At 73.3% G+C, this 55,404-nt stretch carries 56 protein-coding genes (2 of these 56 only partly in view); 36 read left to right on the top strand and 20 right to left on the bottom strand.

Annotated features, from left to right (window positions below):
• Both ACYVLJ_RS18925 and ACYVLJ_RS18920 read right to left on the bottom strand, forming a co-directional pair.
• Window positions 1–557, bottom strand: partial view of an SDR family oxidoreductase gene (locus tag ACYVLJ_RS18925; protein ID WP_460439582.1) — the 5' portion only. Its footprint begins 142 nt before the window's first position; 557 of the gene's 699 nt are visible here — the first part of the coding sequence; it begins with the start codon at window positions 555–557; its stop codon lies beyond the left edge, outside the window.
• A gap of 20 nt (window positions 558–577) precedes the next feature.
• A complete protein-coding gene (locus ACYVLJ_RS18920; RefSeq protein WP_460439581.1) occupies window positions 578–1,492 on the bottom strand; it encodes an NADP-dependent oxidoreductase in 915 nt (304 codons plus the stop codon).
• A 105-nt stretch (window positions 1,493–1,597) separates the two neighbouring features.
• Here ACYVLJ_RS18920 and ACYVLJ_RS18915 point away from each other — a divergent pair, with 105 nt between their 5' ends.
• The 7 genes from ACYVLJ_RS18915 (at window position 1,598) to ACYVLJ_RS18885 (ending at window position 6,507) form a co-directional block, all read left to right on the top strand.
• Window positions 1,598–2,029, top strand: coding sequence for a winged helix-turn-helix transcriptional regulator (locus ACYVLJ_RS18915; protein WP_451972611.1), 432 nt, complete (start codon window positions 1,598–1,600; stop codon window positions 2,027–2,029).
• A gap of 10 nt (window positions 2,030–2,039) precedes the next feature.
• Entirely contained in the window at window positions 2,040–3,023 is a 984-nt protein-coding gene (locus tag ACYVLJ_RS18910) for a helix-turn-helix transcriptional regulator (RefSeq protein WP_451972613.1), read from the top strand.
• A complete protein-coding gene (locus ACYVLJ_RS18905; RefSeq protein WP_451972615.1) occupies window positions 3,020–4,000 on the top strand; it encodes a helix-turn-helix transcriptional regulator in 981 nt (326 codons plus the stop codon). The genes ACYVLJ_RS18910 and ACYVLJ_RS18905 overlap by 4 nt, the downstream gene beginning before the upstream one ends.
• Before the next feature lie 9 nt (window positions 4,001–4,009).
• Window positions 4,010–4,222 (top strand): bacteriophage holin, encoded by a 213-nt coding sequence (locus ACYVLJ_RS18900; protein ID WP_451972617.1) that lies wholly within the window; start codon window positions 4,010–4,012, stop codon window positions 4,220–4,222.
• Window positions 4,223–4,253: 31 nt separating this feature from the next.
• On the top strand, window positions 4,254–4,568 hold the full coding sequence (gene tatA / locus ACYVLJ_RS18895) for a Sec-independent protein translocase subunit TatA (protein WP_451972619.1): 315 nt from the start codon (window positions 4,254–4,256) through the stop codon (window positions 4,566–4,568).
• Between the two features lie 86 nt (window positions 4,569–4,654).
• The gene (gene tatC / locus ACYVLJ_RS18890) at window positions 4,655–5,626 is read left to right on the top strand and encodes a twin-arginine translocase subunit TatC (RefSeq protein ID WP_451972621.1); all 972 of its coding nucleotides are present in this window, start codon (window positions 4,655–4,657) and stop codon (window positions 5,624–5,626) included.
• On the top strand, window positions 5,626–6,507 hold the full coding sequence (locus ACYVLJ_RS18885; RefSeq protein WP_451972623.1) for a diacylglycerol/lipid kinase family protein: 882 nt from the start codon (window positions 5,626–5,628) through the stop codon (window positions 6,505–6,507). The genes tatC and ACYVLJ_RS18885 overlap by 1 nt, the downstream gene beginning before the upstream one ends.
• Here ACYVLJ_RS18885 and ACYVLJ_RS18880 read toward each other — a convergent pair.
• Window positions 6,504–7,085 carry a hypothetical protein gene (locus tag ACYVLJ_RS18880; RefSeq protein WP_451972625.1) on the bottom strand — a complete coding sequence of 194 codons (582 nt, stop codon included), beginning with the start codon at window positions 7,083–7,085 and terminating at the stop codon, window positions 6,504–6,506. The two genes, ACYVLJ_RS18885 and ACYVLJ_RS18880, sit on opposite strands and share 4 nt — an antisense overlap.
• Window positions 7,086–7,286: 201 nt before the next feature.
• Here ACYVLJ_RS18880 and ACYVLJ_RS18875 point away from each other — a divergent pair, with 201 nt between their 5' ends.
• From ACYVLJ_RS18875 to ACYVLJ_RS18860, 4 genes are all read left to right on the top strand, one after another.
• Window positions 7,287–10,052 (top strand): DEAD/DEAH box helicase, encoded by a 2,766-nt coding sequence (locus ACYVLJ_RS18875; protein ID WP_451972627.1) that lies wholly within the window; start codon window positions 7,287–7,289, stop codon window positions 10,050–10,052.
• A gap of 221 nt (window positions 10,053–10,273) precedes the next feature.
• Entirely contained in the window at window positions 10,274–11,044 is a 771-nt protein-coding gene (locus tag ACYVLJ_RS18870) for a DUF4333 domain-containing protein (RefSeq protein WP_460439580.1), read from the top strand.
• A gap of 70 nt (window positions 11,045–11,114) precedes the next feature.
• Window positions 11,115–12,317 carry a putative GNAT family N-acetyltransferase gene (locus ACYVLJ_RS18865; protein WP_460439579.1) on the top strand — a complete coding sequence of 401 codons (1,203 nt, stop codon included), beginning with the start codon at window positions 11,115–11,117 and terminating at the stop codon, window positions 12,315–12,317.
• 52 nt (window positions 12,318–12,369) lie between these two features.
• Window positions 12,370–13,587 carry a putative GNAT family N-acetyltransferase gene (locus ACYVLJ_RS18860; RefSeq protein ID WP_460439578.1) on the top strand — a complete coding sequence of 406 codons (1,218 nt, stop codon included), beginning with the start codon at window positions 12,370–12,372 and terminating at the stop codon, window positions 13,585–13,587.
• Here ACYVLJ_RS18860 and ACYVLJ_RS18855 read toward each other — a convergent pair.
• Window positions 13,584–14,531, bottom strand: coding sequence for a 5'-3' exonuclease (locus tag ACYVLJ_RS18855; protein WP_460439577.1), 948 nt, complete (start codon window positions 14,529–14,531; stop codon window positions 13,584–13,586). The two genes, ACYVLJ_RS18860 and ACYVLJ_RS18855, sit on opposite strands and share 4 nt — an antisense overlap.
• Window positions 14,532–14,637: 106 nt before the next feature.
• On the opposite strand from ACYVLJ_RS18855, the gene ACYVLJ_RS18850 reads away from it, so the two are divergent.
• From ACYVLJ_RS18850 to ACYVLJ_RS18835, 4 genes are read left to right on the top strand one after another with little or no spacing between them, the layout of a single operon-like run.
• On the top strand, window positions 14,638–15,780 hold the full coding sequence (locus ACYVLJ_RS18850) for a M24 family metallopeptidase (protein ID WP_451972637.1): 1,143 nt from the start codon (window positions 14,638–14,640) through the stop codon (window positions 15,778–15,780).
• The gene (locus ACYVLJ_RS18845) at window positions 15,777–16,232 is read left to right on the top strand and encodes an Lrp/AsnC family transcriptional regulator (protein ID WP_003092399.1); all 456 of its coding nucleotides are present in this window, start codon (window positions 15,777–15,779) and stop codon (window positions 16,230–16,232) included. The genes ACYVLJ_RS18850 and ACYVLJ_RS18845 overlap by 4 nt, the downstream gene beginning before the upstream one ends.
• 45 nt (window positions 16,233–16,277) lie before the next feature.
• A complete protein-coding gene (locus ACYVLJ_RS18840) occupies window positions 16,278–16,502 on the top strand; it encodes a hypothetical protein (RefSeq protein ID WP_206788328.1) in 225 nt (74 codons plus the stop codon).
• Complete coding sequence (locus tag ACYVLJ_RS18835; protein WP_451972639.1) at window positions 16,489–16,788, top strand: hypothetical protein; 300 nt, start codon at window positions 16,489–16,491, stop codon at window positions 16,786–16,788. Before ACYVLJ_RS18840 ends, ACYVLJ_RS18835 begins: the two co-directional genes overlap by 14 nt.
• A gap of 13 nt (window positions 16,789–16,801) precedes the next feature.
• On the opposite strand, the gene ACYVLJ_RS18830 is transcribed toward ACYVLJ_RS18835, so the two are convergent.
• From ACYVLJ_RS18830 to ACYVLJ_RS18820, 3 genes are all read right to left on the bottom strand, one after another.
• Complete coding sequence (locus ACYVLJ_RS18830) at window positions 16,802–17,881, bottom strand: SGNH/GDSL hydrolase family protein (RefSeq protein ID WP_460439576.1); 1,080 nt, start codon at window positions 17,879–17,881, stop codon at window positions 16,802–16,804.
• Between the two features lie 18 nt (window positions 17,882–17,899).
• On the bottom strand, window positions 17,900–19,084 hold the full coding sequence (locus tag ACYVLJ_RS18825; RefSeq protein WP_460439575.1) for a cytochrome P450 family protein: 1,185 nt from the start codon (window positions 19,082–19,084) through the stop codon (window positions 17,900–17,902).
• Window positions 19,085–19,258: 174 nt separating this feature from the next.
• Window positions 19,259–20,161 (bottom strand): LysR family transcriptional regulator, encoded by a 903-nt coding sequence (locus ACYVLJ_RS18820; RefSeq protein WP_460439574.1) that lies wholly within the window; start codon window positions 20,159–20,161, stop codon window positions 19,259–19,261.
• A 99-nt stretch (window positions 20,162–20,260) separates the two neighbouring features.
• Here ACYVLJ_RS18820 and ACYVLJ_RS18815 point away from each other — a divergent pair, with 99 nt between their 5' ends.
• Window positions 20,261–21,100, top strand: coding sequence for an oxidoreductase (locus tag ACYVLJ_RS18815; RefSeq protein WP_451972646.1), 840 nt, complete (start codon window positions 20,261–20,263; stop codon window positions 21,098–21,100).
• On the opposite strand, the gene ACYVLJ_RS18810 is transcribed toward ACYVLJ_RS18815, so the two are convergent.
• From ACYVLJ_RS18810 to ACYVLJ_RS18795, 4 genes are all read right to left on the bottom strand, one after another.
• Window positions 21,097–21,438 carry a VOC family protein gene (locus tag ACYVLJ_RS18810; protein ID WP_460439573.1) on the bottom strand — a complete coding sequence of 114 codons (342 nt, stop codon included), beginning with the start codon at window positions 21,436–21,438 and terminating at the stop codon, window positions 21,097–21,099. The genes ACYVLJ_RS18815 and ACYVLJ_RS18810 overlap by 4 nt on opposite strands.
• Before the next feature lie 84 nt (window positions 21,439–21,522).
• The gene (locus ACYVLJ_RS18805) at window positions 21,523–22,191 is read right to left on the bottom strand and encodes an ABC transporter ATP-binding protein (protein WP_451972650.1); all 669 of its coding nucleotides are present in this window, start codon (window positions 22,189–22,191) and stop codon (window positions 21,523–21,525) included.
• Window positions 22,188–22,880 carry an ABC transporter ATP-binding protein gene (locus tag ACYVLJ_RS18800; protein WP_460439572.1) on the bottom strand — a complete coding sequence of 231 codons (693 nt, stop codon included), beginning with the start codon at window positions 22,878–22,880 and terminating at the stop codon, window positions 22,188–22,190. The genes ACYVLJ_RS18805 and ACYVLJ_RS18800 overlap by 4 nt, the downstream gene beginning before the upstream one ends.
• The gene (locus ACYVLJ_RS18795; RefSeq protein ID WP_460439571.1) at window positions 22,873–25,455 is read right to left on the bottom strand and encodes an FtsX-like permease family protein; all 2,583 of its coding nucleotides are present in this window, start codon (window positions 25,453–25,455) and stop codon (window positions 22,873–22,875) included. Before ACYVLJ_RS18795 ends, ACYVLJ_RS18800 begins: the two co-directional genes overlap by 8 nt.
• Window positions 25,456–25,781: 326 nt before the next feature.
• On the opposite strand from ACYVLJ_RS18795, the gene ACYVLJ_RS18790 reads away from it, so the two are divergent.
• Together ACYVLJ_RS18790 and ACYVLJ_RS18785 are read left to right on the top strand one after the other, a co-directional pair.
• Complete coding sequence (locus ACYVLJ_RS18790; RefSeq protein ID WP_460439570.1) at window positions 25,782–27,497, top strand: glycosyl hydrolase family 18 protein; 1,716 nt, start codon at window positions 25,782–25,784, stop codon at window positions 27,495–27,497.
• A gap of 102 nt (window positions 27,498–27,599) precedes the next feature.
• Complete coding sequence (locus tag ACYVLJ_RS18785; RefSeq protein ID WP_451972658.1) at window positions 27,600–28,133, top strand: carboxymuconolactone decarboxylase family protein; 534 nt, start codon at window positions 27,600–27,602, stop codon at window positions 28,131–28,133.
• On the opposite strand, the gene ACYVLJ_RS18780 is transcribed toward ACYVLJ_RS18785, so the two are convergent.
• The 5 genes from ACYVLJ_RS18780 to ACYVLJ_RS18760 form a co-directional block, all read right to left on the bottom strand.
• A complete protein-coding gene (locus tag ACYVLJ_RS18780) occupies window positions 28,130–29,044 on the bottom strand; it encodes a quinone oxidoreductase family protein (RefSeq protein WP_460439569.1) in 915 nt (304 codons plus the stop codon). The genes ACYVLJ_RS18785 and ACYVLJ_RS18780 overlap by 4 nt on opposite strands.
• Window positions 29,045–29,088: 44 nt before the next feature.
• Window positions 29,089–29,949 (bottom strand): peptidase associated/transthyretin-like domain-containing protein, encoded by an 861-nt coding sequence (locus ACYVLJ_RS18775; RefSeq protein ID WP_460439568.1) that lies wholly within the window; start codon window positions 29,947–29,949, stop codon window positions 29,089–29,091.
• Window positions 29,950–29,960: 11 nt separating this feature from the next.
• The gene (locus ACYVLJ_RS18770; RefSeq protein WP_460439567.1) at window positions 29,961–30,752 is read right to left on the bottom strand and encodes a citrate synthase family protein; all 792 of its coding nucleotides are present in this window, start codon (window positions 30,750–30,752) and stop codon (window positions 29,961–29,963) included.
• Entirely contained in the window at window positions 30,745–31,905 is a 1,161-nt protein-coding gene (locus ACYVLJ_RS18765; protein ID WP_451972666.1) for a CaiB/BaiF CoA transferase family protein, read from the bottom strand. The genes ACYVLJ_RS18770 and ACYVLJ_RS18765 overlap by 8 nt, the downstream gene beginning before the upstream one ends.
• Window positions 31,906–31,974: 69 nt before the next feature.
• A complete protein-coding gene (locus ACYVLJ_RS18760; RefSeq protein ID WP_460439566.1) occupies window positions 31,975–32,784 on the bottom strand; it encodes an IclR family transcriptional regulator domain-containing protein in 810 nt (269 codons plus the stop codon).
• Between the two features lie 133 nt (window positions 32,785–32,917).
• Here ACYVLJ_RS18760 and ACYVLJ_RS18755 point away from each other — a divergent pair, with 133 nt between their 5' ends.
• Window positions 32,918–34,333, top strand: coding sequence for an amidohydrolase family protein (locus ACYVLJ_RS18755; protein ID WP_460439565.1), 1,416 nt, complete (start codon window positions 32,918–32,920; stop codon window positions 34,331–34,333).
• A 6-nt stretch (window positions 34,334–34,339) separates the two neighbouring features.
• On the opposite strand, the gene ACYVLJ_RS18750 is transcribed toward ACYVLJ_RS18755, so the two are convergent.
• From ACYVLJ_RS18750 to ACYVLJ_RS18735, 4 genes are read right to left on the bottom strand one after another with little or no spacing between them, the layout of a single operon-like run.
• Window positions 34,340–38,308 carry a non-ribosomal peptide synthetase gene (locus ACYVLJ_RS18750; RefSeq protein WP_460439564.1) on the bottom strand — a complete coding sequence of 1,323 codons (3,969 nt, stop codon included), beginning with the start codon at window positions 38,306–38,308 and terminating at the stop codon, window positions 34,340–34,342.
• A 10-nt stretch (window positions 38,309–38,318) separates the two neighbouring features.
• Window positions 38,319–38,582, bottom strand: coding sequence for an acyl carrier protein (locus tag ACYVLJ_RS18745; RefSeq protein WP_451972674.1), 264 nt, complete (start codon window positions 38,580–38,582; stop codon window positions 38,319–38,321).
• A gap of 11 nt (window positions 38,583–38,593) precedes the next feature.
• Window positions 38,594–39,472: a ketopantoate reductase family protein gene (locus tag ACYVLJ_RS18740; protein ID WP_460439563.1), complete on the bottom strand. Its 879-nt coding sequence runs from the start codon at window positions 39,470–39,472 to the stop codon at window positions 38,594–38,596.
• Entirely contained in the window at window positions 39,469–39,663 is a 195-nt protein-coding gene (locus tag ACYVLJ_RS18735; RefSeq protein WP_451972678.1) for an MbtH family protein, read from the bottom strand. The genes ACYVLJ_RS18740 and ACYVLJ_RS18735 overlap by 4 nt, the downstream gene beginning before the upstream one ends.
• 270 nt (window positions 39,664–39,933) lie before the next feature.
• Here ACYVLJ_RS18735 and ACYVLJ_RS18730 point away from each other — a divergent pair, with 270 nt between their 5' ends.
• From ACYVLJ_RS18730 to ACYVLJ_RS18650, 17 genes are all read left to right on the top strand, one after another.
• Window positions 39,934–40,737: a hypothetical protein gene (locus ACYVLJ_RS18730; RefSeq protein WP_460439562.1), complete on the top strand. Its 804-nt coding sequence runs from the start codon at window positions 39,934–39,936 to the stop codon at window positions 40,735–40,737.
• Window positions 40,734–41,282, top strand: a complete 549-nt coding sequence (locus ACYVLJ_RS18725) for a GNAT family N-acetyltransferase (protein WP_460439561.1) — start codon at window positions 40,734–40,736, stop codon at window positions 41,280–41,282. Before ACYVLJ_RS18730 ends, ACYVLJ_RS18725 begins: the two co-directional genes overlap by 4 nt.
• Entirely contained in the window at window positions 41,279–42,526 is a 1,248-nt protein-coding gene (locus ACYVLJ_RS18720; protein WP_460439560.1) for an ATP-grasp domain-containing protein, read from the top strand. Before ACYVLJ_RS18725 ends, ACYVLJ_RS18720 begins: the two co-directional genes overlap by 4 nt.
• A gap of 10 nt (window positions 42,527–42,536) precedes the next feature.
• Window positions 42,537–43,253, top strand: a complete 717-nt coding sequence (locus ACYVLJ_RS18715; protein ID WP_460439559.1) for a thioesterase II family protein — start codon at window positions 42,537–42,539, stop codon at window positions 43,251–43,253.
• A complete protein-coding gene (locus ACYVLJ_RS18710) occupies window positions 43,250–45,481 on the top strand; it encodes a non-ribosomal peptide synthetase (protein WP_460439558.1) in 2,232 nt (743 codons plus the stop codon). The genes ACYVLJ_RS18715 and ACYVLJ_RS18710 overlap by 4 nt, the downstream gene beginning before the upstream one ends.
• A complete protein-coding gene (locus ACYVLJ_RS18705) occupies window positions 45,478–45,735 on the top strand; it encodes an acyl carrier protein (RefSeq protein ID WP_451972688.1) in 258 nt (85 codons plus the stop codon). The genes ACYVLJ_RS18710 and ACYVLJ_RS18705 overlap by 4 nt, the downstream gene beginning before the upstream one ends.
• The gene (locus ACYVLJ_RS18700) at window positions 45,732–47,000 is read left to right on the top strand and encodes an MFS transporter (protein ID WP_460439557.1); all 1,269 of its coding nucleotides are present in this window, start codon (window positions 45,732–45,734) and stop codon (window positions 46,998–47,000) included. Before ACYVLJ_RS18705 ends, ACYVLJ_RS18700 begins: the two co-directional genes overlap by 4 nt.
• Window positions 46,997–48,229, top strand: a complete 1,233-nt coding sequence (locus ACYVLJ_RS18695; RefSeq protein WP_460439556.1) for a beta-ketoacyl [acyl carrier protein] synthase domain-containing protein — start codon at window positions 46,997–46,999, stop codon at window positions 48,227–48,229. The genes ACYVLJ_RS18700 and ACYVLJ_RS18695 overlap by 4 nt, the downstream gene beginning before the upstream one ends.
• On the top strand, window positions 48,223–49,368 hold the full coding sequence (locus tag ACYVLJ_RS18690; protein WP_451972694.1) for a beta-ketoacyl-[acyl-carrier-protein] synthase family protein: 1,146 nt from the start codon (window positions 48,223–48,225) through the stop codon (window positions 49,366–49,368). Before ACYVLJ_RS18695 ends, ACYVLJ_RS18690 begins: the two co-directional genes overlap by 7 nt.
• Complete coding sequence (locus tag ACYVLJ_RS18685; RefSeq protein ID WP_460439555.1) at window positions 49,361–49,825, top strand: hypothetical protein; 465 nt, start codon at window positions 49,361–49,363, stop codon at window positions 49,823–49,825. Before ACYVLJ_RS18690 ends, ACYVLJ_RS18685 begins: the two co-directional genes overlap by 8 nt.
• Window positions 49,822–51,171: a class I adenylate-forming enzyme family protein gene (locus ACYVLJ_RS18680; RefSeq protein ID WP_460439554.1), complete on the top strand. Its 1,350-nt coding sequence runs from the start codon at window positions 49,822–49,824 to the stop codon at window positions 51,169–51,171. The genes ACYVLJ_RS18685 and ACYVLJ_RS18680 overlap by 4 nt, the downstream gene beginning before the upstream one ends.
• Window positions 51,172–51,182: 11 nt before the next feature.
• The gene (locus ACYVLJ_RS18675) at window positions 51,183–51,875 is read left to right on the top strand and encodes a thioesterase II family protein (protein WP_451972700.1); all 693 of its coding nucleotides are present in this window, start codon (window positions 51,183–51,185) and stop codon (window positions 51,873–51,875) included.
• A 27-nt stretch (window positions 51,876–51,902) separates the two neighbouring features.
• Window positions 51,903–52,607 carry a 2OG-Fe(II) oxygenase gene (locus ACYVLJ_RS18670; RefSeq protein ID WP_460439553.1) on the top strand — a complete coding sequence of 235 codons (705 nt, stop codon included), beginning with the start codon at window positions 51,903–51,905 and terminating at the stop codon, window positions 52,605–52,607.
• Entirely contained in the window at window positions 52,604–53,572 is a 969-nt protein-coding gene (locus tag ACYVLJ_RS18665; protein WP_460439552.1) for an ornithine cyclodeaminase family protein, read from the top strand. Before ACYVLJ_RS18670 ends, ACYVLJ_RS18665 begins: the two co-directional genes overlap by 4 nt.
• 77 nt (window positions 53,573–53,649) lie before the next feature.
• A complete protein-coding gene (locus ACYVLJ_RS18660) occupies window positions 53,650–54,357 on the top strand; it encodes a hypothetical protein (protein ID WP_460439551.1) in 708 nt (235 codons plus the stop codon).
• A gap of 162 nt (window positions 54,358–54,519) precedes the next feature.
• Window positions 54,520–54,714, top strand: coding sequence for a DUF6229 family protein (locus tag ACYVLJ_RS18655; RefSeq protein WP_460439550.1), 195 nt, complete (start codon window positions 54,520–54,522; stop codon window positions 54,712–54,714).
• Window positions 54,715–54,808: 94 nt separating this feature from the next.
• Window positions 54,809–55,404, top strand: the beginning of a protein-coding gene (locus ACYVLJ_RS18650) for a type 2 lanthipeptide synthetase LanM family protein (protein ID WP_460439549.1). The gene runs 2,200 nt beyond the window's last position; the window shows 596 of its 2,796 coding nt (coding positions 1–596); its start codon is at window positions 54,809–54,811; its stop codon lies off the right edge, out of view.

The following is a 55,404-nucleotide window of genomic DNA, read 5'->3' as shown; positions in this document are numbered from 1 at the left end:
GTGTCGGTGATGCCCGGGTTGATCAGCGTGACCCGCACGCCGGTGCCGACGGCCTCCTCGCGGATCGCGCCGGCCATCCCGGTTACGGCCCACTTCGTGACGGAGTAGAGGCTCGCGTTGCGGATGTAGCGCCCGGCGACCGAGCCGGTGAGGAGCAGGTGCCCGGACGACTCCTTCAGCGCGGGCAGGGCCGCGCGGGCCGTGTAGGCGGCGCCGAGGACGTTGGTGCGCACCATCGGCTCCCACGCCCGCGGATCGGGGTCGTCGTCGCCGAAGAACGACGTCCCGACGCCGATGCCGGCGTTGGCGAAGGCCGCGTCGAGCCGCCCGAAGCGCTTCACGGTCTCGTCGACGGCGCCGGAGATGCTCGGCCAGTCGCCGACGTCGGCGCCGAGCGCGACGGCGCGGTCCTCGCCCAGTTCGGCGGCCAGCGGTGCGACGGACTCGGACTTGCGGGCCACGAGCGCGACCCGGAACCCGGCGGCGGCGGCCAGCCGCGCGGTCGCGGCGCCGAGGCCGCGCGAGGCCCCGGTGATGAGAAGAACACGATCATCCATACCGCCAGGCTAGGCACGATTCACGGCGTCAGCACGAGCCGGCCGCGCAGTCCGCCCGCGGCCAGCCGTTCGTGCGCGGCCGCGGCGTCCGACAGCGGCAGCACCCCGGCCACGCGCACCGGCAACGTCCCCTGCTCGACGAGCCGGGACAGCTCGGCCAGCCGTTCACCGTCGGCGCGGATCCAGACAGTGCGCACCCGCACGCCGCGCAGTGGAATCGGCGCCGCCCCGGCGGCGAAGGCGACGAACTCACCTCCGCCGCGGACGGCGTCGAGGGCGTCCAGACCGAGCAAGGCCGGATCGAGGGCGGCGTCGGCCCCGCCCGGCACCACGGCCCGCACGCGGTCGCCCAGCGCCGGCCCGCGGGCGACGAACTCCGCCCCGAGCCCGCGGACCATCGCTTCGTCGGCCGGGCCGGCGACCGCGATCACCCGCAGCCCCCGGGCGTGCGCCAGTGCGACGGCGTACCCGCCGACCGCGCCCGCCGCGCCGGTGACCAGCACCGATCCGGTCGTTTCCACCAGGTCGAGGGCCTGTGCGGCGGTGAGCGCGTTGAGCGGGATCGTCGCCGCCGAAACGGGGGAGACGCCGACCGGGGCGGGTGCCACCGCCGAAGCGTCCAGCACGATTCGCTCGGCGTAGGCACCGAGGGGAGTCGCGATCCGGTCGCGCAGGCCGATCACCGCGTCGCCCGGGCGGAACCCGTCGCCGGCCTCGACCGTGCCGGCGACGTCCCAGCCGAGGCCGAGCACCTCCCGCGGCGGGATCACCCCGGCCGCGGTCAGCAGACCCGCCCGCGTCGCGACGTCGACCGGGTTGACCGCGGCCGCCGCCACCCGGATCCGCACCTGGCCCGGACCCGGCACGGGCACCGGCACCTCGACGGCCTCCAGGACCTCCGGGCCGCCGAACCGGCGGACCACCACCGCACGCATCTCGCTCTCCTTCGCGGAACGACACCTTCCCCGCGAACGTAAGGGGAGCTACTCTCCAACGGGAAGTACGCACCGGCAGGTGCCTACCGCACGAGGAGGTGGCCGGTGCCCACGCGCACGGCGGAACAGCGGCGGCAGGCCGAGAAGGCCGCCTACGACGCCTACCTGGCGGCGTGCCCGACCCGGAAGCTGCTCGACGAGATCGCCGGCAAGTGGGTCAGCCTGATCCTCGTCGCGCTCGGTGACGGCCCGCAGCGCTACAGCGACCTTTCGCGGCGCATCGCCGGCGTCAGCCAGAAGATGCTCACCCAGACCCTGCGGGTGCTCGAACGCGACGGCCTGGTGCGCCGCGAGGTGACCCCCGCGGTCCCCGTCCGCGTCGACTATTCCCTTACCCCGTTGGGAGAAAGCCTGCGTGCGCTGATGGCGGGCTTCAAGGACTGGGCCGAGGCGAACTTCGACGCCGTGAGCACCGCGCGGGCCGATTACGACGCGCGCACACCGGACCTCACGATCGGGCCGGGCGGCGCGAGCTAGGCTCTACCGGGTGTCCACCGCCCGCGCCGAACGGCTGGTCAATCTCGTGCTGGCCCTCCTGTCCACCCGGCAGTACCTCACTGCCGAGCGGATTCGCGGCATCGTGCCCGGATACGGCGACGCGGCCAGTGATGACGCCTACTTCCGGATGTTCGAGCGCGACAAGACCGAGCTGCGCGAGCTCGGCATCCCCCTCGAGACCGGCCGCAACTCCGCGTTCGACGCCATCGAGGGCTACCGGATCGCGCGCCGCGACTACGAGCTCGGCGAGATCGACCTCGCCCCCGACGAAGCCGCCGCGGTCGCGCTGGCGTCCCGGCTGTGGGACTCGCCGGAGCTGACCGGACAGGCCCAGGGCGCGCTCGTGAAGCTGCGCGCCGCCGGCCTGGAGGTCGACGACCAGGCACCCACCGTCGTCGAGCCGCGCGTGCGCGCCGAACCGGCGTTCGGGCCGCTGCTGGCCGCGGTGCAGAACGGCCAGGCCGTCCGCTTCGAGTACCGCCGCAGCGGCTCGCCCGAGCGGATCATGCGGACGCTGGAGCCGTGGGGCGTGGTGTCGTGGCGGGCCCGCTGGTACGTCGTCGGGCACGACCGCGACCGCGGCGCCACCCGCTGCTTCCGCCTCTCCCGCGTCACCGGCCAGGTCCGCCCGGTCGGCAAGCCCGGCGCGGTGCAGCGCCCCGAGGGCGTCAACCTGCTCAAGCTGGTGTCGGTGACGGGGGAGTCCGAACCGGCACCGGTGACGACGGCCCGGCTGTGGGTCGCCGACGGCCGCGCCGCCGGGGTCCGCCGCCGCGGCACCGTCATCGGCCGGACGGTGCTCGACGGCGAAGAGGGCGACCTGGTCGAGATCGGGCTCTACTTCCCGGAGTCGGCGGCCGACTGGATCACCGCGCAGGGCCCGGACGTCGTCGTGCTCGAACCCGACGTGCTGGCGAAGACCGTCCAGGACCGGCTCGAAGCCGTCGTGGCCCGGCAGGGGAGCGGCCGGTGAGCGGATCCACCGACCGGATGCCGAGACTGCTCGCGCTGGTGCCCTACCTGCTCGCGCGCCCGGGCGTCCGCGTGGACGACGCGGCGCAGGACTTCGACGTCACGCCCAAGCAGCTGCGCAAGGACCTCGAGCTGCTCTGGATGTGCGGGCTGCCCGGCTACGGGCCCGGCGACCTGATCGACCTGTCCTTCGAGGGTGACACGATCGTCGTCACGCACGACGCCGGGATGAACCGGCCGCTGCGGCTCACCGGCGGCGAGGCGACCGCGCTGCTGGTCGCGCTGCGGGCGCTCGCCGAGACGCCGGGCGTGCTCGACGGCGACGCCGTCCGCCGGTCGATCGCCAAGATCGAGTCGGCCGCCGGGCAGGCCCAGCCCGCCGGGGTGGTCGTCGGCGGCGGGGTGCGCGAGGGCAAGAAGACGGCCCGTACGCGCGCGGAGGTCGCCCAGGCCCTGCAGGACGGGCGCGCGCTGCGGATCCGCTACTACACGGCGTCGAAGGACGAGATCACCGAGCGCACGGTCGACCCGATGCGGCTGCTGATCGTCCAGGCCGTCGGCTACCTGGAGGCCTGGTGCCGCCGCGCCGAGGGCGTCCGGCTGTTCCGGCTCGACCGGATCGACGAGCTGACCGTCCTCGACGAGCCCTCCCGGCCACCCGCGCACGCCCACCCCACGGACATTTCCGAGGGCGTCTTCCGCGAACGTCCCGACCAACGGGAGGCCGTGCTCGTCCTCGACCCGGACGCACGCTGGGTAGCCGAGTACTACCCGTGCGAGGAGCTGGACGAGCTCGACGGCGGCCGGCTGCGCATCCGGATGCGCTACGCCGACCAGTCCTGGATGGTGCGGCTGGTGCTCGGGCTGGGCGGAGAAGCCCTGGTCGAGAGCCCGGCCGACCTCGCGTCCGACGTCGGACGCCGGGCCGCCGACGCGGTCGCCCGAGCCCGTCACCTTCCGTCAACCTGCGACCACTAGGCTGACCGCGTGCCGTACCTGCCCACCATCGTCCTCGCCGCGGCGGGACTCCTGCTGCTCGTCGTCGTGCTGGTGCGGACCGCCAAGGTCTTGCGTGCGTTCAAGCAGACCGCGAGCATGGTGGCTGCGAACACCCAGGACCGGGCGGGGTTGCTCCGCGCGCGGTCGGCCGCGCTGCGCGTCGCGTTCGCGGAGCGCCGCCGGAAGCCGGAAAACCAGTAACATCCCTACCAGACGCAGATAGGAGGCCATCTTGTTCGCCAACGGTTTGCAAGGATGGCATTTGATCATCCTGGTTCTTCTCGTCGTCCTGCTGTTCGGGGCCAAGCGGCTTCCCGACGCGGCCCGGTCGATCGGCAAGTCCATGAAGATCTTCAAGGCCGAGACCAAGGACCTCGCGGGCGACCACAAGCCCGCCGCGGACGACGCCGTGGAAGCCGACACCAAGCAGCTCCCGGCCAAGCCGGCGCCGGCGACCGACCAGCAGGTCGCCGACCTGCAGCGGCAGCTCGACGAGCTGAAGAAGCAGCAGCAGTCGGCCGACCAGCCGCAGAAGAACGCCAGCTGAGCGGCTGAGACCGCACCCGGTCCCTGGTCCACGGAGCGCGCCGAGCCGGCGCGCTCCGGCGGACACCGACGAGAACGGAACATCCCGTGGCGGAACCCGCCTCCGGTAACGGTGCCAGCCGCCGGTCGAAGCGGCGCAAGCGCAGCCGTCGCACGAACCCCGACGGCACGATGACGCTCATCGAGCACATCTACGAATTCCGCCGCCGGCTCGGTTACGCGCTGCTCGCCATCGTCATCGGCGGCATCTTCGGCTTCTTCTGGTTCGAGACGAAGCTCGGGCCGATCCCGTCGCTCGGTGACATCATGATCGGCCCGTACTGCGAGATCCCCTCGCAGCAGCGGCTCGCCGGGATCGACGGGTGCCGGTTGCTGCAGACGGTGCCGTTCGAGTCGTTCATGATCCGGTTGCAGGTCGGTGTGGCCGCGGGCGCGGTCCTGCTGTCCCCGGCCTGGCTGTACCAGATCTGGGCGTTCATCGCGCCGGGTCTGTATTCGAAGGAGCGCAAGTACGCGCTGACCTTCGTCAGCTTCGCGTCGGTGCTGTTCGCCGCCGGCGCGGTGCTCGCCTACCTGCTCGTCCCGCACGCCCTGGCGCTGCTGACCAGCTTCGGTCAGGACCAGTTCGTCACGGCGCTGACCGCGGACAAGTACATCTCGTTCATCATGTCGCTGCTGGTGATCTTCGGCGTCAGTTTCGAGCTCCCGCTGCTGGTGGTGATGCTCAACCGCGTCGGCGTGGTCAAGTACCGGCAGCTGAAGAAGTGGCGGCGCGGCATCGTGTTCGCGCTGTTCGTGTTCGCCGCGTTCGCGACGCCGGGTTCGGACCCGTTCTCGATGCTGGGGCTGGCCGGCGCCTTGACCGTGCTGTTCGAGATCGCCATCCAGCTCGCGCGCCTGCACGACCGCAAGAAGGACCGCCTGCGCGAGGACGAGGGCTGGGACCAGCTGGCCGACGACGAAGCGGCGCCGTTCAACTACACGCCGAGCACGATCGACGACGAACCGTCCACCCCGACCGCCTCCGGTGGCCGGACGAGCACCGACGACGTCACGTAGTGGGGATCCACGCCGCGCTCGCCGTGCACCCGGCTTCGGGGCACGGCGCCGCCGCCCGGATCGCCGACACCGTCGCCGAGCGCCTGCGCACCGCCGTCGACCGCCTCGACGTCCTGGTGGCCAACACGGTCGAGGAGTCCCGCGAGCTGATGCGGACCTCCCACGACGCCGGCCTCGACGTCCTGATCGTCCTCGGCGGCGACGGCGCCGCCCACCAGGGCGTCCAGTTCTGCGCGAACCACGACGTCGCCCTCGGGCTGGTCCCGGCCGGCACGGGCAACGACTTCGCCCGCGCCCTCGGCGTGCCGGGGGAGCCGCTGCCCGCGGTCGACGCGCTGGTGGCGGCCCTGCGTTCCGGGGCCCGGCGGCGCATCGACCTCGGCCGCATCGGCGAGACGTGGTTCGCGACCGTGCTGTGCGCGGGCTTCGACGCGAGCGTCAACGAGCGCGCGAACCGGCTGCGCTGGCCCTCCGGGCCGCGCCGCTACGACGTCGCGATCCTGGCGGAGCTGGCGGCGTTCCGCTCCCGCCCGGTGGTCGTCGACACCGGCACCGAACGCCTGGAGCTCGACGCGACCCTGGTGGCCGTCGGCAACACGCGGTTCTACGGCGGCGGCGTCCCGATCTGCCCGACCGCCGACCCCGAGGACGGCGTCTTCGACGTCACGGTCGTCGGCGACGTGACCCGCCGCGGCCTGATCCGGATGCTGCCGGGCCTGCGCACCGGCAAGCACCTCACCCACCCGGCGGTTCGCACCCTGCGTGCCCGCTCGGTGTCCCTGACCGGCAACAGCTGGCCCGCCTACGCCGACGGCGAGCCGCAGGGGAGCGTGCCGGTCACGGTCAGCTGCGTTTCGGGCGCCCTGACCGTGCTGGCCTAACGGTCGTAGCCACCCGCCCGCGCCACCAGCTGCCGGAAGTGCGAAGGCGTCAGCAGGCGCTCCGCACGCGCGTCCGCGAAGTACACGCCACCGCAGCGGTGGCAGAACCAGCCCTGCTCCCACAGCTGCGTCGCGGCCGGCACCCCGCGCTGCTGCCGCCGGTGCGCCCGCAACCGCCGCACGTAGAGCCACAGCAGCGTCCCGACCGCCACGAACACACACAGCGAAGGCAACGAGAACACCGCGACCCCGAGCAACTCCGACGCCGCCCCGCCCGGCGGGGGATCGCCGGCCACGGAGAACGGCAGCAGCAGAAGACAGCCCCCGGCCAACGCCAGCGCGATCGCCCCCGCGAGCATCCCGCCCCCGCGCCGCCGCGGCGGGAACGGGTCCAGCGACCGCGCCACCGCCGTCACCGAGATCCCGCTGACCTGGCTGCGGCCGTACACGACACCGTCCCCGGCCGGAACGGCCACCACGGGCCCCTGACCACGGTAGAAGGAATGCCCGCCGTGGTAGACCGCCGGCACGTGCTGCACCTGGTCCAACCGGCCGCAGCCCGGGCACACCTCGGTCATCGGGCCTCCTTTCGCCGCTCCGACGCCGAGATCCACCACCCGGTTCCCTCTCCTTCTTGTGTATAACGACCTATACATCAGGCGCAGGTGCGGGCTTCCAGCCGTCGCCCGGCTGGAAGCCCGCACAAAACGCACGGACGAGGGGACCCTCGACGGTCACGCCGCGTGCGGACTGTCGGGGGGATGTGAAACCCTGACGAGGTGGCCAGTAGCCCTTCTCCCTCCCCGGCCGAGGCCTATGCGGCCTCCGCGCGCCGGGGGCAGTACCCCCAGCTGACCCGCTTCGCCGCGGAAGCGTCCTTCGAGTTCGACGAGTTCCAGATCCGCGGGTGCGAGGCGCTCGAGGGCGGGCACGGCGTGCTGGTCTGCGCGCCGACCGGGGCGGGCAAGACCGTCGTGGGCGAGTTCGCCGTGCACCTGGCGCTGGCTGAGGGGCGCAAGTGCTTCTACACGACGCCGATCAAGGCGTTGTCGAACCAGAAGTACGGCGACCTGGTCGCGCGTTACGGTCCGGACGCGGTCGGGCTGCTGACCGGCGACACGTCGATCAACGGCAACGCGCAGGTGGTCGTGATGACCACCGAGGTGCTGCGGAACATGCTGTACGCGGGGTCGTCGACGATCACCGATCTGGGCTACGTGGTGATGGACGAGGTCCACTACCTGGCCGACCGGTTCCGCGGCGCGGTGTGGGAGGAGGTGATCCTGCACCTGCCCGAGCACGTGCGCGTGGTCGGGTTGTCGGCGACGGTGAGCAATGCCGAGGAGTTCGGCGAGTGGCTGGTCGAGGTCCGCGGGGACACGACGGTCGTGGTCGACGAGCACCGGCCGGTGCCGCTGTGGCAGCACATGCTGGTCGGGAACCGGCTGCTGGACCTGTTCGCGGGCGAGGACGTCCACGCGCCGGGTGCGGAGCTGCGGATCAACCCGACGTTGCTGCGCCGGACCGAGGAGGTCGGGCGCCAGTTCGCGCCGGCGGGGTTCCAGCGGCCGCGGGGGCGCCGGGGTGCGCCGCCGCGGATGCCGCGGTTCCGGCCGCCGTCGCGGGTGGACGTCGTGGAGCAGCTGGACCGGGCGGGGTTGCTGCCGGCGATCGTGTTCATCTTTTCGCGGGCCGGGTGCGATGCCGCGGTGGGTCAGTGCGTGCGGTCCGGGCTGCGGTTGAACGGGCCGGGTGAGGTGGAGGAGATCCGCCGGGTCATCGAGGAGCGCACGGCGGACCTGCCCGAGGGTGACCTGGGTGTGCTCGGGTACTGGGAGTGGCGGGAGGCGCTGGAGCGGGGGATCGCGGGGCACCACGCCGGGTTGCTGCCGGCGTTCAAGGAGACCGTGGAGGAGTTGTTCGTCCGTGGGCTGGTGAAGGTCGTGTTCGCGACGGAGACGCTGGCGCTGGGGATCAACATGCCGGCGCGCACGGTCGTGCTGGAGCGGCTGGTGAAGTACAACGGCGAGGCGCACGTCGACCTGACGCCGGGGGAGTACACGCAGCTGACGGGGCGTGCCGGGCGGCGGGGGATCGACGTCGAGGGGCACGCGGTCGTTTCGTGGCAGCCGGGGGTGGATCCGAAGCAGGTGGCGGGTCTGGCGTCGACGCGGACGTATCCGCTGCGGTCGTCGTTCCGGCCGGGTTACAACATGGCGGTGAACCTGGTGGCGCAGGTCGGCGCGGCGGAGGCGCGTGAGCTGCTGGAGCAGTCGTTCGCGCAGTTCCAGGCGGACCGGTCGGTGGTGGGGACGGCGCGCCGGATCGAGCGGAACAAGGAGGCCTTGAAGGGCTACGCGGCCGCGGTGACGGGTGAGTTCGACGAGATGCTGGAGTACGTCGAGCTGCGGGCGAAGATTTCGGCGCGGGAGAAGGCGTTGTCGCGGCAGAACACCGCGGTGCGGCGGGCCGGGACGGCCGAGTCGCTGGAGAAGCTGCGCAAGGGTGACGTGATCGCGGTGCCGGCGGGGCGGCGGGCGGGGCTGGCGGTGGTGGTCGATCCGGGGCTGGACCCGATCCGGGAGCCGCGGCCGGTGGTGGTGACGGAGGACCGGTGGTCGGGTCCGTTGTCGGTGGCGGACTTCCCGGCGCCGGTGGAGGTGCTGGGTCGGATCAAGCTGCCGAAGCACATCGAGCTGCGGTCGCCGAAGACGCGGCGGGACATCGCTTCGACGTTGCGGAATGCCGGGATTTCGTTGCCGGGGCGGCAGAAGCGGCGGTCGGGGGCGAACGAGGACGGTGAGCTGGCGGCGTTGCGGCGGGCGTTGCGGGCGCATCCGTGTCACGGGCTGGCCGAGCGGGAGGCGAACCTGCGGTGGGTCGAGCGGTACCAGCGGCTGGCGGCGGAGACGCAGCAGCTGGAGCGGAAGGTGGCGGCGACGACGCACTCGCTGGCGCGGGCGTTCGACCGGATCCTGGCGTTGCTCGGTGAGCGCGGTTATCTGGGTCAGGACGGGGAGGACCGGGTCACCGAGCACGGCAGGCGGCTGACCAGGCTGTACAGCGAGTCGGATCTGCTGGCGGCGGAGTGCATCCGGCACGGGGTGTGGCAGGGGCTGGGGCCGGCGGAGCTGGCGGCGGTCGTGTCGACGCTGGTGTTCGAGGCGCGCCGGGACACCGCCGGTGAGCCGCGGTTGCCGGGTGGTGCGGTGCCGGAGGCGTGGCAGGAGACGGTGAAGCTGTGGGTGGATCTCACGGAGGACGAGCGGCGGCACCGGTTGGATCGCACCCGGGAGCCGGACGCGGGGTTCGCGTGGCCGGTCTACCGGTGGGCGCGGGGTGAGTCGCTGGAGAAGGTGCTGACGGCGGCCGAGGCGAACGGCCAGGAGCTGTCGGCGGGTGATTTCGTGCGGTGGTCGCGGCAGGTGATCGACCTGCTCGACCAGGTCCGCGACGTGCTGGGGAAGGCGGATCCGGTGGGTGCGGCGGCGGCCGACGCGGTGAAGGCACTGCGGCGGGGTGTCGTGGCTGCGGGTGCTGCGTGAGTTCCGTGGTGCTGGTCCGGCCGGAAGCGGGCCGCCCTCGGTGGTGGCCGGATCGGCAACGGACGGCGCAGCGGGCCTGCTCCAAGCGGCGGAGGCGGTGAGCGTGGACACGTGTGCTCGGCTGCGACCTGTGGTTGGATCGCCAGCGATACCGTGCGTACGCGGCTTGACGGCGGTTTCGGGGTGGACAGCTAGATGAGCGAAGCAGGCGGAGGCAGACGATGAGCACGCCGTATGGCGGCAACGACCCACAGCAGCCCCAGTACGGGCAGCAGCCGGGGGGCGCGTACCCGCCGAGCGGGCCGCAGGAGCAACCCCAGTGGGGTCAGCAGCCGCCTCCGTACGACCCGAACCAGCAGCAGCAGTGGGGTCAGCCGCAGCAGCCCCAGCAGCCGCAGCAGTGGGGGCAGCAGCCCGGGGGGTACGCGCCGCAGCAGCAGCCGCAGTGGGGGCAGCAGCCGCCGCCGTACGGCCAGCAGCAGCCTGGGGGCGGGTATCCGCAGAGCGGGCCGCAGGCGCAGCCGGGGTACGGGCAGCAGCCGGGTGGGGCGTACCCGCAGAGTGGTCCGCAGCAGCAGCCGCAGTACGGGCAGCAGCCGCCGGGGCAGTACGACTACGGCCAGCAGCAGTTCCCCGGTCAGGGCGCGCCGGAGGGTGAGAAGCCGGCGAAGTCGAAGAAGGGGCTGCTGATCGGCATCATCGTGCTGGTCGTGGTGGTCGCGGTCGTGGGCATTCTCGGGTTCGTCGCGCCGGGGTTCTTCAAGACGCAGGTGTTCAACAACACGCAGATGCAGACCGATGTGCAGAAGCTGCTGACCGACACCTACAAGATCGAGGGTGTCACCGGGGTGACGTGCCCGGCCGAGCAGAAGGTCCAGGACGGTGCGAAGTTCGAGTGCACCGCGACCATCGCCGGGAAGCCGCAGCAGGTGCCGATCACGGTGAAGGGTGACGGCGGCAACTACGAGGTTTCGCCGCCTGCCACCAAGTAGTCCGGTCCGGGATCCGGTCGCCGCGGTATTGCGGTGGCCGGATTCCGGCGTTTCCGGAGATGATCCGGGGATGAGCGACTTCGAGATCCGGACGCTGCGCGCCGAGGAGCACCGGGCGGCCAGTGAGCTGTTCCGCGCTAGTGTGCACGTTCCGCCGAGTGATGACGCCGATTGGGAGCGCGCGGCCGGCGCGTACCAGGACGGTGGGGCGATCGGTGCGTTCGACCCGGATTTCATCGGTACCGCGCGGTCTTTCGACGCGGAGCTGACCGTTCCCGGTGGTGCCCGGGTGCCGATGGCCGGGGTGACCGGGGTGGGTGTCCGGGCGGACCGGACGCGGCGGGGTGTGATGCGGGCGTTGGTGACCGCGCAGCTCGAGGACTTCGCCGCGCGTGAGGTGGTGTTCGCGTGCCTGCTGGCGTCGGAAGCGGCGATCTACGGCCGGTTCGGGTACGGCTTGGCGGCGCGGTACCGGACGTACAGCGTGGACCGGCACCGGGCGCGGCTGCGTCCGGACGCTCCGGCGACCGGGGAGATCGAGGTGCTCGGCCTGGACGCGGCGCTGGAGGTCTGTCCCGGGATCTACGAGCGGCTCGCGCGGCGGCCGGGGATGATGTCGCGCCCGGAGGTGATCTGGCGGCTCTACGAGGCTCAGGGCCGCCGCAGTCCGCATCCGGTCAGGGCGGCGGTGCACCACGGTCCCGACGGCCCGGACGGGTTCGCGACCTATTACGTGGACGGTCTGCAGGTGCCGCCGTGGACGAAGCACCTGCAGCTGGTGGACATGTTCCCGGGCACGCCGGCCGCGTTCGCCGGGTTGTGGCGGTTCCTGCTGGGGGTCGACCTGGTCGACCGGATCGTCGCCGACGCGCGTCCGCTGGACGAGCCGATCGAGCTGATCCTGGCCGACCACCGGCAGGTCACGGTCGACCGGATCGGTGACGAGCACTGGCTGCGGCTCGTCGACGTCCCGAAGGCGTTGGCCGCGCGTGAGTACGGTCAGGCCGGGCCGGTCGTGGTCGAGGTCGTCGATCCGGTGCTGCCCGCCAACAGCGGTGCGTACCGGATCTCGGCGGAGGGCGCCGAGCGCACGGACGAGCGCGCGGCGCTGCGGCTCGACGTCGCCACGCTCGGGATGGTCTACCTCGGGACGTGGCGGCCCTCGGCGCTGGCGGGGGCGGGCCGGATCGAGGTGCGGGACCCGGCCGCGGTGGTGGCCGCGGACGTGTTGTTCGGGACGCGCGTGGCGGCGTGGAGCGGTACGCACTTCTGACCGGGCGGAAAACGGGATGCCGAGGGCGGGCCCGGGCGGCAGGATCGGCGGCATGACCGACTTCGACATCCGTCCCGTGACCGAAGACGAGCGCCGTGCCACGTTCGACGTGCTGGGCCGCTCCTTGCACAGCAACCGGGTCGGCGACGAGGCCTGGTCCCGGTTCGGGGACTCGTGGCCGGCGGCGCACAAGGTCGGTGCGTTCGACGGGGCGACGCCGATCGGGGTGGCGAGCTCGATGGAGACGGAGATCGCCGTGCCCGGCGGCGGGGTGGTGCCGCTGGCGGCCGTCGACGGGGTCGGTGTGCGCGCGGACCGGACGCGGCGCGGGGTGCTGACGGCGATGATGGCCGCGCAGCTGGCGGACTTCGCGGCGCGCGGGATCCCGCTGGCGGCGTTGCACGCCAGTGAGCCGACGATCTACGGCCGGTTCGGCTACGGCTCGGCCACGCTGGGCAAGACGGTGTGGGTGGAGCGGCCGGCCGCGCGGCTGCACGAGCGGGTGCCGGCGGGCGGGGACGTCCGGATGCTGACGCCGGAGGCGGCGGTGAAGGAGATTCCGGCGCTGTACGAACGGATCGGGCTGCACCGGCCCGGGATGATCGGGCGGCCGGGGTTGTGGTGGCCGACCACGCACGACCGGCACGTGGGCCCGGACGGGGACCACGTCGTCGCGGTCCACAGTGGACCCGATGGGGACGACGGGTTCGTCGTGTACGGCACGGTCGACCGCCGCACGCTGGAGTCGCCCGATGCGGGGGCCGTGCTGCGGGTGCGGGACCTGCAGGCGGCCGGTCCGGTCGCGGCGGCCGGGTTGTGGGGGTTCCTGCTGTCGGTGGACCTGGTGTCGGGGGTGCGGGCCCGCTGGCGTCCGGTGGACGAGCCGCTGGCGGTGATGCTGACGGATCACCGGCACGCGCGCACGACCGACGTCGAGGACGATCTGTGGCTGCGGCCGGTCGACGTCGCGGCTGCGCTGGCGGCCCGCACGTACGGCGGTGCCGGGTCCGTGGTGCTCGCGGTGGCCGACCGGGTGCTGCCGACGAACGCGGGGCACTACGAGGTCGGCCCGGACGGCGCCCGGCGTACGGACGCCGCCGCGGACCTGGCCCTGGACGTCGACACCCTCGGGATGCTCTACCTCGGGCAGTGGAGCGTGTCGGCGCTGGTGGCGGCGGGCCGGGTCGAGGTGCGCGACCCGGCCGCGGTGTCCCGTGCCGACGAGCTGTTCACGACGGTCGTGGCGCCGTGGAACGGGACGTTGTTCTAGGCGCCGGGCAGGGCCTTGAGCAGCCGCTCGACCGATTGGCCGAGGTTCCACCGCTCGGCCAGTTCGGCGACCCGTTCGGGGTCGGCGGGTGTCGCGGGCACGGTGTCGGGGCGGGACTGCTCGACCGGCGCGTCGACGGCGACCCGGACGACGGTCGGGGCGACGGCGAGGTAGTCGGCGGCCTCGGCGAGCCGCAGCCGCGTCTTCAGCGGGACGCGGGCGTCGCCGGCGGCGGAGGCCTCGAGCAGGGCGTCGAGCGAGCCGAACTGCGTGATGAGCTTCGCGGCGGTCTTCTCGCCGATGCCGGCGACGCCGGGCAGCCCGTCGGAGGGGTCGCCGCGCATCATGGACATGTCCGCGTAGGCGGGGCCGGCGGTTTCGCGGGGGAGGCCGTAGCGCTCGGCGATCTCGGCCGGGCCGAGCACCTCGGCCTTGGCCCAGCCCTTGCCGACGTAGATCACCGACGCGGGGGACGGTTCGGCGCGCACCAGCTGGAACAGGTCCCGGTCGCCGGTGATGACCTCGACGGGGATCTTCTTCTCCTGCGTCGCGAGCGCGCCGATGACGTCGTCGGCTTCGTAGCCGGCGGCTTCGGCGGTGGCGAACCCGAAGGCCTCCAGGAGGTCGAGGATGATCGGGACCTGCGGGGTGAGGGTGTCGGGGACCTCTTCGACGTCGGGGCTGTCGCCGCCGGTCTCTTCGGCCACGCGGTGCGCCTTGTAGCTGGGCAGCAGGTCGGTGCGGAACTTCGGCCGCCAGTCGGCGTCGAGGCAGCACACCAGCCGGGACGGCTTGCGGTCGGTGAGGATCCGCGCGATGGTGTCGGCGAACCCCTTCACGGCGTTGACCTGCGTCCCGTCGGCGGCGCGCATCGAGTCGGGCAGGGCGAAGAACGAACGGAAGTACAGGCTCGCGGAGTCGAGCAGGGCAAGTGGTCCGGTCACCCGCACAGCCTGCCACGCACCCGGCCCGGCGCCTATTCGCCAAAGTGCGGCATGTCGCGGGCCCGGGCGAGTGGATCACCCGGGACGCCCGGCTAGGCTCGCCCTCATGTCGCGCCGATCCCTCCACACGCCCGCCCCCGACGCCGCCGCCCTCCGTGCCCGCCTCGACCGGGCCCGCTCCGCCGCGGCCGCCGCGGACACCGACGCCCTGCTGATCGCGCCCGGCTCGGACCTGCGCTACCTGATCGGGCAGGCCGGCGGCTCGTTCGAGCGGCTCACGACCCTCGTCGTCCCGGCCGAGGGCGCGCCCGCGCTCGTCGTGCCGAAGCTGGAGGCGCCCGGTTACGCCGACGTGCCGACCGACGAGCTGGGTGTCGAGCTGCTGACCTGGGTGGACGGCGACGACGCGTACAAGCTGGTGGCGGACCGGCTGGGCAAGCCGGGGCGGGTCGCGGTCAGCGACTTCACCCCGGCCCTGCACGTGCTGGCCCTGCGGGCGGCGCTCGGGGACGCCGAGCAGACGCTGGCCGGCCCGGTCGTGCGGGAGCTGCGGATGCGCAAGGACGCCGCGGAGATCGCGTCGCTGCGGGACGCCGGTGCGGCGATCGACCGCGTGCACGCCCGCGTGCACGAGTGGTTGCGGCCCGGCCGGACCGAGGCGGAGGTCGGGGCCGACATCGCCGCGGCGATCGTCGAGGAGGGGCACGTGCAGGCCGACTTCGTGATCGTCGGGTCCGGTCCGAACGGTGCGAGCCCGCACCACGACGTGTCCGACCGCGTCATCGAGAAGGGTGACGTCGTGGTCGTCGACATCGGCGGCCCGCTGCCGGCGGGCTACAACTCCGACTCCACCCGCACCTACGCGGTCGGCGCGCCGCGCGACGCCGACGTCGCCGAGACGTACGCGGTGCTGCAGCGGGCCCAGGCCGCCGCGGTGGCGGCGGTGAAGCCGGGTGTCACAGCCGAGTCGGTGGACGCCGCCGCGCGCGACGTCATCGCCGAGGCCGGGTTCGGCGAGTACTTCATCCACCGGACCGGCCACGGCATCGGCCTGGACGTGCACGAGGAGCCCTACATCATCGCCGGGAACGCGCTGCCGCTGGAGCCGGGCATGGCCTTCAGCGTCGAGCCGGGCATCTACCAGCCGGACCGCTGGGGCGCCCGGATCGAGGACATCGTGATCGTCACCGAGGACGGCGTCGAGTCCGTCAACAACCAGCCGCACGAGCTCGTCGTGCTGGACGCATGACACCCGGCGGCCTGGAGCCGCTGGACCAGTCGATCGTCCAGGAGCTCGCGGCCGACGGGCGGCGCAGCTTCACCGACCTGGCCGAGCGTGTCGGGTTGTCGGTGTCGGCGGTGCACCAGCGGGTGCGCCGCCTCGAGCAGCGGGGGGTCATCCTCGGGTACACCGCGCGGCTCGACGGCGAGCAGATCGGGCTGCCGCTGACGGCGCTGATCTCGCTGACGCCGAACGACCCGGCGGCGCCGGACGACTACCCGCAGCGGATCCAGCACATCAAGGAGATCGAGTCCTGTTACTCGGTGGCCGGGGACGAGTCCTACATCCTGCTGGTGCGCGTCCAGTCGCCGCTGGCGCTGGAGGACCTGCTGCGCCGGATCCGGGAGGCCGCGAAGGTGTCGACCCGGACGACGGTGGTGCTCTCTACGCCGTTCGAGGGACGTTCGCCCACGTTCTGACCCGGCCGCCCGCCCGGCGGCCGGGTCGCTGGTACGGTAAAAGGTATGGCAACACGTAAGGTCACCCTTTCGCTGGACAGCGGCGCCCTGGAGTTCGCCGAACGTGCCGCGAAAGCACACGGGATCTCGGTCTCGTCCTGGCTGTCGAAGGCGGCCAGGCGCGAGGCGGTTCGCACGGGCTACACCCCGCAGAAGCCGGAACCGGCCGTCGCGGAGTCGGACGAGGCCGAGCGCAGCGCGGCGGAAAAGGATCTGCGTGCGCAGGGGTGAAGTCTGGACGTACCACCCCCCGACCGATCCGGCCCGCCAGCGCACGGTGGTGCTGCTGTCCTCGGACGGGGTGAACGAGTCCGAGCGGCCGTGGCTGCTCGGCACGGAACTGCTCGAGCGCGACCCGATGGACATCCTCGGCGTGGCGATCGACGCCCGCTACTGGGTGTCGACACTCAACCTGACCCGGCTCTACCGGCCGTGGTTCGACGAGCGCATCGCCGAGATCGACCAGGACGTCCAGGAACGCATCGACATCGCCCTGCGCGCGGCCCTCGACCTCTGACGACGTCCGCGCGTCAGCGGGCCACGACCTCCGGGGCCGAGTGGAGCTTGCCGTCGGCGCCCGCCAGGCACGTCGCGTTGCCTTCGCGTGCCGCGATGAACTCGGTGAGGCAGTTGGCGATCGCGGTGTGGCCGGCGGCGTTGGGGTGGAACGACTCCTGCAGCGCGTGGCCCGCCCGGTCGGCTTGGCCGAGGTCGGCCAGCTGCAGCGTCAGCCGGGTGAACCACTCCGTCGCCGGGTTCGCGCCGCCGCTGCACGCCTCGTGCTTGACGCCCGCCTTCGCCAGATCGAGGAACCGGGCGCCGGTCTGCTGCGCGGCCGCCTTGAGTCCGGTCGAGAGGATGCCGATCCCGGTCTGGGAGATCCAGCGCAGGTCTTCGACGCGGAACGGGCAGCCGTTGAGACTGCGCAGGTCCTCGGGCAGGTCGGGGCCGATCGGGGCGGCGTAGGACTGCAGGACCAGCTGGTAGTCCGCCGGCACGTAGCCCGCCTGGGCCAGCACCTTCTTGACGTCGGAGACCGCGGTCGCCACCTTCGGGACCATCGCGTCCACTTTGGACTGCCAGGTCTGCTTCAGCGCTTCGCTGCACGGCGGGCCACCCGGGTCGAACCACGCCTTGAAGCACTCGGTCACCTGGTTCGAGAACTTCGGCTCGTCGTTCGCGCCGACCGCGATCACCACCACGGCCACCCGGTGGTCCTTCACCACCGCGGCCAGCTGCTGCGCCTGCGACGGTTCCGTCCACTGCTTGACGTCACCGAGCGCGACCTGCTCGGCGGGCGCACCGGAGCAGGCGAGGTTGACGTGCGCGGTGATGCCCGGCACGACGACCTTCTCCACGAACGCGTTGGGGGAGCGGTGACACCAGTTGCCGCCCTGCCCGTTGGTGGTGGGCGTGTACTGCCCGGCACCCTCCCCGGAGACCGTGCTGTCACCCATCGCGACGACGGTCAGCGGGCCGGTGCCCGGCGGGCCCTGGCGCGGCTGCGGCTGCCCGGGCCTGCTTTCCGAACCGAAGAAGACGAAGAAGCCCACCAGCAGGGCCACGCACGCGAGGACCAGTGCTCCCCAGTACCACCGAAGACGTCGCATCGCCGTCGATTCTACGGATCACGCCGAGCGGGCCACGGCCTGGCGGGGGACGAGTTCGACGGGCAGCTCGCGGACGCCGAAGATCATCGGGGACGGGTAGCCGACCTGGACGCCGTCGCGCACGCGGATCTCGGCGAACCGGTCCAGCAGCAGCTCGAACACGACCCGGCCCTCGAGCCGGGCCAGCGGCGCGCCGAGGCAGAAGTGGACGCCGCCACCGAAGGCGAGGTTCGCGTCCTTGCGCGGGCGCGGGTCGAACTCGGTGGGCCGGGCGTAGTGGCGCGGGTCGCGGTTCGCGCCGAGCAGCCACGGGGTGACCATCGAGCGGGCCGGAACGGTGACACCGCCGAGCTCGACGTCGGTGGTGCTGATCCGCAGCAGCCGCATGATCGGCGGCCGGTGGCGCAGGACCTCTTCGAGCAGGCCGGGCAGCAGCCCCCGGTCGCGGCGGACCGCGGCCGCCGCCTCGGGGAACTCGTGCAGCGACAGCACGGTGTTGCCGAGCATCATCGTGGTGGTGATGTGCCCGGCGGCCAGCAGCAGGGAGGCGAAGTTGAGCACCTCGTGGTCGGCGAGCCGCTCGCCGTCGACTTCGGCGTGCGCGAGCGCGCTGAACAGGTCGTCTTCCGGGTGGCGCCGGCGTTGCGAGAGCAGGTCGCCCAGGTAGGCCTCCATCACCTCGGTCAGCGAGGTGCCGTCCTCCTGGGGGCCACCGCCGGCCAGCAGCGCGTCGGCCCAGCCGCGGTAGAGCGTCCGGTCCTCCACGGGGATGCCGATCAGGTCCCCGATGACCACGATCGGGAGCGCGTAGGCGAGGTCCCGGATGAGGTCGGGGTCGTCCCGTTCGGCCATCGCGGTGATCAACGCGTCCGCGGCGGCGCCGATCCGCGGTTCCAGATCGGCGACGACTTTCGGCGTGAACGCCTTGCTGACCAGTTTCCGCAGCCGGTGGTGCACCGGCGGGTCGACCGCGGCCATATTGCCGCGAACGGCTTCGGCCGTGTCCGGCAGCAGCAATCCCGGATCGGAGGAGAAGGTCTGGTAATCGGTGAAAATACGGCGGACGTCGGCGTGCCGGAATACGTGCCACGTACCGTTCTCGTCGACGGCGACGGGGTGGTTCTCGCGCATCTCGTCGACCCAGCTGAACAGCGCCGACCCGCCGTCGTCCATGGATGGTGGGCGGACAATGGGCGAGTTCATCCCGCGGCTCCTTCGCTTGAACCGTTGCTGAAACCCGTTTACTCGAATGGCAGAAATTGCTCGTCAACATTGAACAGCCTATTGATCTTGCCGGTTGGTTGTCAACAAGAAAGGGGTGGACACATTTGTCAACCAAATGCTCTTGTCAATCAACTTTCGGTGTCAACGGGACGATCAGCCTGCCTCGGTCAGATCGGTGGTCGCGGCCAGTTCCACCGCGACGTCCGTGATCGCGCCCAGCGCCGGGTTGTCGTTGCCCGGCAACCACACCAGCTCGGTCCGGGCGACGTCGTCCTCGAGTGGCACGAACGCCACCCCGGAGCGGCGGAGGCTGTGCGACGAGCGGGTCAGCCGGGTGACGCCGACCCCGGCCGCGACCAGCCCCAGCAGGCCCTGCACGGTCGCGGCCCGCTGCACGACCCGCGGCGCGAAGCCGGCGGCGGCGAAGTCGTCGTCGTAGCTGCGGTGCCACGGTTCCCAGCTGCCGCGCGGGGTGAGCACCCACGGCTCGTCCGCGAGGTCCGCGAGGGTCAGCGACGCGCGCCCGGCGAGCGGGTGGTCCGCGGGGACGACGGCGCAGACCTCCTCGGTCAGCAGCGTCCGCGACGCCAGGCCGGGGACCAGCGGCGGCCGGGTGAAGGCCAGGTCGAACCGGCGCTCGCGCAGGCCGTCGACGAGCTCGGCGATCGACGCCTCCGCCGTCGTCACCGTGAGGTCGGGGAACCGCTCGCGGACGGCGCGGACCATCGGTGGCAGCAGGTAGTTCGCCGTCGTGGCGAGGAACGCGAGCCGCACGCTGCCGATCTCCCCGCGCACCGCCCGCCCGAGCGTCGCGACGGCGTCGTCGGCGCGGGCCAGCACCGCGCGGGCCTCCGGCAGGAACAGCCGCCCGACCGCGGTGAGGCGGGTGCCACGCGCGTCGCGGTCGAACAACCGCGCGCCGAGGGTGCGTTCCAGGACCGTGATCTGCTGTGAAAGCGACTGCTGCGCGATGTGCAGCCCGGCCGCGGCGCGCGTGAAGCTGGTCGCGTCCGCGACGGCGACGAAGTAGCGAAGCTGCCGCAGCTCAGGGGTCACAGGCTCAGACTGTAGCCCCGGCAGGACATCGGTGTTGGCGACCGCGCCGCGATCTTCCCCAGGATGGAAGCAGGAAAACCCACTGGGAGGAACACGAACATGACGAACACCGACGGCCGCGTCTGGCTGATCACCGGCTGCTCCGCCGGCTTCGGCCGGGAGATCGCGCTGGCCGCGCTCGCCGCGGGCGACCGGGTCGTGGCTACCGCGCGCCGGCCGGAAACCCTGGCCGCGCTGCACGACCGCGGCGGCGACCGGGTCCGGACCGCGGCCTTGGACGTCACCGACCCCGGCCAGGTCGACGCCGCGGTGAAGACCGCGCTCGAGGAGTTCGGCCGGATCGACGTCGTGGTCAACAACGCCGGCAACGGGTCGGTCGGCGCGGTCGAAGAGCTCACCATGGACGAGCTGCGCGACCTGATGGAGGTGATGTTCTTCGGCGCGGTCGCGGTCACCAAGGCCGTCCTGCCGCACCTGCGGGCCCAGGGCCGCGGCACGGTCGTGCAGATCAGCTCGATGGGCGGGCAGCTGTCGATGCCCGGGTTCGGCGCCTACAGCTCCGCGAAGTACGCGCTGGAAGGCCTGTCCGAAGCCCTCGCCGAAGAGGTGAAGCCGTTCGGGGTGCAGGTGCTGATCGTCGAGCCCGGCGCGTTCCGCACCGAGTTCGGCGGCGGCCGCATGCACCGCTCCCGCACGATCGACGCCTACGCCGTGTCGACGGCGGGCACGCGGGACGCGGTCGAGACCATGGACGGCACCCAGCCCGGCGACCCGGCCAAGGCGGCCGCGGCCATCGTGCGCGCGGTGGACCGCGACGACGCGCCCCTGCACCTCGCGCTGGGCGCGGACGCCGTGGAAGCGATCCGCGCCCAGCACCGGGCGCTCGCGGCCGACCTGGCCGCCTGGGAGGACGTCAGCCGGTCGACGGCCCTGGCTTAGGCGGGGTCCTGCAGCAGGCCCAGGACGTTGCCGTCGGCATCGGTGAAGGTCGCCACCAGGCGACCGTTGCCGACGTCCTTCGGGTCCTCGTTCAGCTTCGCGCCCGACGCCGTGACCTCGGCGAGCTTGGCGTGGATGTCGGCGACCTCCCAGTAGGCGACCGGGGCGGTCATGCCGCTGTTCGGCACCAAGCCGATGTGCTGGCCGCCGGCGTCGTAACCGACGTAGTAGGGCGAGTCGGCCTGGGGCTCGATGCCCAGCAGGGCGGTGTAGACGGCCTTGGCCGCGGCCAGGTCGGTGACGGGGTGCAGGACGGTCTTGATCCCCTGGGTGCTCATCGCGGTGCTCCTGAAGTCGGTGGTGCGGTACGGGAATCACGCTATTCGCGGCCCGTTGACCAGCGCTTCTCGATTCCTGATCGGTTAGTCCAGCAGCGCGGTGAGCACCCCGTCGAGCAGCCGGACGCGGCGGTCGGCGATGCGGTGCACCTCGTCGTCGTGGGTCGCGACGATCACCGCCGCGCCCTCTTCCGCACACCGGCGCAGCAGCCGCAGCACCCGCGGCGTGCTGCCCGCGTCCAGGTGCGCGGTCGGTTCGTCGGTGAGCAGCACCCGCGGCCGGCCGGCGACCGCGCGGGCCAGCGCCACCCGCTGCTGCTGCCCGAACGACACCTCCAGCGGGTAGCGGTCGCCGAGCCCGCCGATGCCGAGCTCGTCCAGCAGCCCGGTGACGCGCTCCTGGATGGCGGCGTGGGACGGGCGCGGGACGTCCGAACGCAGCCGCAGTGGCAGGGCGACGTTCTCGGCGATCGTCAGCTCGTTGGCCAGCCCGAGCGCCTGCGGCAGCACGGCACAGGTGTGCCACGGCGGCGCGCCGCTGATCGGGACGCCGTCGAGCAGCACGCACCCGGAGTCGGGGGAGTCGAACCCGCACAACAGGGCCAGCAGCGCGCTCTTGCCCGACCCGGAGCGGCCCGACACCGTCACGAGCTCTCCGGCGCCGACCCGCAGCTCCAGCCCGCGCAGCACCTCGATGTCGCCGCTGGGGTGGGCGAAGCTGCGGCGCAGGCCGACGGCCTCCACGATCGTCATGGCAGCGGCTCCCGTTCTTCGACGCCTTGGAGCGTGCCCTTGTGCAGCCGGGCCACGCGCGCGCCGAGGTCGATTAGGCGGTCGTCGTGCGAAGCGACCAGCACCGCGAAGTCCTGGTCCACCAGGTACTGCAGGGTGTCCAGCACCAGATCGGCCGACCCCTCGTCCAGCTGGGACGTCGGCTCGTCGGCGAGGATGACCGTCGAGCGCGCGGCGAGCACGCACCCGAACGCCAGCCGCTGCTGCTGACCGCCCGAGAGCGCGGAGATCTTCCAGCCGCCGGTGCCGTGCAGGCCGAGCCGGCCGAGGATGTCGTCGGGGGTGCACTCGGTCCCGGCGGCCTCGGCGGCGGCACGCAGGTTCTCGGCGACGCTGAGGTAGCCCAGCAGGTTGTCGGCCGGGTTCTGGAACACCAGCCCCAGGTGGTGCCGCCGCAGCGCCCGCCGCTCGCGGTGCTTGAGCTTGCGGATGTCGGCGCCCTGGAACGTCAGGCTGCCGCGCGCGGGCGGTTCGAACAGGCCCAGCACGCGCAGCAGCGTCGACTTCCCGGAGCCGGACGGCCCGGCGAGCACGGTCATGCCGCGCGCGGGCACGTCGATGCTGACGTCGTCGACGCCGGTGACGACGCCGGCGGGCGTCGGGTAGTCGACGCCGATGCCGCGCAGGGAGAAGATCGGTTTGTCAGGCACGGATCAGCTCCGCGGTCCGGGCGGTGCGCACCGAGCGCACCGCGATCCAGCCGGCCAGGCCCACCACGAGCACGCCGACGAGCAGCACGGTCAGCACGAACGGCAGCGGGTCGGGCAGCTCCGAGCGCGGCGCGAGGAACGTCGCCGGGTCGAACCGCGGCACCGACAGCCCCGCCACCGACAGCCCGCACACCACGCCCACGACGATGGCCAGCCCGCTGAGCGCACCCAGTTCCATCAGGTGGCTCGCCAGCAGCGTCCGCGGCCGCATGCCCATCCGCAGCACCAAAGCCCCGGCGAGAGCGTTCTGCCGCCGCCGGACCTCGACCGCGACGAGCAGCGCGAGGATCGCCACGACCCCGAGCACCGCGCCGAGCAGCGCCACGAACGAGAACGTCCACGACACGACGAAGAACGGCAGGCCGTCCAGCGCGGTTTCGCGGCTGATCCGGTTGGGGATGAACACGCCGGCGCCGCGCAGCGCGGCGGTCGCGTCCGCCAGCGGCGCGGTCGTGAGCACGCTCCACTTCGGAATCCGGTCCAGCTGCCCGTGGTCGAGCGCCGTGCGGGACACGACATAACCGGGGGAGGTGCCGATCATCGGGAACACCGGCAGGTCGGCGACGGCCACGGCGTCCCGCAGCCCGTCCGGCATCCGCGCGGACTGCTTCGCGGTGTGCCCGACGCGGATCACGGGCGTGCCGCGCGGGTCCGGTTGCGAGATCTGCCGCAGCAGGCCGCCGAGGTCGTCCGCCGGGACGCTGCCGACGGCGGCGCCCCGGGTGAACGTCGCCGGGTCGACCACCAGCACCACACTGCCGGTGCCGGTCAGCTCGCCGACCACGGTGCTCGCCCCGGCCAGCGAGGCCGGCATCGCGACCTCGCCCATCCCGATCGGGCTGTCGGTGTCGAGCCGGGCGTTGCTGCCGACGAAGATCGACGACTTCGTGTCCAGCGCGTCCTCCTGGCCGCGGGCGATGCCGATCCCGGTGGCCAGCGTGCCGATGGCGAGGGTGCCGATCACGAGCACCCCGGTCACCGGGGCCCGCGCGCCGGCCAGCCGCCGGATCGCCAGCTGCAGGGCCGGACGCGACCACAGCCGGGCCCGGTGCGACACGCGCAGGGCCAGCCACGCCAGCCGCGCGGTCAGCAGGCCCACGGTCAGCACGACGAACACCGGGTACGTCAGGGCCAGCGGGTCCACCTGCGGTAATGGATTTCCGAGGCGTGAACCGGTGCTGTAGTGGGTCAGGCGGGTCCAGCCGAGCCACGCCATGCCCGCCGTCGCGAGCTCCCACGGGAAGTACCCGAGCAGCCGCACCCGGTTGCCCTTGCGGCGCACCCGGCCCAGCTCGAACTCGCGGTGCGCCCGGACGGCGACGACGAACGCGAGCAACGCCAGCGACACCACCAGCACGCCGGCCGCGACGAACCCCGCGCGCAGCTCCGCCTCGGGATCGGGTGCACCCGGTGGGCCGTAGACGCCGAGCAGCAGCCGGGCCGTGACCGCGCCGAGCGCGCCGCCCAGCAGGATCGGCAGGCCCAGTTCCGCGACGGCGAGCCCGCCCAGCGCGCCCGGCCCGCTGCCGCGGGCGGACAGCAGCCGCAGCTGCGCGTGCCGGCGCTGGTACCACTGCAGGGCGACCGTGCCGAGGCCCGCGCAGCCGACCAGGACGCTGATCAGGGCGAGCGGCAGGATCGACACCAGCACGTTGTCCTGGGCCTGGCGGGCGATCTGCACCGAGCGGCCGAACGTCGGGACGTCGGCGGCGACCAGCCGGCCGAGCCCCTGGGCGGTCAGGTCCGCGCGGACGTCGGCGACCAGGTCCTGCGAGCGCTGCAGCAGGTCTTCGGCCGCGGCGAGGGTGGCCGGCGCGGGCTCGTAGAACGAGATGTGGAAGTACTGCATGGTCGGCAGGCCGAGCGCCCGGACCGTGTCGTCGAAGGTCCTGCGGTCGGTGGCGAACACGATCGAGTCGATCGGGTCGTTGGCGAGGCGGTCGACGACGGCGCCGGACTGCTGCGAGCACCACCACCGCGGCGGCGGGTCCAGCAGGTCGCCGTAGATCCCGGTGACCGGCGGCAGCGCGACCCCCCGGATGGCGGGCTTCGTGCCGAGGCCGATGTGCTCGGCGTCGGCGACGACGTTGCCCAGCCACAGCCCGGGCGCGCGCGAGCCCCGCCGCAGCGTCAGGTTGTCCAGACCGGCCTGGTCGCGGTAGCCGAGCCGGACCTTGTAGTGCGGGTCGCCGTTGAACTGGGTCCCGACGAGCACGTTCGTGTACTGGCCGACGACGGGCGTGCCGAACCCGTGCGCGGCCGCGTGGCGCTGGACCGCGCCGGTGAGCGCCGGGATGTCCTGCACCGGGATGTTGCCCTTGCCGAACACCGGACCGTAGCTGTCGGGGCAGGTGATCCCGGTCTGGTAGGTCACGGCCGCGCCGCCGGCGGCGGAAGCCTGCAGGACCGCGGCGGTCCCGAGGAAGCAGGCGAGCAGCGAGGTCACGGCCGCCACGATCAGCGTGAGCGGGCTGGAGAGGGCGGCTTTGGGGGCCGCACGCCACGGTTTGGTCACTCTGCGCTGTCCCATTGTCCCCCATGTCACCCGCATGGACGCGCACGCTACCGGGCGAACCCGGCCGGTTGGAACGTTTTTGTCACGATCGTTAATCACTCGCCGTGGTCGTGGCCCGGGCAGGGCGGCCGGGCGGGGCGTCAAGTCCGACATTCCGGATCGGGGGCGAGCAACGCGTGCCGCCATCCGGCCGGTTTAGTGGTCTAGACCTTGACGCCGATATTGGTCTGATCCAATCCTGAAACCGTTCTCGCCGTGCAACGCCGCGGCACGGCCCCCGCCGGCACTGGAGCACCCGAATGCGTCGACGCAGACCTTTCTCCCGATTGTCCGTTTCCCTGGCCCTGGCGGCGTTTTCGGCCGGATCACTGGTCGCCACGGCCGGGTCCGCCCAGGCCGCCACGCCGCTGCCCGCCCACGTCTTCGCGCCCTACTTCGAAGCGTGGACCGGCGAAAGCCCGGCCACGCTGGCCCAGCAGTCGGGCGCCAAGCACCTGACGATGGCGTTCATCCAGGCCGCCACCAAGGGCTCGTGCACCGTCTACTGGAACGGTGACACCGGAATGCCGATCGCCGATTCGACCTTCGGCGCCGACATCAGCACCATCCGCTCCCGCGGCGGGGACGTCATCCCGTCCTTCGGCGGCTACACCGCCGACAACACCGGCACCGAAACAGCCGACAGCTGCACCAACGTCGACTCGATCGCCGCCGCCTACGAAGGGGTCATCACCACCTACGACGTCCCGCGCCTGGACATGGACATCGAGGACAACTCGCTGACCAACACCGCCGGGATCGACCGCCGCAACAAGGCCATCAAGAAGGTCCAGGACTGGGCCGCGGCCTCCGGGCGCCCGCTGCAGATCTCCTACACCCTGCCCACGACCACGCGCGGCCTCGCCGACAGCGGGCTCGCCGTGCTGCGCAACGCCGTCTCCAACGGCACCCGCGTCGACGTCGTGAACATGATGACGTTCGACTACTACGACAACGCCGCCCACGAGATGGCCACCGACACCCAGACCTCGGCGACCGGCCTGGTGGGCCAGCTCGGCGCGCTGTACCCGGGCAAGACCCAGGCGCAGCTGTGGTCGATGGTCGGGATCACCGAGATGATCGGCGTCGACGACTTCGGCCCGGCCGAAACGTTCACCACCGCCGACGCCGCGACCGTCTACAACTGGGCCGTCTCGAAGGGCATCAACGAGCTGTCGTTCTGGGCCCTGCAACGCGACAACGGCAGTTGCCCCGGCGGCGCCGCCGCGGACAACTGCTCCGGCATCGCCCAGGACCCCTGGTTCTTCAGCCACGCCTTCGAGCCCTTCACCGGCGGCACCACCGTGCCCGGCAACGACTTCTCGGTCGCCGCGAACCCCGCCGCGGCCGCGGTCGACCCGGGTGGCTCGGCGAGCGCGACGGTGAGCACCGCCGTGACGTCCGGCTCGGCCCAGCAGGTGACGCTCTCGGTCACCGGCGCTCCGTCCGGCGTCACCGCGTCGGTCAGCCCGGGCTCCGTGACCGCCGGCGGCAGCGCGACGCTGTCGGTGAGCACCACCGCCGCGGCCGTCCCCGGCAGCTACCCGCTGACGATCACCGGCACCGGCACCTCCGGCAGCCACAGCACCACGTTCACCCTCACCGTGAACGGCACCCCGCCCGCCGGCGGCGTCGTCAACGGCGGGTTCGAGACCGGCGCGCTGAGCCCGTGGAGCGCGCCGGGCGACGCGGTCGTCGCCACCCCGGCCCACTCCGGGACCCACGCGCTGCAGGTGGTGCCCACGGCCTCGGCCACCGGGGAAGCGGCGCAGAACGTCACGCTCGCCCCGAACCACGCCTACACGCTCAAGGCGTGGGTGCAGGGCAGCTACGCCTACGTCGGCGTCCGGGGCGGCGCGAGCGCCAGCACGTGGACCTCGAGCAGCGGCTGGACCCAGCTGTCCGTGCCGTTCACGACCGGCGCTTCGGGGGCCGTGACGGTGTACGTCCACGGCTGGTACGGCCAAAGTGCCGTCTACGCCGACGATTTCACCGTCGGCTGAGCCGTTCGGCGGCGGCCCGGTTGCGCAACGCGGAGGTTGGCCGGGCCGCCGTCACCGGAAAGACTCGCGAGGAGATCGTTGACGCCTCGCGAGGAGTAGCCGATGCCGCACATCCCGCTCGACCCGGAGCTGCCCGGGATCCGGTCCCTGATGGCCTACCGCCCGGAAACCGCGGCCCCGCTGAACCACCTGGCGCAGACCCTCCTGCGCGGGCCGAGCACCCTGACCGTCGGCGAACGCGAGCTGATCGCGGCCGTCGTGTCGAACGGCAACGAGTGCCGCTTCTGCCACGGCAGCCACGCGGCCGCGGCGGCCGAGACCCTCGAAGGCGGCCGGGCGGTCGTCGACGCGGCCTGCGCCGGGGTCGACGACGCACCGGTGTCCGGCAAGATCAAGGCCCTGCTGCGGATCGCGCTGGCCGTCCGGCTGACCGGCCGCGCCGTCACCGACGAGCTCGTCGCGGCGGCCCGCGCCGAAGGGGCGACCGACGTCGAACTGCACGACACCGTGCTCATCGCGGCGGCGTTCTGCATGTACAACCGCTACGTCGACGGCCTGGCCACGGTCGCGCCCGAAGACCCCGCGGCCTACGAGATGATGGGGAAGGTGCTGGCCGCCGAGGGCTACGGCCGCTAGGGCACCAGCACGATCCGGCCGGGACGGGTCCAGGCGTCGGCCGCGTCGCCCAGCGGGACGCGCTCGTAGTCGACGGTGAGCCGCCCGGCCATCGCGTGGGCCACGACCGTCAGCAGCGCTTCGCGGCGGTGGCCGGCGTCGAGCTCGTTGTTCGTATAGCCGTGGATGTGCAGCGACCTGCTGCGCAGCACGGCCGAAGACACCGGGCACTCGTCGCCGGCCGCGCTGCCGAGGTTCACCAGCCGCCCGCCCGGTCGCAGCGCCCGCAGGGCCGCGGCGGCCGGGATCCCGCACACCGGGTCCAGCACCAGGTCCACCGGGACGGCACCGAGCCGCCGCGCCAGCGCGTCGACGTCGTCGTCTTCTTCGAGCCGCACGACGCTGTCCGCCCCGAGCCGCCGGGCCCGCTCCAGCGCGGCGTCGGTCCGCGCGCACGCGACGACGTACCCGGCCCCGGCGACGCGGGCCAGCTGCATTGCCGACTGGCCGACCACGCCACCGGCGCCGAGCACCAGCACGGTCTCGCCGGGCCGCAGTTCGCCCTTCCCGGTCAACGCCACCCACGCCGCCACCGCCGACAGCCCCAGCGCCGCGACGAGCGCGGGGTCCGCCCCGGTCGGCAGCACCACCAGGTCGGCGGGCGCGACCACGGCGTGCTCGGCCATGCTGCCGTCCCCGGGGCGCATGCCCGCGGTCGTGGCGAACCAGACCGCCGTCCCGGCCGGCTCGGTCGGGGTCGGGCGCGTCAGCACGCCGACACCCTGCACTCCCGGCACGTACGGCAGCTCGGGCATCCCGAAGTACGACGTGCCGGACGCACACAGCAGGTCGAGCGGGGTGATCGGCGCGGCCGTGACACTCACCGCGACCTCGTCCGCTCCCGGCTCCGGCCGCTCCCGCTCGGTCGCCACCGGAGGCCGCCCGGGCTCCCGGATCTCCACCGCGCGCACGGGCGTCAGACGGGCTGGAGGACGAAGTCGTACCGCGCCTCGAGCCACGGCTCCGCCGACTCGCCGCCGTCCGGCGTGGGCCCGGGCTCACGCTCTTCGAAGGTGACCACCAGTTCCGGCTTGGTGCCGAAGACGACGTCGCTGTCGAGGTACTGCGCGCCCTCCTGGAACAGGTGCGTGATCAGCGGTTCGTAGCCGGCGGCGTTGATCAGGAAGTGCACGTGCGCGGGCCGGAAGTGGCTGATGTCGGTGGCGCCGATGAGCTCGCCGACCGGGCCGTCCATCGGGATCGAGTAGCCCTTCGGGGCGATGGTGCGCAGGCAGTAGGACCCGTCGGGCCGGGTGGCGTACTTCGCGCGCAGGCGCGCCTCGTCGATGTCCGCGATCTGCGACTCGTAGGCGCCGTCCTCGTCGGCCTGCCAGACGTCGAGGATCGCGCCGCCCACCGGCGCGCCGTCCAGGCCGCGGACCGTGCCGGTGATGTAGAGCGGCGTGCCCGGGAGACCGTCGGACATGTCGCCGCCGAACTCCTTCTCCGGCGAGCCGTCGATGTGGAACGGGCCCAGCACGGTGGCCGGCGTGGCCTTGGCGTCGAAGGCGTGGTTCATCTGCACGACCAGCATGCTCAGGCCCAGCACGTCGGAGGCGAGGATGAACTCCTCGCGCTTCTCGTCGCTGATCTGCCCGGTCGCGGTCAGCCACTTCATCGCGGCCATCCACTCGGGTTCGGTCAGCCGCACCTCGCGGGCGAACGCGTGCAGGTGCCGCACGAGCGCGGTCATCAGCTCCGCCGTCCGCGGGTCGTGCGCGCCCGCCCAGCGCCGCGCGGCGAGCTCGGTGATGGTGTCCTCGGTGACGAGCTGCATCGGCGTTCCTCTCATGCGGGCGGGTCCGGCGGGACCGGCCGGTTGTTCAGGTCGACCGACAGGAAGATGTCGTTCGCGACGGGGTGGCGCAGCTCCTCGGCGAGCTGGCCGATCAGCCCGGCGGTCCGGGCCAGCAGCGCGAACCCGCGCAGCAGCTCCAGCGGCAGCCCGAGGTCGGCGAGCGCGGCGCCGCAGACGCCCGCGCCGTTGAGCGGCAGCGTCTTCCCGAGCACCCGGGGGTGGACCCGGCCGATGGCGGCGAACAGCTCCAGGTGCGGGCCGCGCAGGCCTTCTTCGTCGGCGATGGCGAACAGCCGCCGCGTGCGCGGGTCGCCGTCCTTGTGCACGTGGTGCCCCAGCCCGGGGACGAACTTCTTCGCCGCCTTGGTCTTTTCGACGGTCTCGAGCGCGAGCGCGTCCCAGCCGGCTTCGTCGGCGGGTGTTCCGGCGCGCTCGAGGACGTCGTGCAGGAACCGGCCGCAGTCCTCGGTGACGCCGAGGAAGCGCGACCCGCCGCCGAGCAGCCCGGCCGCGAGCGCGCCCTGCACGGAGTCCGGAGCGGAGAGGTAGGTCAGCCGGGTGACGATGGCGGTCGGGGTGAAGCCGTGGTCGGCCAAGGCGGCCAGCACCGCTTCGAAGACCCGGGATTCCCCTTTGGACGGACGCCGCTGCGTCGCCAGCCAGAAGGCGAGCTCGCCGAAGCCGACCGTGCCCATGACGTCTTCTGCGAGGTCCTGGCCGAGCAGGGTGATCTTGTCCTTCGTGGACGATCCCAGCGCGGTTTCGTAGACGTGCTCAGTCATTCCCGTCCTCCGTCAGCCACGCGCGCAGCTCGGCGCCGTGTTCGTCGAGCTCCGGCGGCGGCAGCCGGTAGGCGGCCGGGGTTGCGGAGAACCGGATCGGGTGCCGGGTGGTCGGGACCGCGCGCTCGCCCTCGCCGACGGCGACGATCGGGTCCAGCCCGAAGCGCTCGGCCATCGCGAAGCCGCCGTCGATCGTGTTGATCGGTCCACACGGGACACCGACCTTCGTCAGCGCGTCGAACCAGTCCACCGCCGTCTTCTTGGCGAGCCGCTCGATCAGCAGGGGCCGCAGCTCCTCGCGGTTCTTCGTGCGGTCGGCGTTGCGGGCGAAGCGCGGGTCGCCGGGGACGTCCGGCAGGTCCAGGACTTCGCAGAGCCGGCGGAACTGGCCGTCGTTGGCGGCGGCGACGATCAGGTCCGCGTCCGCGGTCGGCAGCGGCTCGTAGGGGAAGACGCTGGGGTGCGCGTTGCCCATCCGGTAGGGCACCACGCCTCCCGCGGCGAAGGCCGAGCTGTGGTTGACCAGCCCGGTCAGCGCCGAAGACAGGAGGTTCACTTCGACGTGCTGGCCCTCGCCGGTCGCGTCGCGGTGGCGCAGCGCGGCGAGGATGCCGATCACCGCGTGGTTGCCCGCCATCACGTCGAACACCGAGATCCCGGCCCGGTACGGCGGGCCCTCCGGATCACCGGTGAGGCTCATCAGGCCCGAGATCGCCTGCACCATCAGGTCGTAGCCCGGCACGTGGCTGCCCTCGCCGGAGCCGAAGCCGCTGATGGAGGCGTAGACGCTGCCCGCGTTGACCTCGCGGACGCTGGCGTAGTCCAGGCCGTACTTGGCCAGGCCGCCGGGCTTGAAGTTCTCGATGACGACGTCCGCGCGGGCCGCCAGCTCGCGCGCGACCGCGGCGTCGGCCTCGTCGCGCAGGTCGAGGGCGATCGACCGCTTCCCGCGGTTCACGCCGAGGTAGTAGGTCGAGACGTCCCCGCGCACCGGCGGCATCCACGTGCGTGTCTCGTCGCCCTGCGGTCCTTCGACCTTGACGACGTCGGCGCCCATGTCCGCCAGCAGCATCGTGGCGTACGGGCCCGCGAGCACCCGGGAGAAGTCCGCGACCAGCAGCCCGGACAGCGGGCCGGCTGCGCTGTGGTCCACCCGGTTCCCTCACTTCCTGTCCGTCCAACGGACGTGTGTCCGCAGTTTGCCTCCGCCGGGGGGCCGCGGTCAAGACACCGCAGGCACCGTGACGTGCGGGACGTCGTCGAGCCGCGCGAAGTCGGCGCTGATCTCCCCGGCCGTCTGCAGCAGCAAAGGCAGGTGGTGCTCCAGCAGGCGTTCGACGGGCGTCTCGGCAGCGTGGCAGTTGACGTTGACCCCGGCGATCACCCGGCCCGACCCGTCGCGCAGCGGCGCGGCCACCGAGCGGATGCCCAGCGCCAGCTGCTCGTCGGTCAGGGCCCAGCCGCGGGCGCGCACCTCGCGCAGCGCGGCGTCCCGCTCGGCCCGGTCCGGCTGCCACCGCGGGACCAGCCCCGAGCGGGTCGGCTGGGCCAGCACCGCGTCCAGCTCGTCCGGCGGCAGGGCGGCGAGCTGCACCTTGCCCAGCGAAGTCGGCAGGGCGGGGAAGCGGGTCCCGATCTGGACGGCGAGCGCGACGATCTTCGGCACCGCGACCCGGGCGACGTAGACGATGTCGGAGCCGTCGAGCTGGGCGATCGAACACGACTCGTTCGTGCGCGCGACCAGGCGCTCCAGGTGTGGCCGGGCGACGTCCCACAGCCCCATCGACCGGACGTAGGCGACCCCGAGGTCGAGCACGCGCGGGGTCAGGGCGTAGCCGCGCCCGTCGGCGCGGACGTACCCGAGCTCTTCGAGGGTGAGCAGGATCCGGCGGGCGGTCGGGCGGGCCAGGCCGGCCGCGGTCGCGACCTCGGCGAGCGACATCTGCGGCCGCAACGGCCCGAACGCCGTGATCACCTCGAGCCCGCGCGCCAGCGCTTCGATGAAGTCGGGACCCGTTCCCTCGCGTGGCATGCGCGACCTCCTCCTGCAGCGGTCCTCACCGCAGCGTAGCGGCGGGGATTGACACCGGCGCGGCACTGGGTAAAGGTGACTGCGCCCACAGAGTGTCCGGCCAGCGGACGAGTGTACGCAAACGGAGGCAGCGATGGCGGAGTCGATCGTCCTGCGGGGCGGAACGGTGCTGACCCTCGACGACACCCACCGGGTGCTGCCCGGCGAAGACATCCTCGTCACCGGGGACCGGATCGCCGCCATCGGACCGGGGCTGGAGGTGCCGGCCGGCACCGAGGAAATCGACGCCGCGGGCGGGATCGTCCTGCCCGGGATGATCGACACGCACCGCCACCTGTGGCAGACGGCCATGCGCGGGTACGGCGCCGACTGGACGCTGACCCAGTACTTCGTCTGGTACTACCTCGAGTGGGGCAAGGTGTTCCGCCCCGAGGACATCCACGCGGGCAACCTCCTCGGCGCCTGGGAAGCGCTCGAAGCGGGCGTCACGACCACAGTGGACTGGTCCCACGGCCTGCAGACCACCCAGCACGCCGACGCCGCGGCCGACGCGCTCGAAGCCGTGCCCGGCCGGTTCGTCCTGGCCTACGGCAACATCCAGGACGCCCCGGCGAACTGGACCGCCAAGCCCGAGTTCCGGGACTTCGTCTCCCGCCGCACGGGCGGTGACCTGGGCTTCCAGCTCGCCTTCGACGTCACCGGCGACCCGGAGTTCCCCGAGAAGCCGGCGTTCGAAGTGGCGCGCGAGCTCGGCGTGCCGGTGACCACCCACGCGGGCGTGTGGGGCGCGACCGGCGACGACGGCATCCGGCTGATGCACGACCACGGCTTCATGACCCCGGAGACGATCTACGTCCACAGCGCGTCACTGTCGGCGGACTCCTACCACCGGATCGCCGCGACCGGCGGGTCGGCGTCGGTGTCGACCGAAAGCGAGCAGAGCGCGGGCCAGGGCTACCCGTCCACCTGGGCCCTGCGCCAGTACGGCATCCCCGTGTCGCTGTCGATGGACACGTCGGTCTGGTGGAGCGGCGACCTGTTCACCGCGATGCGCACGACCCTCGGCGCGGACCGCTCACGCGAGCACCTGGAGGCGCACGCCAAGGGCGAAACGGTGACGCACGCGGCGCTGCGCGCCGAGCAGGTCGTGGAGTGGGCGACCCGCGGCGGCGCGGCGGCACTGGGCCGCTCCGACATCGGCAGCCTCGCCGTCGGCAAGAAGGCCGACGTCGTGCTGCTGAAGAACGACCACTCGCCGGTGTCGTTCCCCCTGCTCAACCCGTACGGCCACGTCGCGTTCCAGGCCCAGCGCGGCGACGTCCACACGGTGCTGGTCGACGGCCGCGTCGTGAAGCGCGACGGCCGTCTGGTGGGCGTCGACCTGCCGGCGGTCCGCCGGCAGGTGGAGTCGACGGTCGGCTTCCTGCGCGCGCAGCTGGGGGAGGAGGCGTGGCGGCAGGGGATGAACCCGGACATCCCGGAGACGAAGGTCCTGGACAACCCGTACACCTACACGACCTACCAGAGCGACACCACCCACGGCGGCTGAGCCGGCTCAGGCCGGGCGGGCGAAGGGGTACCCGGGCAGCCGGACGCGCCGCGCCCGCCGGTCGGCGAGCTCGACATTCACCCCGGCACACCACAGCCCGGCCAGTGCCGTGTGGACGTCCGATGTGGACACCGCCGTGAGCTCCGGGCGCGCCGAAATCGCGTCGGCGAACCCCCCGCCGAAGTCGACGACCACGGCCGCCCGGCCGCCCGTGGCGGCGAGCAGCGACGCGGTCGCGTCCGGGGGCGCGGCGAGGTGCTTGGCCCACAGCCGGGTGTCGATCGGCCGCCCGGCGGGCAGGATGCCGCCCGCGGTGGCGACCGGCACGGCCGGCGGGGCGAAGGTGACGTCGTCGGGCGAGGCCAGGCGCGCGCCGTCGGCGTAGGACAACGCCCCGGCGGCGACCGCGGCGGCGATGTGCCCGGTGCCGTCGCCGGTCACGACGTCCGGGGTCGCGCCCCGGGCGGTCAACGCCTCGAGCAGCGCGTGCTGCTCGGGGAGGGGTGTCCGGTCGAAGGCGAAGACCAGGCGGACCGGCCGGGTCCGGTCGACGACCCCGGCCACCCCGCCGGCTCGCAGCCCGGCCACGGCTTCGGCGACGTCGTCGGCGACGACGGCGAAGCGGTGGGGGAACCGTTCGCGGCCGCGGTCCAGGGTGGCCGCGACGCCCGCGAGGTCGAGCCCCGGAGTGCGCGAGAGGTGCTCGGCCAGTTGGCGACGCGCTTCGGCGAGCACCGGCTCGGCCGCCGCCGACACCGCCAGGACCTGACGGCCACCGAGCGGAAGCGGCGCCGGGGAGACTTCCGGCAGCCGCGAGACGACGGGAGCAGCCGTCACCGGGGCGCTAGGCGAGGCCGCCTCCCGCGGTGCGACGTTCGTCAGCAACGCCACCTGGGCCCGGACCGTCGTGTGCCGCAGGAGATCACCGATCGTCGGGGCCGAGGTGAACCGCGACCGCAGTCCGGCCTGCAGCTTGACCAGGATCAGCGAGTGCCCGCCGACGTCGAAGAAGTTGTCGTCCATCGCGAACGTGTCGTGCTCCAGCAGCTCCGCCCACGCCGCGCGCACCAGGTCCACTGTGGACTCCGCCGTAGCGGCGACCGGAGCGATGACCGGGGCGGCGGGCACCACAGGCGCCGGCTGCGTGGCCGCGTCCACCTCGGGCAGCCGGCGGCGGTCGATCTTGCCGTTCGGTGTCAGCGGCATCCGGTCCAGCGGCACCAGGAACCGCGGCACCGCGAACGCCGGCAGCACCTCCCGCGCGTGCCGGCGCAGCTCTTCCACCGTGCCGCCCGGGCCGAACACGACGTACGCCGCGATCTCCTTCTCGCCGCGGCTGTTGAGGCACACCCGGACGAACGCCGCTTCCACCGAGGGGTGCGCCGCCAGGGCCGACTCGACTTCGCCGAGCTCGACGCGCTGGCTGCGGATCTTCACCTGGTTGTCGTTGCGGCCGATGAACTCCAGCCGGCCGTCCGGCAGCCACCGCACCCGGTCACCCGTGCGGTACAGACGCGCGCCCGGCACGCCCGAGTACGGGTCCGGGATGAACCGGCGCGCCGTCTCGCGGGGGTTGCCCAGATACCCGCGCGTGACGCCGGTGCCGCCCAGCAGCAGCTCACCGGGCACGCCGCGGGGCGCCTGGCGCATCGTGGCGTGGTCGAACACGACGTAGCCGTCGGTCTCCGGGACCACCGAGCCGATCGGCAGCGTGCGTGTGTGCTCCTCGATCTCGGTGACCGGCATCCACGTCGTGGTGAACGAGTTCTCCGTCGGCCCGTAGCTGTGCAGCAGGGTGCCGGGCGCGCACCAGCGCAACGCCTTCTCCATGTGCGGCACCGAGATGATCTCCCCGCCGAAGTACACCCGGCGCAGCCCGGGGAACAGGTCGGGCACGTCCTCGATCAGCCGGTTCAGCAACGGCGTCGACACGATCAGCGTCGTGATCCCGCGTTCGCGGAACGCCGTCCGCAGCTCCGGCGGGCTCAGCGTCAGCTCCTTGTCGAAGATCACCAGCTCGGCGCCGTGCGTGAGCGCGCCCCAGACCTCGTAGGTCGCGCCGTCGAAGTTCAGCGGGGACAGCTGCGAGACGACGTCGGTGTGGTGCAGCGGCACGAAGTCCGGCCGGTCCAGCAGCCGGATGAACCCCGAGTGCGGCCACACGACGCCCTTGGGCCGGCCGGTCGAACCGGACGTGTAGAGGACGTTGAACACCGAAGCCGGGTCGATCTCGACCTCGGGCGGCGTCGCCGGGTGGCGGGCGGCCTCGGCGAGCGCCTCGTCGACGAGGTAGATCGGGCACTTGGGCAACCGCACCCGCTCGACGAACCCGGGCGCGCCGATCACCAGCCGGGGGCGGGCGTCGTCGATCACCATCTGCAGCTGCGCGTCGGGGTAGGCCGGGTCCAGCGGCACGTACGCCGCGCCGGCCATCAGCGTGCCCAGCCAGAACACGACCGACGCCGGGCCCGGCGGCAGCAGCAGCGCCACCAGCGACTCCGCGCCCGCCCCTTCGGCCCGCAGCCAGTTCGCCACCGACGCCGCCCGCGCGACCAGTTCGGCGTAGGTGAGCACTTCGTCGTGGTAGCGCACCGCCACCGCGTCCGGGCGCCGCTCCGCGTGCCGGCGCACCATGTCGGGCAGCAGGACGCGGTTGACCGGCTCGCGTTCGGTGGCCGGCCGCGCCGGCACGAACGGGTCGCACGCGGCCACCAGCGCCCCGCAGCTCGCGGCCGGGTCGGCGACGGCGTCGGTGAGGAGCTTGACCAGCTGCGCCAGCAGCAGCTCGGCCGTGCTGTCCCGGTAGACCAGGGTGTCGTGGTCGACGCGCAGCCGGATGTGCGCCTCGCCCTCGAGCGCGGCCAGCGACAGGTCGTACTTCCCAGCGGCCGTCTCGTGTTCGACGACCTGGACCGTCGTGCCGCCGACGGTCCAGGCCTGCTCCTCCTCCGGGAAGTACATGAAGACGCTGTTGTCGATGAGCGCCGCGCCGCCGGCCCGCCGGATCTCGCGCAGGTCCGCCGAGGGCACGTCCGAGTGCTCCAGCGAGTCGAGCATCTGGTCGCGGACGCGGTCGACCAGCGTCGCGAAGGAGTCGGCGAAGTCGAGCTTGCTGCGCACCGGCAGCACCCGGGCCAGCAGGTCGATCCGGTCTTCGTTCTCGGGGGTGCGCGAGGCGAACAGCATGCCCGTGGTGCCGTCGGCGGTGGCGCTCCACGCGTGCAGCAGGGTCAGCCACGCGCTCAGCACGACGACCGCGGGGGAAGCGAGCCGCTCACGGGCCACCGCGCGGACGCGGTCGAGGACCTCGCCGGACAGGACGCTCTCGCGGAACCCGGCCACCCCCGGCACCGAACCGGGACGGTTCAGGTCCGCGATCGGCGCGAGCGACGGCGGCTGGTCGGCCAGCAGGCCCGTCCAGTACGCGGTGACCTCGGCCGGCGGGACGTCCACAGTGGACGTCTCGGCCGGCAGCGGCGCGGCCCACGGCGGGTTCCCGGCGGCGCGCGAGGCGTAGGCGTGGGCGAGGTCGCGCACCAGGATGCCCTGCGACCAGCCGTCGGACACGATGTGGTGCACGGCCAGCACGAACAGCGCGCCGTCGTCGGCGGTCAGCAGCGTGCCGCGCACGAGCGGCTCGGACGCGAGGTCGAACGGCTGCGTCGCGACCGCCGCGGCCCACTCCAGCGCCGCGGCGCGGTCGTAGCGGCCGGGTCGCCGGTGTTCGACGAACGGCACGGGCGGCCGGGCGTGCACCACCTGCACGAGTTCGCCGTCCTCGGTGCCGAAGGCACTGCGCAGGTTGGGGTGCCGCTCGACGACGTCGGCGAGCGCGGCCCGCAGGACCGCGACGTCGGCGCCGGGGGTGAACTCGAGGTCGAGCGGGATGGTGAACCGGGCGGACTCCGGCTCCCGCTGCATGGCGAGCCACACCTCGGCCTGCTCGGCCGTCGCCGGCCTACGTGCCTCGATCACAGTGATCCTTTCAGTTGCCGGCCTGGCGCCGCACGACGAAGTCGGCGAGGGTGCTGATGGACCGGAAGTTCACCGGCGAGAAGTCGGTGTCGGAGATGGCCACGCCGAACTGCTGCTCGCAGCGGGCGCGCAGCTCGATGAACCCGAGGGAGTCGAGCCCGAGGGTCTCCTGCAGGCTGTCGTCGGCGTGGATGCCGCCGTCGGGGACGTCGACGTACAGGTCGGCGACGAGGATTTCCCGCAGCGTGTTCTCCAGGGCGGTCTTCGGCGACATGGGCGCTTGCCTCACTCTCGGGTTCCGGCGGGCAGGAGCGTGCCCGCCTGGTGCGCGAGCCGGTCGGTGGCCGGGGTCGGGATGCCCCGCCGGCGGCCGGCCGCGTGGATCGGGCCGGCGATCGCGTCGAGTTCGCCGGGCGTGCCGCGTTCGGTGTCGCGCTGCAGCGACGTGCGGGTCCGGCCGGGTGCGCGGGTCAGCGCGCGCAGGACGCGGCCGCGGTCCAGGCGGGCACCTTCGGCCCGCCCCACCGCGCAGGCTTCCTCCGCGCAGGCGACCATCAGCCGGGTCAGCTCGTCGTCGGCCCGGACCCGCTCGAGCGGCCCGGCCGCGCACGACGTCGCGAGGGCCAGGGGTGCCAGCAGGGCGAGCTTGCGCCACAGGACGTCGGCCGCCGAGCCGCCGTCGGCGCAGCCGATCCCGGCCGCCGCCAGCGCCGCCGAGACGACGCCGGGCGGGCCGGCCAGCTCGATCTCGGTGAACAGGGACTCCTGCCGGACCTCGCCGGGCGCGGTGCGCGCGGCCTCGATCCGGATCGCGCCCGCGACCACGCGGCCGCCGAACCGCGCCCGCAGCGGCGGCAGGTGGTCGAGCCCGTTGAGCAGCGGGACGACGACGCCGGGTTCGGCCGCGACGCTCGTCAGCGCGTCGGCCAGGTCGGGGTGCTTGACGCAGATCCACAGCACGTCGACGGGCTCGGTGAGCCGCGTCGCGGCCGGGACCGCGACCGTGAAGGTCTCGCGGGTCCCGTGGTGCACAGTGACGGCGCCGGGGTGGCGGGGGAGCGCGGAGGGCCGCACGAGGAGCGTCACGGTCTCGCCGCCGCGGGCCAGCGCGGCCGCGAGGGCGAGCCCGACCCCGCCGCCGCCGAGCACCGCGTGGCGGCTCATGCGGACCGGCGGACCGAGCGCGGGGCGATGTCGCGCCACGTGCCGGCGACGTGGTCGAGGCAGGCTTCCTCGGTGCCGGCGAACCCGGCAGCGCGCCAGCCCGGCGGCAGCGCGAGCCCGGCGGGCCAGACCGAGTACTGCTCTTCGTCGTTCACCACCGCGACATGCGTCGCGCCGTCGTCTTCCGGCACTCTCGCTCCCCGTCCGCACGCACCCGGCACAGCTGACGAAATCGACTTTAGCCAGCCGCGGACACCCGGCTTCTCCATTTCTGCGCATTCGAAGCGGCGCGCCGATAAGTCCGGAAGCGTATTCCAGAATGCTGTGATGTGCGTCACCAATCGTTTCGGTTGCCCTGATCGACATCAGGCTGACACCTTGTGGAGCACGGGTATTCGCCGTCGGATTTCGCGTGGGGGTATTTCGTGGCAGGGTCGGCAGACGGAGTCGGCGACCGTGAGGTGCGGACGCTCAATCCGTCGCAATCGAATCCGCGGCTTCGTTACGAATTCGACCGCGGCAGCGGTTACGAGACCGAGATCAGGCTGACCGCCGCCCTCTCCGCCCTCATTCCCGAGGACGAGCTGCTGCACTCCGACCACCGGTTCTTCCAGCTCGTGCACCTGCTGACCGAGTACTGCTGGGTCGCCGTGCACCACAGCCTGTGCGACCTGACCGCCGCCCTCGACCGGGGCGACGCGATCGCCGCGGGCCGCCTGCTGGTGCGGTGTGCCGACGTCGCGTCGCTCACCGTCGAGTGCCTGCGCGTCATGGCGAACTCCCTCACCCAGGTCTCGTTCCTGCGCATGCGCGACGACCTCGCCGGCGCGGCCTCCGGGCTCGCCTCGCCCGGCTCGCGCAACGTCCGCCGCGCCGCGCACGCCGTGTGGGCCGCCTTCGAGGCCGCCACCGCCGACGCCGGGGCGACCCCGGCCGACCTGGTCGAAGCGACCCACCCGGACTCCCGCGCCACCGGGCGCGTCGCGCAGCTCGCCGACGTCATGCTCGGCCTGCAGCGGTTCGACACCCAGGTCCTCGAATGGAAGCAGGTCCACCTCAACCTCGTCTGGCAGATGCTCGGGGGCCAGCCCCGCGCCGCCGACGAGCAGGACGAGGACGGCGCCCGCCCCCGCAGCATGCGCGGGAAGTCCATCTCCGACCTGGAGCGGCTGGCCGTGCGGCCGCTGTTCCCCAAGCTGTGGTTGCAGAACACCGCGGTCTACCGCGCCATGAGCGCGGCGATCCCCGACGAAGAGGCGGCATGACGCAGAAAACGGAACACCCCACACCCGCCGGCGCGCCGCTCACGGTCCTGGCCACGCCGCGGACCACCCTGCGCGAGGTCGCCTTCGACGAGGTCCGCGCGATCCTGGCCGGCGAGCCCGCCGGGGACCGGTGGGCGTGGGCGCCCGGCTACCCGTTCGACGGCACCGTCGGCGGCGCGAAGCTGGTACTGCGGATGGTCACCGCGGACGCCTACCGGCCGGGGTTCGGCCTCTACCAGATCGTCGACCGCGAATCCGGGCTCGCGGTCGGCGACATCGGCTTCCACTCGGCGCCCGACGCCGACGGCTCGGTCGAGATCGGCTACGGCCTGATCGAGCCGTTCCAGGGCCGCGGGCTGGCGACCGAAGCCGTCGAAGCGCTGCTGGCGTGGACGTTCGGCCAGCCGGGCGTCACCACCGTGCGCGCCGAAACCGAGGAGGACCACCTGCCCTCGCGGCGCGTGCTGGAGAAGACCGGGTTCACGCTCGTGCGGACGGACGGCGAGACCCGCGAATACACCAGGCGGCGGGAGCCGGCGTCATGATCAAGGTGGCGGTGTTCGAATCGGCCGACGCGTCCGCCCTGCCGGACCTGCTCGACGCGGCGGACGACTGGTGCGAGCTGGTCGTCGTCAACGCGGGCCCGCAGCCGTGGACGGCAGCCGAGCGGGAAGGCGTCGCCGACCTGGCCGAGGTCGTCGACGCGGCCGGGGCCGGCCCGGACGCGATCGCCGCGGAGCTGGCCGCCCTCGGCGTCGACGGCGTGATGACCGTCGAGGACGAATGGCTCCCGCTGGTCGCCGCGGTCGCCACCCGGCTGGGCCTGCCCGGCCACGACGAAGCGACCGCCGAAGCCGTGACCCGCAAGGACGTCCAGCGCGCGCGGCTGGCCGGCACCGGGCTCGCCGTGCGAGCCGTGCCCTTCGGCGACGAAGCCGGGCTCGTCGCCGCGATCGCCGAAGTCGGCTTCCCCGCGGTGCTGAAACCGGTGCGCGGCAACGGCAGCTTCAACATCTTCCCCGTCGACGACGAGACCGAACTGCGCGCGGCACTGGCCCAGGCGGCGGAGACCGCGGGCCCCCGGACGGCCGCGGCGGGGACGTGGCTGCTGGAGGAACGCCTGATCGGCGTCCCGCACGACCGCGAGGACTGGCTCGGCGACCACTTCTCGGTCGAAATGGCCACCATCGGCGAAGGCGAGCACTGGCCGTTCTGGTTGTCGGACCGGTTCCCGCTGCTCCCGCCGCTGCGCGACGGCGGGATGACCGGGCCGTCGCTGCTGTCGTGGGAGACCCAGCAGCTCGCGATCGACCGTGCCGCGGACATCCTGACCACGCTGGGCGTCACGAACGGCCTCGCGCACATGGAGTTCAAGCTGACCGCCGGCGGCCCGCGGCTGATCGAGGTCAACGGCAGGCTCGGCGGGTTCCTCTCCTCGATCGTGCCGCGCGTGAGCGACCTGAACCCGGTGCGCCTGGCCCTGGAACTGGCCGCCGGCAAGGCCGAGCGCCGCCCGGTCGTCCCCACCGGCTACGCGGGCTGCGTCTTCACCCAGTTCCCGGCCGAGGCCCGCCGGCTCACCGCGCTCGCCGATCCCGCCGAGTTGCTGCGGGTGCCCGGCGTCTGGCGAGTCGACCCCCGCCGGGCGGTCGGCGACGTGCTCGACTACCGCACCGGCCTGCACGGGCGCCTGCAGAACGTCTGGATCGAAGGCGACACCCCGGCCGCCTTCCGCGCGACCTGGGAGGCCGCGTCCGCGGCCATCGCCGAGGGCAACCGGTTCGAGTGAGGGGACGACGATGACGAACGGCGTGCCCGTGCTGTGCTTCCCGCCCGCGGGCGCGGGGCCGAGCTTCTTCCAGGCGTGGCCGGCCGCGTCGGCCGCACTGCGGTTCGCCGCCGTCGAACTGCCGGGCAAGGAACGCCGCTTCGCCGAAGAACCGGCGACCTCCATGACGCAACTGCTCGCGGCGATCGCCGAGGACGTCCTGCGCGAAGCCGGCGCGGCCGGCCGGGTCGGCGTCTTCGGCCACTCCTTCGGCGCGCGCGTCGCCTACGAAGCGGCCCGCCTGATCGCCCGCGAACAGCCCGGCACGGACCTGACGCTGTTCGTCAGCGGCGCGGCGCCTCCCGCTGTCCGGCGGCCGGCGCCGATCGCCGGACTGCCCGACGACGAGTTCGTCGAGGCGGTCGCCGACCTGGCCGGCTACCGGCATCCCGCGCTGGCCGACCCGGACCTGCGAGAGCTGCTCCTGCCCGCGCTGCGCGGCGACGTCGCGGTCGACGAGACCTACCAGCCGGACCACACCGGGCCCGTCGCGTTCCCGATCGTGTCGATCCGCGGCGCCGACGACGAGCTGGTGTCCGCGGCGGCCGCCGCCGGCTGGGCCGAAGCGACGTCGGCGGCATGGCGGGCCGAGGACCTTCCCGGCGGCCACATGTACCTGGTCGAGCAGTGGCAGCCGCTGGTGGCGCTGCTGGAAAGCGCACTGGCGGGCGAAGGGGCACGGCCGTGACCGCGGCGGTCCCGGACCCCTTGGCCCACCTGGCGGGTCCGGGCCCGGCGTCCACTGTGGACCTGGGCCCGGCCGAACCCGCCGACGTGCTCGCCGCGCTCGGGCTCGTGCTCGGCCGCTACGCCCGCGCGTCGACGCTGGCATTCGGCGTGCCCGGCGGCGCCACCCTCGTGACCGTCGAGGAAGACCAGCCGGTCGGCGTCTTCCGCAAGCAAACCGCCGCCGCGCCCGCCGGCACCACCCGCGACGTCCCTCGTGTCGGCATCGAGGCGGGCCCGGCACGCGTGTCGCCGTTTCCGCTGACCGTGCACGTCCTCGGCGGGCGCGCCACCTGCCGGTTCGCCGAAGACGCCGTCGCGCCCTGGGCGGCGGCCCAGCTCGGACGGCACCTCCAAGCCGTGCTCGCCGAACTCCGCGACGGCGACCAGGATCGGCCGCTGGCCGACATCGCCCTCGACGCCGGACCCGAACCGGCCCCGCCTGCCGCAGGCGATCCGCGCACCATCACCGAAGTCTTCGCCGAGCAGGCCACCCGGCGTGGGCCGGCGACCGCGGTTTCCGGTGACGACGAGCGCCTCACCTACACCGAACTCTCCGCGCGCGGTGACCGGTTCGCCGCCGGGCTGCGCGCCCGCGGCATCCGGCCCGGCGACCGGGTCGGCATCGTGCACGAACGCGGTGCCGCGCTCGTCGCGCTGCTGCTCGGCGTGCTGCGGGCCGGCGCCGTGTACGTGCCGCTCGATCCCGCCTACCCCGACCAGCGCCTCGCCTACATCGCCGAAGACGCCGGGCTCGCGCTCGTGGTCACCGACCGGGCGTCCGCGGGCCGCCTGCCCGGCGTCACGTCGGCCGAACTGCCCGCCGACGACGAGGTGCCGGCCGGGCTGGCCGGTCCCGGCGATCCCGCCTACGTCATCTACACCTCCGGCTCGACCGGCCGCCCCAAGGGCGTCGTCGTCCCGCACCGCAACGTCGTCGACCTCGTCTCCGGCACCGCCGGCGACTTCGGGCTCGGCGACACCGACGTCTGGACGTGGTTCCACTCGGTCGCCTTCGACTTCTCCGTCTGGGAGATCTGGGGCCCGCTGCTCACCGGCGGCCGGGTCGTGGTCGTGCCGGAGTGGACGCGCCGGTCGCCCGACGAGTTCGCCGCCCTGCTGCGCGACGAGCGCGTCACCGTCCTCAACCAGACGCCGTCGAGCTTCGCGCAGGTCATCGAGACGCAGGTGCGGAGGTTCGACGACCTCCCCCTGCGGCTGGTCGTCTTCGGCGGCGAGCCGCTGGACGCCTTCGCGCTGCTGCCGTGGCTGGACCGCTACCCGGAGACGCGCTGCCGGCTCGTGAACATGTTCGGCATCACCGAAACCACGGTCCACGTGACCGCGCAGACGGTCACCCGCGCCGACGCGTTGGCCGGGTCGCGGTCGGTGGGCCGGGCGATCCCCGGCTGGGAGGTCCACGTCGTCGACGCGCGCGGCCGCCGGCTGCCGCCCGGGGTGCCCGGCGAGATCGCCGTCGGCGGGGCCGGGCTCGCGCACGGCTACCTCGGCCGTCCGGAGCTGACGGCGCACCGCTTCGTCACCGACCCCGGCACGGGACGGCGCCGCTACCTCAGCGGTGACCTCGGCCGCCTGCTGCCCGACGGCCGCCTCGAGCACCTCGGCCGGATCGACAGCCAGGTCAAGCTGCGCGGCTACCGCATCGAGCTCGACGAGATCCGCAAGGTCCTGCTGGCCGAACCCGACGTCGCCGCGGCCGCGGTCGTCCTCGCCGCGCCAGGAACCCCCGAAGCCCGCCTCGACGCCTACGTCGTCACGTCCGGGGCCGACCTGGCGGGCCTGCGCACCCGCGCGGCCGCCGTGCTGCCCGCGTACATGGTCCCCTCGACGTTCACGGCCGTGCCCGCGCTTCCCTTGACGGTCAACGGAAAGCTCGACGAAGCCGCCCTGCCCGAGCCGGTCCTGGGCAGCGCGCCGGTCGACGAGACCGGGGACGGCGACGTCGTGCTGGCCGCGTGGCGCTCGGTGCTGGGCGCCGCGGTCGGGCCGGACGACCACTTCTTCGACAGCGGCGGCAACTCGCTGCTGGCCGCCAAGACCCTGGCCGTCCTGCGCGGAGCCGGCCTCACCGTCGGGATCCGCGACCTCTACGGCCACCCCACCCCGCGCCTGCTCGCCGCCCACCTCGCCGCCGCTACGCCGTCCACACAGAAGGAAGCCCAGCCGTGACCACTCCGCACCCGCAGCCCGACCTCGAAGCCCTGGTCCGCCGGACGTGGGCCCGCGTGCTGGGCCACGACCGGTTCACCGACGAGGACTTCTACTTCTCCGTCGGCGGCAACTCCCTCGGCGCGACCCGGATCATGGCGGCGCTGGGCCGGGAGCTCGGCACGCGGCTGCCGGTCCGGATGGTGTTCGACCACCAGACGGTTACCGCGCTGGCCGCCGCCGTGGCCACCCGGCTCGAGGCGAACGCGGCATGAAGGGCCTGAGCCGGATCGCCGCGCTGCCGCGGGCGGCGCGGCTGCTGATCTTCACCAACGGGATCAGCGCGCTCGGCGCGGGCATGGTGATGCCGTTCCTCTGGATCTACCTGACCGAGGTGCGGCACCTGTCGACCTGGGTGCCCGCGGCGACGCTGGCGGTGCAGGCGTTCGCGGCGGTGTTCGGCGGCCTGGCCTACGGCATGCTGCTGGACCGGCTGCCCTACAACGTCGTCGTGCCGGTGGCCAACGTCAACGCCGGGATCGGCACGCTGCTGTTCGCCTTCGCCGGGCAGGCCTGGATCGCGGTGGCGGCGGCGATCGTGTTCGGGTTCGGGATCAGCGGGGTCGGCACCGTCGTGCGCGCCGCCTACGGGGCGACCACGGGCCCGGAGCAGCGGGAGACGGCGTACTCGGCGGACTACGGCGTGCTCAACATCGCGATGGGGATCGGCGTGATCCTCGGCGGGGTGTTCGCCGCGCTGGCGTTCCTCAGCCCGGTCGGCCGGTACTTCCTGATGTACTCGATCGACGCGGCGACGTTCTTCGTGATGGCCGTGGCGACCGTGCGGGCGCTGCCCAACCGGGTGCACCACGCCGAAAGCAAGGCCGGCGCCGGCCGCGGCAGCTACCGGGCCGTGCTGCGGTCGCCGAGCCTGCTGGCGCTGCTGGCCGTGCTGCTGCTGTCCGCGCTGGTGTCCTTCGGCCAGTTCCGCGCGGGCCTGCCGGGCTACCTGACCCAGACCGGTGCCATCACCGCGAGCGGGCTGTCGTTCGCCTTCGCCGTCAACATCATCCTCTGCGCCGTGGTGCAGTTCCTGGTGATGCCGCACCTCGAGCGGTTCTCGCGGACGCTGCTGGTCGCGGCCAGCGGCGTGCTGTTCGCGGCGTGCTGGGTGTTCGTGCTGCTGGCCGGCGGCCACACCGGCATGACGGCGCTCGTGCTCGCCACGGTCGCGGTGATCCTGCTGTCGATCGGGGAGTCCCTGGTGGTCCCGCTGCTGACGACGTTGCTCAACAACGCCGTCAGCGAAGAACTGCGCGGCCGGGCCAACGCGCTGTTCTCGATCACGCTGTCCACCAGCGCCGTCATCGGGCCGTCGGTGGCCGGGGCGCTGCTGCCGATCGGGTCCGGTGCCGCGTTCGTCGGCGTGATGATCGTCCTGAGCGTCGTCGCGACGCTGCTGGTGCTGGGCCTGCGCCGGGCGCTGCCCGCCGAGCGGGCCGAGCCGGAGACCATCGACGAAGTGGAGGCGGCGGCATGACCACCGAGGCTGGATCGGGCGCGATCGCGATCGTCGGCATGGGCTGCCGCTACGCCGGCGCCGCGAGCGCGACGCAGTTCTGGGACAACCTGCGGGCCGGGCGTGACCGCTTCACCCGCGGCGGCCCGGTGCCGCCGGGCGACGGGCCGCGCGACATCCCGGCGTGGGGCCTGATCCCCGACCGCAACCGTTACGACGCCGGCCTGGTCGGCTACACGCGGGAGACGGCCGAGCGCGACCCGCAGCACGGCATGCTCTACGAGGCGCTGTGGGCCGCGGCCGAGGACGCCGGCGTGCGGCTCTCGGACATCGGCCCGTCGACCGCGGTCTACGCCGGGGTGGCTCGCACGAAGCACGTCGAACGCGGCACCTTCGAGTCCACAGTGGACAAGGACGCCACGTTCGCCGGGCCGCACTTCTCCTACTTCCACGACCTGCACGCCGAAAGCATCATGGTCGACGCCTCGTGCGCGACCGGGCTGGTCGTGGTGCACCTGGCCTGCCAGAGCCTGCGGCTGGGCGCGTGCGACTACGCGCTCGCCGGCGGGGTCGCGGTGATGGACACCGACGGCAGCTACGAGTACACGCCCAACGGCATCTACTCCAGCGAAGGCGTCTGCCGTCCGTTCGACCGGGCCTCGACCGGCACCGTCCCGGGTGACGGCGTCGGCGCGGTGCTGCTGCGCCGGCTCGAGGACGCGCTCGCCGACGGCGACCCGATCCACGCGGTGATCCGCTCCACCGCCGTCGACAACGACGGACGGCAGAAGGCCGGGTTCACCATCCCGGGCGTCGAGGGCAAGATCCGGGTCGTCACCAAGGCGCTGGCCGGGGCCGGGCTGACCGGCGCCGACCTCGGGTACGTCGAGGCGCACGGCGTCGGCATCCCGGTCAACGACCAGATCGAGGCCACCGCGCTGACCGAGGCGCTCGGCCCCGAAGGCCAGCCGCTCGCCGTCGGCTCGGTGAAGGCCAGCATCGGGCACACCGACACCGCGGCCGGGCTGGCCGCGCTGATCAAGACGGCGTACGCGGTGGAGCACGGGTTCCTGCCCGCCACCCCGAACACCGGCGACCCGATCGAGGAGCTGACCGCGGGCGGCGACCGCTTCTCGATCGTGCCCGAGGGCCGCGAGTGGACGTCCGGAGTGACGCGCCGGGCCGGGGTCATGTCGGCCGGGATCGGGGGCACCAACGCGTTCGCGGTCCTCGAGCAGGTCCCGTGCTGACCGGAGCCCGGCACCGCGACCAGGTGCTCTGCGTGACGGGCACGGCCTGGCGCACGGCACTGGGCGCCGGCCGCGAGCAAGTCTGGCGGGCCCTGCTCGCCGGGCGCTCCGGCCTGCGCGTGGTGCCCGGGTCGAGCAAGGTCCGCAGCTTCGTCGCCGGCCCGCTGCCCGACGGCCCGGCCGAGGGGACCGCGCGGGAGCGGCACGTCGAACTGGCCGTCCTCACGGCCGAGGCGGCCCTGCGCGACGCCGGGCTCGAGGACACCGATCCGGTGCTGGTGCTCGGCACCAGCCTGGGTCCGCACATCGACGACGCGGACCCGGGGTCGCTGCACGACTGGGCGGCCGAGGCCGCCAAGCGGCTGGGCCTGACGCGGCCGCCGGTGTCGCTGTCGACGGCGTGCTCGTCGGGCTCGGACGCGATCGCCGTCGCCGCCGAGCTGCTGAACGCGGGCTACGCGGACGTCGCCGTCGCGGGCGGCGTCGACCTGCTGACCGAAGGCAAGCGGCTCGGGCATTCGCTGCTGGGCACCCTGTCCTCGTCGACGCACCGCGCGTTCGACGCCGACCGCAGCGGGATGCTGCCCGGCGACGGCGCCGGGTACGTCGTGCTCGAGCGCGCCGGCCCGGCCCGGCGCCGGGGCGCCCGCGTGCACGGGTACCTGCGCGGCTGGGGTTCCACCAACGACGCGGCCGGGATGACCGCGCCGAAGCCCGACGGCGAGGCCGCCGCGCGGGCCGTCCGCCGCAGCGTCGAGGTCGCCGGGCTGGACCTGGCCGACGTCGCGGTCGTGAACGCCCACGGCACGGCGACCGTCCTCAACGACCAGGCCGAAGCGACCTGCCTGGCCGGGTTGTTCGGCGACGTGCCGCGCCCGCCGGTGGTGTTCGCGACCAAGGGTGCCCTGGGTCATTCGCTCGGCGCGACCGGCGTGGTCGAGGCGATCACGTTGCTGCTGGCGCTGCGGGACCGGCGCGTGCCGCCGGTGCTCGGCCTCACCCAGCCGATGCCGGAGCTGCGGCTGCCGGTGGCGCGCGACGCGTCCCGCGCGTTCGACGGTGGCTTCGGGATCAGCCTGACCCTCGGCTTCGGCGGGTTCAACACCTGCCTGCTGGTCGAACGGGGGGACGATGCCTGAGCCGGTCACCGCGACCCGCGCGCCGGACGCCCCCCGCCCGCCCGGCGCGCCGATCCGCTACGCCGACGCCTCCGCCTGGCTCGTGTGCGACCTCGTCGGCCAGGCCCTGCGCGACTGGTCCGGCCCCCGCGACCGGGTCGGCGTCCTCGGCATCAGCGAGTACGCCACGGGCGACACCCTGCGCCAGGTCGCCCTCGACGTCGCGAAGAAGGCGGTCTCGCCGCTGCGGTTCGTCGCCGCGAGCCCCGGGACCCTGGTCGGGCTGAGCTGCCTGCACCACGGCCTGCACGGACCGAGCCTGCTGCTCACGATGCCGCCGTCCGACGGCCTGCCCGTCGCGCGGGTGCTCGCCGCGCAGTGGCTGGCCGGCGCCGCGCCCGCGGTGCTGCTGATGACCCACCACGTCGACCGCTCGGGCACCCACCGCGGCACCTGCGAACTCCTGGAGGCGGCGTGAACGACACCGCGGTGACCGTGCGGGAGGTCGAAGACCTGCTCGCCCGGACGACCTGGCCCGGTGCCACCGGCGACTGCCCGGGGGTGGCGGAGCTCGCCCGCCGGTTCGCCGCGGCCGGCCTGCCCCCGGGGTCGGTGGTGCTCGTGGCACTGCCCAACGGCACCCGGCTGATCCGGGTGTTCTTCGCCCTGGTCCTGGCCGGGCTGGTCCCGACGCTGCTGGCCGCGTCGACCCCGGCGACGCGCCTGCGTGCCACCGCGGCCCGGCTCGGCGCCGCGGCGCTCGTCCGCCCGGCCGGCACGGACGTCGCCGTCACGCACCTGGCCGAGGGACCGCACCGCACGCACCGGCCGGGGCAGGCCATCCTGCTCACCTCCGGCACGTCCGGAATGGCCACCGGCTGCCTGCACGACGTCACCGCGTTGCGGCGCAACGCCTCCCGGCACGCCCGGAGCATCGGCCTGCGGCCGGCCGACCGGATGCTGATCACGCTGCCGATGCACTACTCCTACGCGCTGGTCGCCCAGGTGCTGGCCGCGCTGGTCACCGGCGCGTCGCTGGTGGTCACCGGGCCGCCGTTCACCCCGGCCGGCTACCGCGACGTCGTCGCCGCGCACGACGTCACCGTCTCCGCCCTGACCCCGCTGCTCGTCGCCGGACTGCTCGCCGACGACGGCCGGCTGCCCCGCGGGCTGCGGGCGCTCGGTGTCGGCGGCAACGCGCTCGCCCCGGACCGCACCGCCCGGCTGCTGACCGAGAACCCGGGGCTCGAGCTGTACCTGACCTACGGGCTCACCGAAGCCGGACCGCGGGTGGCGACCCTCGCCGCGCACCGCGAGCCCTCGCGCCGGTTCGCCTCGGCCGGGACACCGCTGCAGGACGTCCGGCTCGGCGTGCGCGACGCCGGGCGCGGCCCCGCCGAACAGGAGGTGCTCGTCACCGCCGACACCGTGTACCGGGCCAAGGTCGGGGTCGAAGGCGGGGTGTCGCGCGGCAAGCTCGTCGGGCCGGACACCATCGCCACCGGCGACGTCGGCCGCCTCGACGACGACGGCTACCTGTGGCTCAGCGGCCGGATCTCCGACTTCGCGATCGTCCGCGGCGACAAGGTGTCGCTCTCCTCGGTGCGCACGGCGGCCGAGTCGCTCGACGGCGTCCTGCGCGCGGTCGTCACCCCGCCCGGCGACGAGAACGCCGGCGCGCTCGGGCTCGCGGTCTACGTCGACGAGTCCCGGTCCCTGTCCGAAACGGACGTCCGGCGGACGCTGTACCCGTTGCTGACGCCCAACGAGCGCCCCGGCGAACTGACCGTGCACCCGGTCGCCGCCGGCAGTCTGCACAAGTAGGGGAGAACGCCGTGGAACTGCTCTGCGTACCGGGGGCCGGCGGCTCGGCCCGGGCCTACCGCCCGTGGGCCGCGGCACTGGCCCCGGAACTCACCGTCCGCGCGCTCGACCTGCCGGGCCGGGGCAAGGCGGCGCGGGAAACCCCGGCGTCGACGCTGGTGGGCGCGGCCGCGAAGCTCGTCGAACGGATCCCGGACGACGGCCGCTACGCGCTGGCCGGGCACAGCATGGGCGGGCTCGTCGTCTACGAGATGGCGCGCCGGATCTGCGCGTCGGACGCACTGCCGCGGCCGGAGTTCGTCGTCATCGCCGGGGCGCGGCCGCCGCACCTGATCTCGGCCGCCGAGTTCAACCGGCTCACCACCACCGGGGACGACGACTTCGTCAACGGGCTCGTCGCCCTCGGTTTCCTCGACCCGGTCGCCCGGCAGTCGCCGATGCGCGCCCTGTTCGTGCCGACCCTGCGCGCGGACCTGGGGCTGGTGGCGGGGTACGAACCGGGACCCGTCGAGGCCCTGCCGGTCGACCTGTTCGCCTGGTACGGCCGCGCCGACCTCACCGCGCCGGGCAGCGCGGTGGCGGAATGGGCGCGCTACACCGGCGCGCGGTTCGAGGCGGCCGCCTTCCCCGGCGGCCACGACTTCCCGTTCGACCGGCCGCCCGCGGTGGCCGAGCGGCTGCGGGCGCACCTGAGCGTCCACTGAGGACGATCCGACACACGAGGAGGCACCATGTCGGCCACCATCGACCACACCCCGGGCCGGTTCACGGGCTGGACCCCGCCGCGGGAGCTGCCCTTCCACTGGCACATCTACGACGTCGGCAGCGCCCTGCCGGCCGGGTGGGCCGAGGAGCTGCTGGACGTCGCGGCCGGGCAGGCCGCCCGGCGCAGCTTCCGCCCGACGATGACCACCGCGCGCGAGACCCCCGACGCGATCATCCCGCTGGAGTCGGTCGACGGCGAGGTGCTGGTCGAGCGGGCGCCGTGGGTCGGCGAGCTCTACACGGGCTGGTTCCGGCAGCTGGGCGAGCGGCTGATCGACGAGCCGCTGGAGCTGACCAGCACCGCCAACCGGGCGCTGAGCCTGAACGTGCAGCGCGGCATCACCATGCGCTACCCGTGCCACGTCGACAGCAACCCGATGGAGGGCCTGCTGTACCTGACCGACTGCACCGAGGAGACCGGCGGCGGCCTGGTCGTCTCCCGCAACCGCCACGCCCGTGACGTGTCCGAAGTGGACGAAGACGCGGCCGTCATCTACCCGCGGCGGGGCCAGCTGTTCTTCTTCGACGCCCGGTTCCACCCGCACTACGTCCAGCCGCTGCGCACCGCGGACGCCCTGCGCGCGGTCGTCACGATGAACTACTACACGCGGTCGATCCCGGAAGCGGTGCGCCCGGCCGGGCTCGACGACCAGCTGTTCGGCACGCGATGACGCTGCTGGTGCTCTCCGGCGACGACGTCCGCGCGGCGTTCCCGCCCGGCGAAGGCCTCGCGCCGATGCGCGACGCCCTGATCGCCCTTTCGCGCGGCGAGGCGCACCAGCCGCTGCGGCCGGTCGTTTCCCCGGAGGGCGCGTCGGGGCTGCTGGCGATGATGCCCGCCTACACCGCCGGCGCGGGCTACGGCGTCAAGATCGTCTGCCTGTTCGAGGGCAACACCGCGCTCGGCCTCGACGCCCACCAAGGCGCGATGCTGCTCTTCAGCGGCGACACCGGGGAGGCCCTGGCGTCGCTGAACGCCTCGGTGCTGACCGAGCTGCGGACCCCGGCGGTCACGGCGGTGGCGACCGAGGCGCTGGCCCGCTCGGACGCCGCGGAGCTGACGGTGTTCGGCATCGGCGTCCAGGGGGCGGCGCACGTCCGGACGCTGGCGGCGGTCCGCCCGCTGAAGCGGGTGCGGGTGGTGGCCAGGGACGCGTCGCGGGCCGGGCGGGCGTGCGCGGCGCTGTCGGCCGAACTGGGGGTGCCGGTGGAGGTGGCGTCGTCGGCGGAGGAGGCCGTGCGCGCGGCCGACATCGTGGTGACGGCGACCACCGCGGCTGCCCCGGTCCTGCGGCACGAGTGGCTGCGCCCGGGCACCCACGTCAACGCCGTGGGCTCGTGCGTCCCGCACACCCGCGAGCTGGACACGGCGACGATGGCCGCCGCGCGGGTGTTCGTGGACTCGGTCGAATCGGCGACGCACGAGGCCGGGGACTACTTGTTCGCCGCGCGCGAGGCGGCGATCGACCTCACTCCGCTGGGCGACGTCCTGCTCGGTCGCGCGCCGGGCCGGACGTCGCCGGAGGAGATCACGGTGTTCGAGTCGGTCGGCCTCGCGGTCCAGGACCTGGCGGCGGCCCAGTTCGTGGTGGCGCGCGCGGAGGAGACGGGCGCGGGGACGCGTGTCGCGTACTGACCGCGGTTCGTGACAGTTCCCGGTCAGTTCCCGGCCAACCGCCGCCCGGCCGCGGAGATCGCCCCGAAGATGAGCGCGTGGGGCGATGGATCACCAAGGACGGCAAGAAGATCTACATCCGCGACAAGGGGACCGGTGTCGTGGTCGCGGCGGTCGTCGGCCTGGCGGTCGCCGGGGGCGCGGGTGGGGCGGGGGTGTTCGGTGGCGCGGCGGGGACAGCGTCGGACGCGCTCGCCGGGAACGCGGCCGGGGACGTGGCCGACTCGCTGCCCGGCCGGTCGCTGAAGACCCGGCAGGCCGAGGCCCGTGAGTCGGCCAAGCGCGGCAACGCGCGGGAAGCGTGGAGCCGGTTGAAGCTCAAGGAGCTCAAGCGGGCGGTCCGGCGGCTGGAGCGCGAAGGCGACTGCGTCGCGGCCGCTTCGGGCAAGGTGCGGGACTTCCTCGTCCGGACGCCGTGCACGTCGCTGGACCGCATGCTGCTGGCGGTCGGCGACGGCCACGGCAACGCCGCGGTCATCTCCGTGGTGCGAGTCGGGTTCCGCACGAAGAAGCAGGCGAGGGACTTCGAGAAGGTCGAGGCCGTGCAAGGCGACGGCGACGTGCGCCCGCTGGAGATCGCGGCGCTCCTCGGGATCGCCGGCGTGCGGATGACCGGGCTGCACTACCGGTCCCGCGCGGACGGCACCGGCATGGTCGTCGCCGAGGCCGACACCGCCGCCGGTCACCTCGACCGCGAGACGCTCGACGCTCTCGCCGACGTGGCCGCCTACCTGCCGATCAGGTGAACGTGGTCGCCTGTCGTCAAAAATACCGTTCCCGGATTTCGATTCATGGTCGTCGTTAATGGGAGGAAGATTCGGCGGCCGAACGGTCGTCGAAACGACGTCGTGGAAATGGCTAGACTCCGCTGGTTGTGCCCGGATCCGTCGTCGAACTGGAGGTTTCCCATGCAGACCGTTGACGCCACGGCCGTTCTCGAAGGCTGGTTGTCGGGTGCGGAATCGGCGCACGGCCAGGCGAATCCCGCCGGGCCGCTGTACGTCGGCGGGAACGCGGCCGAAGCCGCGCTGGTCGATCCGACCGACATGCTGTACGCGTTCTGTTCCAGCCCGACCGGTTCGCACGGCAGCTGGTGCTGCTGACGATATCGGGTGAATCGGGTCATCGGTACGCGCCCGCCATTCCCGTTTCCGGGAGTGCGCGGGCGCACTCGGATCGGATGAGGCGGAGGCCGGCGTGCTCGATTCGGCGGACAGCGGCACCCTTCCGTTCAGCGGACCCGTCGAACGGCTCGCGCGGCCGTGGCGGACTGCGCTGGCGGCGGACCTCGACGCGGTTCCCGGCCTGACCCCGGACGAGCGCGCTCTGGTGCTGACGGCCGGGAGCGACGCGCTGGTCCAGTCCCTGCACGCGAAGCTGTCCCGGGTGTTCCTCATCGAACTGCACGCGCGGCGGCTGGCGGGCGGGGACGACGACGAGATCTGGGCGGACTACGTCGAAGAAGCGATGCGCGAGGACTACCTGGCGAGCATCGAAGCGCGGTACCCGGTGCTGCCGGGGCGCGTCGAGCGGGTGGCGCGGGCGTCCGTGGCCGCCGTCGCCGGGTTCGCCGCCCGGCTGGCCGCCGACCGCCCGCGGTTCGCGCAGGTGACGCGCGGGACGCTGCGCGCGGTGACGTTCGGGCGTGGCGACACCCACCGCGGCGGGCTGACGGTCAGCCGCGTCGACGTCGGCGCCGGAACCGTCATGTACAAGCCGCGGAACTCGGCGATCGACGTCGCACTGGCCGCGCTGCTAGACGACGTCTACGCGGAGTTCCCGGCCGCGCCGGA

The sequence above is a fragment of the Amycolatopsis stemonae genome (assembly GCF_054781455.1).
The sequence above is the reverse complement of the archived record's forward strand: the minus strand, read 5'-3'. Positions and strand labels throughout refer to the sequence as shown.

Excerpts from the sequence above, each read along its gene's own strand:
- ACYVLJ_RS18920 (WP_460439581.1), bottom strand. The coding sequence starts at position 1,492 with ATGCGTGCGGTGGTGGTCCGCCGGTTCGGCGGCCCGGAGGTCCTGGAG.
- ACYVLJ_RS18880 (WP_451972625.1), bottom strand. The coding sequence starts at position 7,085 with ATGACCGAGGTGTGCCCGGGCTGCGGCCGGTTGGACCAGGTGCAGCAC.
- ACYVLJ_RS18870 (WP_460439580.1), top strand. The coding sequence starts at position 10,274 with ATGAGCACGCCGTATGGCGGCAACGACCCACAGCAGCCCCAGTACGGG.
- ACYVLJ_RS18865 (WP_460439579.1), top strand. The coding sequence starts at position 11,115 with ATGAGCGACTTCGAGATCCGGACGCTGCGCGCCGAGGAGCACCGGGCG.
- ACYVLJ_RS18860 (WP_460439578.1), top strand. The coding sequence starts at position 12,370 with ATGACCGACTTCGACATCCGTCCCGTGACCGAAGACGAGCGCCGTGCC.
- ACYVLJ_RS18850 (WP_451972637.1), top strand. The coding sequence starts at position 14,638 with ATGTCGCGCCGATCCCTCCACACGCCCGCCCCCGACGCCGCCGCCCTC.
- ACYVLJ_RS18845 (WP_003092399.1), top strand. The coding sequence starts at position 15,777 with ATGACACCCGGCGGCCTGGAGCCGCTGGACCAGTCGATCGTCCAGGAG.
- ACYVLJ_RS18840 (WP_206788328.1), top strand. The coding sequence starts at position 16,278 with ATGGCAACACGTAAGGTCACCCTTTCGCTGGACAGCGGCGCCCTGGAG.
- ACYVLJ_RS18830 (WP_460439576.1), bottom strand. The coding sequence starts at position 17,881 with ATGCGACGTCTTCGGTGGTACTGGGGAGCACTGGTCCTCGCGTGCGTG.
- ACYVLJ_RS18825 (WP_460439575.1), bottom strand. The coding sequence starts at position 19,084 with ATGAACTCGCCCATTGTCCGCCCACCATCCATGGACGACGGCGGGTCG.
- ACYVLJ_RS18815 (WP_451972646.1), top strand. The coding sequence starts at position 20,261 with ATGACGAACACCGACGGCCGCGTCTGGCTGATCACCGGCTGCTCCGCC.
- ACYVLJ_RS18810 (WP_460439573.1), bottom strand. The coding sequence starts at position 21,438 with ATGAGCACCCAGGGGATCAAGACCGTCCTGCACCCCGTCACCGACCTG.
- ACYVLJ_RS18805 (WP_451972650.1), bottom strand. The coding sequence starts at position 22,191 with ATGACGATCGTGGAGGCCGTCGGCCTGCGCCGCAGCTTCGCCCACCCC.
- ACYVLJ_RS18785 (WP_451972658.1), top strand. The coding sequence starts at position 27,600 with ATGCCGCACATCCCGCTCGACCCGGAGCTGCCCGGGATCCGGTCCCTG.
- ACYVLJ_RS18775 (WP_460439568.1), bottom strand. The coding sequence starts at position 29,949 with ATGCAGCTCGTCACCGAGGACACCATCACCGAGCTCGCCGCGCGGCGC.
- ACYVLJ_RS18770 (WP_460439567.1), bottom strand. The coding sequence starts at position 30,752 with ATGACTGAGCACGTCTACGAAACCGCGCTGGGATCGTCCACGAAGGAC.
- ACYVLJ_RS18760 (WP_460439566.1), bottom strand. The coding sequence starts at position 32,784 with ATGCCACGCGAGGGAACGGGTCCCGACTTCATCGAAGCGCTGGCGCGC.
- ACYVLJ_RS18755 (WP_460439565.1), top strand. The coding sequence starts at position 32,918 with ATGGCGGAGTCGATCGTCCTGCGGGGCGGAACGGTGCTGACCCTCGAC.
- ACYVLJ_RS18745 (WP_451972674.1), bottom strand. The coding sequence starts at position 38,582 with ATGTCGCCGAAGACCGCCCTGGAGAACACGCTGCGGGAAATCCTCGTC.
- ACYVLJ_RS18740 (WP_460439563.1), bottom strand. The coding sequence starts at position 39,472 with ATGAGCCGCCACGCGGTGCTCGGCGGCGGCGGGGTCGGGCTCGCCCTC.
- ACYVLJ_RS18725 (WP_460439561.1), top strand. The coding sequence starts at position 40,734 with ATGACGCAGAAAACGGAACACCCCACACCCGCCGGCGCGCCGCTCACG.
- ACYVLJ_RS18720 (WP_460439560.1), top strand. The coding sequence starts at position 41,279 with ATGATCAAGGTGGCGGTGTTCGAATCGGCCGACGCGTCCGCCCTGCCG.
- ACYVLJ_RS18715 (WP_460439559.1), top strand. The coding sequence starts at position 42,537 with ATGACGAACGGCGTGCCCGTGCTGTGCTTCCCGCCCGCGGGCGCGGGG.
- ACYVLJ_RS18700 (WP_460439557.1), top strand. The coding sequence starts at position 45,732 with ATGAAGGGCCTGAGCCGGATCGCCGCGCTGCCGCGGGCGGCGCGGCTG.
- ACYVLJ_RS18695 (WP_460439556.1), top strand. The coding sequence starts at position 46,997 with ATGACCACCGAGGCTGGATCGGGCGCGATCGCGATCGTCGGCATGGGC.
- ACYVLJ_RS18685 (WP_460439555.1), top strand. The coding sequence starts at position 49,361 with ATGCCTGAGCCGGTCACCGCGACCCGCGCGCCGGACGCCCCCCGCCCG.
- ACYVLJ_RS18670 (WP_460439553.1), top strand. The coding sequence starts at position 51,903 with ATGTCGGCCACCATCGACCACACCCCGGGCCGGTTCACGGGCTGGACC.
- ACYVLJ_RS18665 (WP_460439552.1), top strand. The coding sequence starts at position 52,604 with ATGACGCTGCTGGTGCTCTCCGGCGACGACGTCCGCGCGGCGTTCCCG.
- ACYVLJ_RS18655 (WP_460439550.1), top strand. The coding sequence starts at position 54,520 with ATGCAGACCGTTGACGCCACGGCCGTTCTCGAAGGCTGGTTGTCGGGT.